At 65.1% G+C, this 55549-nt stretch carries 54 protein-coding genes (2 of these 54 only partly in view); 35 read left to right on the plus strand and 19 right to left on the minus strand.

Features of this window, described 5'->3' with window-relative positions; translation table 11 throughout:
• The 4 genes from ACEN2S_RS07315 to ACEN2S_RS07330 form a co-directional block, all read right to left on the minus strand.
• Positions 1 to 184, minus strand: the start of a protein-coding gene (locus ACEN2S_RS07315; RefSeq protein ID WP_441864330.1) for an ABC transporter permease. The gene continues 581 nt to the left of window position 1, outside the view; only the first 184 of its 765 coding nucleotides appear in the window; it begins with the start codon at positions 182 to 184; its stop codon lies off the left edge, out of view.
• Entirely contained in the window at positions 184 to 966 is a 783-nt protein-coding gene (locus ACEN2S_RS07320) for an ABC transporter ATP-binding protein (protein ID WP_441864333.1), read from the minus strand. The genes ACEN2S_RS07315 and ACEN2S_RS07320 overlap by 1 nt, the downstream gene beginning before the upstream one ends.
• Positions 967 to 1023: 57 nt before the next feature.
• A complete protein-coding gene (locus tag ACEN2S_RS07325; RefSeq protein WP_441864336.1) occupies positions 1024 to 2049 on the minus strand; it encodes an ABC transporter substrate-binding protein in 1026 nt (341 codons plus the stop codon).
• A 160-nt stretch (positions 2050 to 2209) separates the two neighbouring features.
• Positions 2210 to 4126: a bifunctional 2',3'-cyclic-nucleotide 2'-phosphodiesterase/3'-nucleotidase gene (locus tag ACEN2S_RS07330; protein ID WP_441864339.1), complete on the minus strand. Its 1917-nt coding sequence runs from the start codon at positions 4124 to 4126 to the stop codon at positions 2210 to 2212.
• A 305-nt stretch (positions 4127 to 4431) separates the two neighbouring features.
• On the opposite strand from ACEN2S_RS07330, the gene nudC reads away from it, so the two are divergent.
• Together nudC and ACEN2S_RS07340 are read left to right on the plus strand one after the other, a co-directional pair.
• On the plus strand, positions 4432 to 5451 hold the full coding sequence (gene nudC, locus ACEN2S_RS07335) for an NAD(+) diphosphatase (RefSeq protein WP_441864342.1): 1020 nt from the start codon (positions 4432 to 4434) through the stop codon (positions 5449 to 5451).
• 45 nt (positions 5452 to 5496) lie between these two features.
• The gene (locus tag ACEN2S_RS07340) at positions 5497 to 5970 is read left to right on the plus strand and encodes an SRPBCC family protein (protein ID WP_441864345.1); all 474 of its coding nucleotides are present in this window, start codon (positions 5497 to 5499) and stop codon (positions 5968 to 5970) included.
• A gap of 13 nt (positions 5971 to 5983) precedes the next feature.
• On the opposite strand, the gene ACEN2S_RS07345 is transcribed toward ACEN2S_RS07340, so the two are convergent.
• Positions 5984 to 6859: a prephenate dehydratase gene (locus tag ACEN2S_RS07345; protein WP_441864348.1), complete on the minus strand. Its 876-nt coding sequence runs from the start codon at positions 6857 to 6859 to the stop codon at positions 5984 to 5986.
• 120 nt (positions 6860 to 6979) lie between these two features.
• Between ACEN2S_RS07345 and ACEN2S_RS07350 the strand changes: the two genes are divergently transcribed.
• The 6 genes from ACEN2S_RS07350 to ACEN2S_RS07375 all read left to right on the plus strand — a co-directional run bounded on the left by ACEN2S_RS07350 (position 6980) and on the right by ACEN2S_RS07375 (position 14633).
• Complete coding sequence (locus tag ACEN2S_RS07350) at positions 6980 to 7504, plus strand: c-type cytochrome (protein WP_441864351.1); 525 nt, start codon at positions 6980 to 6982, stop codon at positions 7502 to 7504.
• Between the two features lie 151 nt (positions 7505 to 7655).
• Complete coding sequence (locus tag ACEN2S_RS07355) at positions 7656 to 9596, plus strand: extracellular solute-binding protein (protein ID WP_441864354.1); 1941 nt, start codon at positions 7656 to 7658, stop codon at positions 9594 to 9596.
• A gap of 37 nt (positions 9597 to 9633) precedes the next feature.
• Positions 9634 to 10725 (plus strand): microcin C ABC transporter permease YejB, encoded by a 1092-nt coding sequence (locus tag ACEN2S_RS07360; RefSeq protein ID WP_441864357.1) that lies wholly within the window; start codon positions 9634 to 9636, stop codon positions 10723 to 10725.
• Entirely contained in the window at positions 10725 to 11828 is a 1104-nt protein-coding gene (locus tag ACEN2S_RS07365) for an ABC transporter permease (protein WP_441864360.1), read from the plus strand. Before ACEN2S_RS07360 ends, ACEN2S_RS07365 begins: the two co-directional genes overlap by 1 nt.
• Entirely contained in the window at positions 11825 to 13411 is a 1587-nt protein-coding gene (locus tag ACEN2S_RS07370; RefSeq protein WP_441864363.1) for an ABC transporter ATP-binding protein, read from the plus strand. The genes ACEN2S_RS07365 and ACEN2S_RS07370 overlap by 4 nt, the downstream gene beginning before the upstream one ends.
• Before the next feature lie 4 nt (positions 13412 to 13415).
• Positions 13416 to 14633: a glycosyltransferase gene (locus ACEN2S_RS07375; protein WP_441864365.1), complete on the plus strand. Its 1218-nt coding sequence runs from the start codon at positions 13416 to 13418 to the stop codon at positions 14631 to 14633.
• Between the two features lie 120 nt (positions 14634 to 14753).
• Here ACEN2S_RS07375 and hemN read toward each other — a convergent pair whose 3' ends face one another.
• On the minus strand, positions 14754 to 16109 hold the full coding sequence (hemN, locus tag ACEN2S_RS07380; RefSeq protein ID WP_441864368.1) for an oxygen-independent coproporphyrinogen III oxidase: 1356 nt from the start codon (positions 16107 to 16109) through the stop codon (positions 14754 to 14756).
• A gap of 58 nt (positions 16110 to 16167) precedes the next feature.
• Between hemN and fnrL the strand changes: the two genes are divergently transcribed.
• Positions 16168 to 16914, plus strand: a complete 747-nt coding sequence (fnrL, locus tag ACEN2S_RS07385; RefSeq protein WP_441864371.1) for a transcriptional regulator FnrL — start codon at positions 16168 to 16170, stop codon at positions 16912 to 16914.
• A gap of 63 nt (positions 16915 to 16977) precedes the next feature.
• On the opposite strand, the gene ACEN2S_RS07390 is transcribed toward fnrL, so the two are convergent.
• Entirely contained in the window at positions 16978 to 17817 is an 840-nt protein-coding gene (locus ACEN2S_RS07390) for a universal stress protein (RefSeq protein WP_441864373.1), read from the minus strand.
• 263 nt (positions 17818 to 18080) lie between these two features.
• Between ACEN2S_RS07390 and ccoN the strand changes: the two genes are divergently transcribed.
• From ccoN to ccoS, 8 genes are all read left to right on the plus strand, one after another.
• On the plus strand, positions 18081 to 19688 hold the full coding sequence (ccoN, locus tag ACEN2S_RS07395; RefSeq protein WP_441864376.1) for a cytochrome-c oxidase, cbb3-type subunit I: 1608 nt from the start codon (positions 18081 to 18083) through the stop codon (positions 19686 to 19688).
• A gap of 13 nt (positions 19689 to 19701) precedes the next feature.
• Positions 19702 to 20427, plus strand: coding sequence for a cytochrome-c oxidase, cbb3-type subunit II (gene ccoO / locus ACEN2S_RS07400; RefSeq protein ID WP_441864379.1), 726 nt, complete (start codon positions 19702 to 19704; stop codon positions 20425 to 20427).
• A 9-nt stretch (positions 20428 to 20436) separates the two neighbouring features.
• Positions 20437 to 20673, plus strand: a complete 237-nt coding sequence (locus tag ACEN2S_RS07405; RefSeq protein ID WP_441864382.1) for a cbb3-type cytochrome oxidase subunit 3 — start codon at positions 20437 to 20439, stop codon at positions 20671 to 20673.
• A complete protein-coding gene (gene ccoP, locus ACEN2S_RS07410) occupies positions 20670 to 21539 on the plus strand; it encodes a cytochrome-c oxidase, cbb3-type subunit III (protein ID WP_441864384.1) in 870 nt (289 codons plus the stop codon). The genes ACEN2S_RS07405 and ccoP overlap by 4 nt, the downstream gene beginning before the upstream one ends.
• A gap of 447 nt (positions 21540 to 21986) precedes the next feature.
• Positions 21987 to 23429 (plus strand): cytochrome c oxidase accessory protein CcoG, encoded by a 1443-nt coding sequence (gene ccoG, locus ACEN2S_RS07415; RefSeq protein ID WP_441864386.1) that lies wholly within the window; start codon positions 21987 to 21989, stop codon positions 23427 to 23429.
• 1 nt (position 23430) lies between these two features.
• Positions 23431 to 23886, plus strand: a complete 456-nt coding sequence (locus ACEN2S_RS07420; protein WP_441864389.1) for a FixH family protein — start codon at positions 23431 to 23433, stop codon at positions 23884 to 23886.
• A gap of 237 nt (positions 23887 to 24123) precedes the next feature.
• Positions 24124 to 26250: a heavy metal translocating P-type ATPase gene (locus tag ACEN2S_RS07425; RefSeq protein ID WP_441864756.1), complete on the plus strand. Its 2127-nt coding sequence runs from the start codon at positions 24124 to 24126 to the stop codon at positions 26248 to 26250.
• Positions 26251 to 26298: 48 nt separating this feature from the next.
• The gene (ccoS, locus tag ACEN2S_RS07430) at positions 26299 to 26457 is read left to right on the plus strand and encodes a cbb3-type cytochrome oxidase assembly protein CcoS (RefSeq protein ID WP_441864392.1); all 159 of its coding nucleotides are present in this window, start codon (positions 26299 to 26301) and stop codon (positions 26455 to 26457) included.
• A 106-nt stretch (positions 26458 to 26563) separates the two neighbouring features.
• On the opposite strand, the gene ACEN2S_RS07435 is transcribed toward ccoS, so the two are convergent.
• Entirely contained in the window at positions 26564 to 28390 is a 1827-nt protein-coding gene (locus ACEN2S_RS07435; RefSeq protein ID WP_441864395.1) for a D-alanyl-D-alanine carboxypeptidase family protein, read from the minus strand.
• A gap of 181 nt (positions 28391 to 28571) precedes the next feature.
• A complete protein-coding gene (locus ACEN2S_RS07440) occupies positions 28572 to 29270 on the minus strand; it encodes an HAD family hydrolase (protein WP_441864398.1) in 699 nt (232 codons plus the stop codon).
• 183 nt (positions 29271 to 29453) lie between these two features.
• Here ACEN2S_RS07440 and clpS point away from each other — a divergent pair, with 183 nt between their 5' ends.
• The 3 genes from clpS (at position 29454) to ACEN2S_RS07455 (ending at position 31791) form a co-directional block, all read left to right on the plus strand.
• Positions 29454 to 29777: an ATP-dependent Clp protease adapter ClpS gene (gene clpS, locus ACEN2S_RS07445; protein ID WP_441864759.1), complete on the plus strand. Its 324-nt coding sequence runs from the start codon at positions 29454 to 29456 to the stop codon at positions 29775 to 29777.
• Between the two features lie 78 nt (positions 29778 to 29855).
• Entirely contained in the window at positions 29856 to 30929 is a 1074-nt protein-coding gene (locus ACEN2S_RS07450; RefSeq protein ID WP_441864401.1) for a methyltransferase, read from the plus strand.
• A gap of 52 nt (positions 30930 to 30981) precedes the next feature.
• Positions 30982 to 31791, plus strand: coding sequence for an SDR family NAD(P)-dependent oxidoreductase (locus ACEN2S_RS07455; protein ID WP_441864404.1), 810 nt, complete (start codon positions 30982 to 30984; stop codon positions 31789 to 31791).
• A gap of 103 nt (positions 31792 to 31894) precedes the next feature.
• Here ACEN2S_RS07455 and ACEN2S_RS07460 read toward each other — a convergent pair whose 3' ends face one another.
• Positions 31895 to 32332, minus strand: a complete 438-nt coding sequence (locus ACEN2S_RS07460) for a hypothetical protein (RefSeq protein WP_441864407.1) — start codon at positions 32330 to 32332, stop codon at positions 31895 to 31897.
• Positions 32333 to 32447: 115 nt separating this feature from the next.
• On the opposite strand from ACEN2S_RS07460, the gene hemF reads away from it, so the two are divergent.
• Positions 32448 to 33344, plus strand: a complete 897-nt coding sequence (gene hemF, locus ACEN2S_RS07465) for an oxygen-dependent coproporphyrinogen oxidase (protein WP_441864410.1) — start codon at positions 32448 to 32450, stop codon at positions 33342 to 33344.
• Positions 33345 to 33389: 45 nt separating this feature from the next.
• Here hemF and ACEN2S_RS07470 read toward each other — a convergent pair whose 3' ends face one another.
• Positions 33390 to 33842, minus strand: coding sequence for an Lrp/AsnC family transcriptional regulator (locus tag ACEN2S_RS07470; RefSeq protein WP_441864413.1), 453 nt, complete (start codon positions 33840 to 33842; stop codon positions 33390 to 33392).
• A 72-nt stretch (positions 33843 to 33914) separates the two neighbouring features.
• Here ACEN2S_RS07470 and ACEN2S_RS07475 point away from each other — a divergent pair, with 72 nt between their 5' ends.
• Together ACEN2S_RS07475 and ACEN2S_RS07480 are read left to right on the plus strand one after the other, a co-directional pair.
• Positions 33915 to 34526, plus strand: a complete 612-nt coding sequence (locus ACEN2S_RS07475; RefSeq protein ID WP_441864416.1) for a LysE family translocator — start codon at positions 33915 to 33917, stop codon at positions 34524 to 34526.
• A gap of 192 nt (positions 34527 to 34718) precedes the next feature.
• Positions 34719 to 36863, plus strand: a complete 2145-nt coding sequence (locus ACEN2S_RS07480) for a DEAD/DEAH box helicase (protein WP_441864419.1) — start codon at positions 34719 to 34721, stop codon at positions 36861 to 36863.
• A gap of 90 nt (positions 36864 to 36953) precedes the next feature.
• Here the strand turns inward: ACEN2S_RS07480 and hemE are convergent, their stop codons facing one another.
• Positions 36954 to 37988, minus strand: a complete 1035-nt coding sequence (gene hemE / locus ACEN2S_RS07485; protein WP_441864421.1) for a uroporphyrinogen decarboxylase — start codon at positions 37986 to 37988, stop codon at positions 36954 to 36956.
• 137 nt (positions 37989 to 38125) lie between these two features.
• Here hemE and hemC point away from each other — a divergent pair, with 137 nt between their 5' ends.
• Positions 38126 to 39070: a hydroxymethylbilane synthase gene (hemC, locus tag ACEN2S_RS07490; protein ID WP_441864761.1), complete on the plus strand. Its 945-nt coding sequence runs from the start codon at positions 38126 to 38128 to the stop codon at positions 39068 to 39070.
• Between the two features lie 42 nt (positions 39071 to 39112).
• Here the strand turns inward: hemC and ACEN2S_RS07495 are convergent, their stop codons facing one another.
• The 5 genes from ACEN2S_RS07495 to ACEN2S_RS07515 all read right to left on the minus strand — a co-directional run bounded on the left by ACEN2S_RS07495 (position 39113) and on the right by ACEN2S_RS07515 (position 43047).
• Positions 39113 to 40519 carry an FAD-binding oxidoreductase gene (locus tag ACEN2S_RS07495; protein ID WP_441864424.1) on the minus strand — a complete coding sequence of 469 codons (1407 nt, stop codon included), beginning with the start codon at positions 40517 to 40519 and terminating at the stop codon, positions 39113 to 39115.
• A 140-nt stretch (positions 40520 to 40659) separates the two neighbouring features.
• Positions 40660 to 41958, minus strand: a complete 1299-nt coding sequence (locus ACEN2S_RS07500; protein WP_441864427.1) for an MFS transporter — start codon at positions 41956 to 41958, stop codon at positions 40660 to 40662.
• A 224-nt stretch (positions 41959 to 42182) separates the two neighbouring features.
• Positions 42183 to 42389 (minus strand): hypothetical protein, encoded by a 207-nt coding sequence (locus ACEN2S_RS07505; protein WP_441864428.1) that lies wholly within the window; start codon positions 42387 to 42389, stop codon positions 42183 to 42185.
• Complete coding sequence (locus tag ACEN2S_RS07510) at positions 42389 to 42751, minus strand: hypothetical protein (RefSeq protein ID WP_441864431.1); 363 nt, start codon at positions 42749 to 42751, stop codon at positions 42389 to 42391. The genes ACEN2S_RS07505 and ACEN2S_RS07510 overlap by 1 nt, the downstream gene beginning before the upstream one ends.
• Positions 42752 to 42822: 71 nt before the next feature.
• On the minus strand, positions 42823 to 43047 hold the full coding sequence (locus ACEN2S_RS07515; protein WP_441864433.1) for a hypothetical protein: 225 nt from the start codon (positions 43045 to 43047) through the stop codon (positions 42823 to 42825).
• A gap of 623 nt (positions 43048 to 43670) precedes the next feature.
• Between ACEN2S_RS07515 and ACEN2S_RS07520 the strand changes: the two genes are divergently transcribed.
• From ACEN2S_RS07520 to ACEN2S_RS07550, 7 genes are all read left to right on the plus strand, one after another.
• The gene (locus tag ACEN2S_RS07520) at positions 43671 to 44660 is read left to right on the plus strand and encodes a TRAP transporter substrate-binding protein (protein ID WP_441864435.1); all 990 of its coding nucleotides are present in this window, start codon (positions 43671 to 43673) and stop codon (positions 44658 to 44660) included.
• Between the two features lie 439 nt (positions 44661 to 45099).
• Positions 45100 to 45618 (plus strand): TRAP transporter small permease, encoded by a 519-nt coding sequence (locus ACEN2S_RS07525; protein ID WP_441864438.1) that lies wholly within the window; start codon positions 45100 to 45102, stop codon positions 45616 to 45618.
• Positions 45615 to 46916, plus strand: coding sequence for a TRAP transporter large permease (locus ACEN2S_RS07530; protein WP_441864441.1), 1302 nt, complete (start codon positions 45615 to 45617; stop codon positions 46914 to 46916). The genes ACEN2S_RS07525 and ACEN2S_RS07530 overlap by 4 nt, the downstream gene beginning before the upstream one ends.
• A gap of 18 nt (positions 46917 to 46934) precedes the next feature.
• Positions 46935 to 47879 carry a D-2-hydroxyacid dehydrogenase gene (locus ACEN2S_RS07535; RefSeq protein ID WP_441864444.1) on the plus strand — a complete coding sequence of 315 codons (945 nt, stop codon included), beginning with the start codon at positions 46935 to 46937 and terminating at the stop codon, positions 47877 to 47879.
• 16 nt (positions 47880 to 47895) lie between these two features.
• Complete coding sequence (locus ACEN2S_RS07540; protein WP_441864447.1) at positions 47896 to 49077, plus strand: M24 family metallopeptidase; 1182 nt, start codon at positions 47896 to 47898, stop codon at positions 49075 to 49077.
• Between the two features lie 12 nt (positions 49078 to 49089).
• Complete coding sequence (locus tag ACEN2S_RS07545; RefSeq protein ID WP_441864450.1) at positions 49090 to 50049, plus strand: amidohydrolase family protein; 960 nt, start codon at positions 49090 to 49092, stop codon at positions 50047 to 50049.
• A gap of 26 nt (positions 50050 to 50075) precedes the next feature.
• Positions 50076 to 51053, plus strand: coding sequence for an alpha/beta hydrolase (locus ACEN2S_RS07550; RefSeq protein ID WP_441864452.1), 978 nt, complete (start codon positions 50076 to 50078; stop codon positions 51051 to 51053).
• A gap of 46 nt (positions 51054 to 51099) precedes the next feature.
• Here ACEN2S_RS07550 and ACEN2S_RS07555 read toward each other — a convergent pair whose 3' ends face one another.
• Entirely contained in the window at positions 51100 to 51849 is a 750-nt protein-coding gene (locus ACEN2S_RS07555; RefSeq protein WP_441864454.1) for an IclR family transcriptional regulator, read from the minus strand.
• Positions 51850 to 51882: 33 nt separating this feature from the next.
• Positions 51883 to 52671, minus strand: a complete 789-nt coding sequence (locus tag ACEN2S_RS07560) for an IclR family transcriptional regulator (protein WP_441864456.1) — start codon at positions 52669 to 52671, stop codon at positions 51883 to 51885.
• A gap of 191 nt (positions 52672 to 52862) precedes the next feature.
• Here ACEN2S_RS07560 and ACEN2S_RS07565 point away from each other — a divergent pair, with 191 nt between their 5' ends.
• The 4 genes from ACEN2S_RS07565 to ACEN2S_RS07580 form a co-directional block, all read left to right on the plus strand.
• Positions 52863 to 53699, plus strand: a complete 837-nt coding sequence (locus ACEN2S_RS07565) for a cyclase family protein (protein ID WP_441864458.1) — start codon at positions 52863 to 52865, stop codon at positions 53697 to 53699.
• Positions 53700 to 53854: 155 nt separating this feature from the next.
• A complete protein-coding gene (locus tag ACEN2S_RS07570) occupies positions 53855 to 54205 on the plus strand; it encodes a cupin domain-containing protein (RefSeq protein WP_441864461.1) in 351 nt (116 codons plus the stop codon).
• Complete coding sequence (locus tag ACEN2S_RS07575; RefSeq protein WP_441864463.1) at positions 54202 to 54996, plus strand: SDR family NAD(P)-dependent oxidoreductase; 795 nt, start codon at positions 54202 to 54204, stop codon at positions 54994 to 54996. The genes ACEN2S_RS07570 and ACEN2S_RS07575 overlap by 4 nt, the downstream gene beginning before the upstream one ends.
• Before the next feature lies 1 nt (position 54997).
• Positions 54998 to 55549, plus strand: the 5' portion of a protein-coding gene (locus ACEN2S_RS07580) for a 3-hydroxyacyl-CoA dehydrogenase family protein (RefSeq protein WP_441864466.1). Its footprint extends 366 nt past the window's final position; 552 of the gene's 918 nt are visible here — the first part of the coding sequence; the start codon lies at positions 54998 to 55000; its stop codon lies beyond the right edge, outside the window.

Below are 55549 nucleotides of genomic sequence, written 5' to 3' on the forward strand. Positions count from 1 at the left end.
GCCAGAGGGTCTGCCAGCCCATCACCAGAAACAGCTCGCGGTATTTCCAGAAGGCGGGCGGCAGGTCCGAGGGGGAGGCCATTTTGTAATTCGGCCAGCCGTTTGCCCATACGAGAAGTTCCCACAGGCAGAGGAAGGCGATGATCGCGCCGAGGGGGACGGCGATTTTGCGCAGGGTCTCCATCAGTGACCGTCCCTTCCTTGCGCGATGCGGATCTGGTCGCGCAGCACATGCAGCATCTCGGTCGCCTCAGGCGTGTAGAGGATGTCGATCTTACGGTCGGCGGGCAGGGTGACATCCAGCACATATTGCGTTTTCGCCGGGCGGCCGGAGAGCACGATGACCTGATCGCCCAGAAACACGCTTTCGCGCAGGTCATGGGTGATCAGCACGCAGGTGAAGGGCTCGGCGGCGCGCAGGTCGCGCATGGTTTGCCACAGATCCTCGCGGGTGAAATTGTCCAGCGCGCCAAAGGGTTCGTCCATGATCAGCACGTCGGGTTTGTGCACGATGGCACGGCAGAGGCTGGCGCGTTGCCGCATGCCGCCGGACAGCTCGGAGGGGCGTTTGCCCTCAAAGCCCTTCAGGCCGACCATTTCCAGCAGATGCGTGGCGCGGGCCTCGCGGTCAGATTTCGCCATGCCGGGGGCGACGATTTCCAGGGGCAGCATGACATTTTCAAGAATGCTCCGCCACTCGAGCAGCACCGGGTTCTGAAACGCCATGCCCACCGTCTTGCGCGGGCTGGTCACCTTTTGCCCGTGCAGCCAGACCTCGCCCTGATCGGGTTTCATCAACCCGGCCACCAGCCGCGTCAGCGTGGATTTGCCGCAACCCGAAGGGCCGACCACCGCGCAAAAGGCCCCTTCGGGCACCGAGACATCGAGGCCGTTCAGCACCGGCAGCGGGCCTGCCTTGGTCTGATAGGCATGGCTCACGCCCTTGATTTCAATCAAATTCTGCATGGAAATTCCTGCCGGCCCAAGGGGAGGGGCGCCCGCGCGCGGGCACCCCGAAGGGGGTTATTGCAGCATCAGGCTGCCGTCGGTGGGCAGGTAGCTCGGGTCGAAATAAAGCGCCGCATCGGCCGGGTTGGTGAAGGTGTAGACCGATTTCGTCTGCTCGATCGCCTTCTCCATCCGGGCCGGATCAACGCCGCCGATCCCGTGTTCCTTGACGTAATCGGTCAGCACATCATCGGCGGTCGCCATCGTCAGGCGCTCGGTTTCCAGCGCGGGATCTGCGGCGGGGTTGCGCGCGATCAGCGCGTCCACGGCCGCCGCGGGATCGGCAATGCTGTCTTTCCAGCCCTTGGCAACCGCCCGGATAAAGCCGGTGACCGCTGCCGGATTGGCCTTGGCGAAATCGGTGTTCACGATCACCGCATTGCCATAAAGCGCCACGCCATGATCGGCCATCAGGATCGTCGAGATGTCATCCATCGGCACGCCCAGACGCTTCAGATTCAGCGTCGAGGTGAAGGAGAAACCGGTGATCGAGGCCACTTTCCCCTCGGCCAGCATCGGTTCGCGCACCGGGAAACCCACCGGCTCGACCGTGATCGTGCTCATGTCGATGCCGTTTTCAGCGGCAAAGATCGGGAATTGCGCCCAGGCGCCATCGGGCGGCGGCGCGCCGAGCACCTTGCCCGGCAGGTCGGCGGGCGTGGTGACGCCGAGCGATTTGCGGCCGATGACCGCGAAGGGCGGCTTGTCATAGACCATCATCACCGCCGTCACCGGCGCGCCGGGGTTCTGGTCGAGAAAGCGCATCAGGCTGTTGATATCGGCAAAGCCGACCGGAAACGCCCCCGTCGCCACTTTCGGAATCGCATCGAGCGAGCCTGCGCCTTCGGAAATCTCAACTTTCAGATCCTCGGCGGCGAAATAGCCCTTGTCCAGCGCCACGAAATAGGGCGCGGCGGGGCCTTCGAATTTCCAGTCTAGGGCGAAGGGCATGGCGGTTTCGGCCTGCGCGGCCAGCGGCAGCACAAAGCTGGCGGCGGTCAGGCCAACAGTCAGAACGGCGGCAATCTTGCGGTGGAACACGGTCACTCTCCCATGATGATGCCTGCATTCTGGCGCGCCATCCGGAGGGCGGCGAGGGATGCGGCAGAGCGACCTTGGGGAACTGCGGAGTTTCGGTCAAAAAATGGGCATTTGCCGCGCGGCTGTGCAAAATTTCCGCGCATGCGGAAGCCATGGTTGCTCAGAGCTGGATTCGGTAGCGCTGAAAGCCGGTTGGGGCCAGATCCAGCGGTGTGATCTCAATGCCGCTGACCTGCGGCAAATAGCCAACTGCCTCGGGCGAGGTTTCATAGAGCACGCTGGTGCCCGGCTCGCGGGCAAAGCGCCAGGTGTCCGGGGTGACGGGGTCGAGGGTGCCGACGTCGCTCAGATATTGGGTGACCAGATCGCGGTTGGCATGGCGGCTGGTGTAGATGACATTCTCGGCGGCGGCCCCCGGAAACCGGCCCACGCCGGACACCCGGTAGCTGTTGGAGGCAAGGATAAAGCGATCCCCGGGGGTGACCAGGCGGCCGTTGCAGCGCAGATCGGTGATCCGGCGCGCGTCCGGGGCGACCAGCTGCCCGGCGGGGGTGAAGCGGGCCGGTTGCGTCAGGTCGATCGCATAGGTCAGCCCGTCGATCACATCGAAATTGTAGCAGGGAAAATCGGGGTCGATCAGCAGCGCATCCTGGGCACCAGGGGTGATGCGGTGAAAGACACCGGCGGCGCGCTCCAGCCAGCCCGCGATTTCGGCCCCGGTCAGGCAGAGAGCACGGATCGTGTTGGGGAAAAGATAGAGGTCGGCGATGTTGCGCAGGGCGACATTCCCGGCGGGAATATGGGTGTAATGCTCGGGCCCGCCGCGCCCGCCGCATTTGAACGGGGCGACGGCGGCCAAGATCGGCAGCGCGGCATGGTCGGTATCGGCCAGCGCCACCTGCAGATGGCGGCGCTGTGCTTCGGCGATCAGATGCAGGGCGGGATCATTGGCGGCCAGCGCAAAATAGCTTGAGAGCGGCCGGGTGATCCGCCCCACCGGACGGCGGATATAGGTGAGCGTGCGGCCATGCGCCTCGGCGACGCTGGCCATCACGGCGGCGACGGGTTCGGTCAGCGGCTGCGCGGTGCCGTTCTCATCGCGGCGCGACACGGCGCGCGCTTCGACCCGGCTGTGGCCCACCTGCCACCGACCCTCCGCGTCCCGCGCGAGCGCCAGATCGATCACCCCCAGATGCGAGCCCCAAAAGCCCGGCATCACCGAGGGCGTGCCAAAGATCAGCCCGGTGGCATGCGCCACACCGGGGCCACCGGCGCCGGGGGTGGCGTCATCGGGGGTCGGGAAGGCGTGGTGGCAATGGCCCAGCACCAGCGCGTCGATGCCGGGCACCCGGGCCAGCGGCAGGGCGGCGTTTTCCTGCCCCGGGATATGCTCGGCCTGCCCGATCCCGGTATGGGCGAGCACCACCACCACATCCGCGCCGCGCCGCCGCAGTTCGGGCACCCAGATTTGTGCGGTCTCGGTGATGTCGCGGATCTCGACCCGGCCCGCCAGCTGATCATGGTCCCATTGCACGGTTTGCGGCGGCAAGAGGCCCAGCACGCCGATGGTCAGCGTCTCGGGCTGGCCCGCAGCGGTGGTGACATGGCGTTTCAAAAGCGCATAGGGCGGCAGAAAGGCCGTGTCTTCCAGCGGCGTTTCGCCCTGCTTCAGCACCAGATTGGCCGAGACGGCGGGGAAGGCCGCGCGTGCCAGCGTCTGCGACAGAAAGGTCAGGCCATAGTTGAAATCATGGTTGCCGGGGGTGACCGCGTCATAGCCGAGCAGGTTCATCGCGGTGATCATCGGATGCGCGGCACCTTCCGGCGCTTCGCCCGCCAGCGCGTAGAAATCGCCCATCGGATTGCCTTGCAGGAAATCCCCGTTGTCAAACAGCACTGTATTGGCGGCCTCGGCCCGGGCCGCCTCGATCAGCGCGGCGGTGCGGGCCAGCCCGGCGGTCGCCAGAGGGCGTTCCAGATAATAATCATGCGGCAGCACATGGGCATGCAGATCTGTCGTCGCCAGAATGCGAAGGTGAATCTGACCCTCGCCAAGGCGGGATGCGAATGGCTCCATCGGTTCTGTCTGCCTGTCCGTCTGTTCCGGTCGTGGCGCCGGATTTTCTGCTGCTCGGGCCAGCCTAGCCCTGCGCCGCCCCTATCGCCATACGCAAATCGTTCCGGGGCGCGAAAATGCAGCCCGCAGTTGCATTTCTGTTAGCGCCTGAAATCGGCGGGCCCATCGGGCAGCGGGCTTGGCGGGGCGGGAGAGGGCGCGCGACGGATGGCGGGGGGCTGGCGGCGGGCGGCGCGGGCTGGCAAGATCGCCGAAACGCCGGGATGCCGCGGCCCTGTCACCGGCAGAAACATGAGGGAATGCAGATGGATGACTTTCACCCCAATGTCGCGGCACCGGCCTTTACCGGGGGTCTGCTCGCGCGGCAGGCCGAGCGGCGGGGGCAGGCGGGTGCGATCCTTGGCGATCCGCGCGCAAGGGTGCTGCCGCTCTGGCGCGGACGCGTGTTGATGGCGCAGGAGAACGCGGCGGGCGCGCCGCTCTCCGGGGGCGGGGATGCGCCTGCGGCCGGGGGCCGGATCATGCTGGCCGGGGTGGCGCCGGGCCATGCGGTGTTGGCCGAAGCGCGGGAGGCGCCGGTGTTTCTGGGCGCCGATGCCATGGGCGCGCCCTGGTTCGCGCAGGATATTTCGGACTGGACACCCGAGGGCGCCTTGCCCGACATGACCGCCTTTTTTGATCCGACGGCGGTGCAGCATCCGGCGCTGCCGCCGCACTGGGCCTTTGGCGAATTGCGCGGCGCCATGCTGGCGCTCAGCCCGCTGGAGGCCGAGATCGCCGCCACCGCCCGCGCGATTTTGCATTGGCACGAAAGCCACCGTTTTTGTGCCCGCTGCGGCCAGCCCTCGGCGCCGGTCGAGGGCGGCTGGCAACGCCGCTGCCCGGCCTGCAACGCCGGGCATTTCCCGCGCACGGACCCGGTGGTCATCATGCTGGTGACACAGGGAAATGCCGCCCTTTTGGGTCGCTCGCCCGCCTGGCCGGAGGGGATGTATTCCTGTCTGGCGGGGTTCATGGAGCCGGGCGAAACGATGGAGGCCGCCGTGGCGCGCGAAGTGATGGAGGAAACCGGCGTCCAAGTCGGGGCGGTGCGCTATGTCACCAGCCAGCCCTGGCCGTTTCCCGCCTCGCTGATGCTGGGCTGCCGCGCCGAGGCGCTGGACCGCGCGCTCACGCTGGATCCGGTCGAGATCGAGGATGCGCTCTGGGTGAGCCGCGAAGAACTGACAGAGGTCTTTGCCGGCACCCATCCGCGCATCCGTCCGCCCCGAAAAGGCGCAATTGCAGAATATCTGATGCGCCAATGGCTTGCCGACCGCCTGTAATCGGGTAGAAGCCGAAGACGCGTGGGTTTGTGCAAGGGGTGAGCGATGAAATTTTCCAGCCGGGAAGATCTGGAGGCAGAGGCCCCCTTCATCTTTGATCAGCTGTCCGATTTCAGCGGCTTTGAGCATATGGCCCGGCGGCGTGGCGTGCAGAGCAAACGTCTGGATGCATTGCAAAGCACCGGGCCGGGGATGTCCTGGGATATCGGCTTTCGCTTTCGCGGCAAGGCGCGGACGCTCATTCTGGATCTGACCCGTTTTGAACGGCCCGAATGCATCGGGTTCAACGGGGAATCGGGCAGTTTCAATCTGGTCGCTTTGGTGACGGTGGTGGCGCTGTCGCCCAAACGCTGCCGAATCATCGTGGAGCTGGAGTTGCGCCCGCGCAGCCTGGGCGCGCGGCTGATGCTGCAATCGGCACGGCTGGGCAAGGCCGCGCTGACGCGCAAATTTGCCGAACGCGTGCAGCTTTTGGCGCAAGAGCTGGAGGCCCGCGCGCAAAAGGCGCGCTCGGCCTGAAGGTCTTGCGGCCTCAGATTTCCGAGCGCAGCGGATCGGCGGGATAGACCCCGATGATCTCGAGCTTGGAGGTGAAATAGCGCAATTCCTCCAGCGCGCGCTGTACATGTGCGTCATCGGGATGGCCCTCGATATCGGCATAGAACTGCGTAGCGGTGAAGGAGCCGCCCACCATATAGCTCTCCAGCTTGGTCATGTTGACGCCATTGGTGGCAAAGCCGCCCATCGCTTTATACAGCGCGGCGGGAATGTTGCGGACCTGAAAGACAAAGGTGGTGATCATCCCGTGATCGCCCCGGCGCGTGAGGTCGGCCTCATGGCCCATCACCAGAAAACGTGTGGTGTTATGGGCATGGTCCTCGATGTGGCGGGCCAGAATGTTCAGCCCGTTGATCTCGGCGGCCAGATCCGAGGCCAGCACGCCGGTGCTGCGCTCGCCGCTGACCGCCAGTTCGGCGGCCGCGCCCGCGCTGTCGGCCGCCGCCTCGCCGCGAATGTTGTATTTTGACAGAAAGCTCGCGGCCTGCGGCAACAGCACCAGATGCGCGCGCACCTTCTCCAGCTCCTGGATCTCGACGCCGGGCAGGGCCATCAGGCTGATGTGCACCCGCACGAAAGCCTCGCCGATGATCTTCAGCCCCGATTCCGGAAGCAGACGGTGAATGTCGGCCACGCGGCCATAGGTGGTGTTCTCGACCGGCAGCATCGCCAGATCCGCCGCCCCCGTGCGCATCGCCGCGATGACATCTTCAAAGGTGCGGCAGGGCAGGGGCTCCATCCCCGGGCAGGCATCGACACAGGCCTGATGCGAATAGGCCCCCAGATCCCCCTGAAACGCAATCTTGCCGGTGCGCGGAAAGGTCGACGGAGCGGTCAGGGGAGCGGTCATATGTCTCAGTCCTTGGTAAATCGTGGTTTTCTCGTCGGGCATGGGCTAACTATACCTTGAAAAGAGATCAGGGAAGCGGATAGATACCGCCCAGCGAAAAGCCAGACTTAGGGGCCGGATATGTTCGACACGATGACTCTCACCAAGGCGGGCGGTGCCGTGATCGGCGCGCTCCTGATCTTCCTGCTGGGCAATTGGGCGGCTGACGGCCTCTATAACATTGCCCCTGCCGCGCATGGCGAGGGTGAGGAAGTGGCGCAGGCCTATTCCATTGATACCGGTGCGGATGCTGCTGATGCGGCCCCGGCTGAAGAAGGCCCGTCCTTTGATGAAGTCTTTGCCGCCGCCGATCCGGCTGCCGGCGAGAAAGTCTTTGCCAAGTGCAAGGCTTGCCACAAAGTGGATGGCAACAATGCCACCGGCCCGCATCTGGACGGTGTGGTTGGCCGCGCTGAAGCATCGGTCGCCGATTTCGCCTATTCCGACGCGCTCAAGGGCCTCGGCGATACTTGGACCCCGGAACATCTGGACGCCTTCCTGACCAGCCCGAAAGCCTATGCACCGGGCACCAAAATGTCCTTTGCCGGTCTGCCGAAAGTGCAGGACCGCGCCAATCTGATCGCCTATCTGGCGACGCTGAACTGAGCATCTGACGCGTCGGTCAGAGCAAACCACAGATTTGAGGGCTGCTTCCCCCGGGAAGCGGCCCTTTTTCATGTTCTCACGCAATCGCAACTTGAAGCCCGTGGCCACAGGCACTTAGCTAGGGCGGACGGAATGCATGAGGGAGAGCGCGATGACGGCAACACGGGCAGCGGACAATGGCCGCGGGATGAACCGCAGGGCGCGCGCGGTGGCGCAGGCCGCAACGCATCCCGACCGCAGTCCATTCGGGCAGCCGCTGCTCTGGGTCTCGGGCCTCGCGCTTGTCGCACTCTTTGCCGGATTGCAGGCGGCGCGGGCCGAAGAGACCATCGTGGCGCATGGCATCTCCACCTATGGCGATCTGAAATACCCCGCCGATTTCAAACATCTGGACTATGTGAACCCCGATGCGCCGAAGGGCGGTGAGATTGCCGAGGCGACCTATGGCACCTTTGACAGCTTCAACCCCTATTCGATCAAGGGGCGCGCCGCCGCGCTCTCCAGCATCGCCTATGAAGATATGATGACCAGCACCGCGGATGAGATCGGGGCGCTCTATTGCCTGCTCTGCGCGACGGTCGAATATGACACGGACAAGACCTGGGCGATCTTCACCATGCGCCCTGAGGCGAAATTCTCTGACGGCACGCCGGTCACCGCCGAGGACGCGCTGTTTTCCTATGAACTCCTGCGCGATCAGGGGCTTTTGTCCTTCCGCAAGGCGGTGGCGGGCTATGTGGCCAGCGCCGAGGTGCTGCCGGGCAACAAGATCAAATACACGTTCAAGCCGGACAGCGCCGCCAATGAGCGGGTGCAGATCGTCGGTGGCCTGCCGGTGATGTCGAAGGCCTGGTATGAAAAGACCGGTGCCAAGCTGGATGAGACGCGGCTGGAGCCGGGCATCGGTTCGGGGCCCTATCTGCTCGATCATTTCGACATCAACCGCCGCGTGGTCTACAAGCGCAACCCCGATTACTGGGGCAAGGATCTGCCGATCAATGTGGGCCGCAACAATTTCGACACGATCCGGATCGAGTATTTCGGCGACCCCACCGCGGCCTTTGAGGGGTTCAAGGTCGGCGAATTCACCTTCCGCAGCGAGAATTCGGCCAAGAACTGGGCCACCGCCTATGATTTCGACTCGCTGAAACAGGGCTGGGTGGTGAAGGCGGAACTGCCCAGAGGCACCATCGCCTCGGGACAGGGCTTTGTCTTCAACCTGCGGCGCGACAAGTTTCAGGACATCCGGGTGCGGCAGGCCGTCTCGATGATGTTCAACTTTGACTGGTCGAATGAAACGCTGTTCTACGGTCTCTATGCCCGGATCAACTCTTTCTGGGAAAACACCGAGCTGGCGGCGACCGGGCTGCCCAGTCCGGAGGAGCTGGCGTTGCTGGAGCCGCTGAAGGACCAACTCGCCCCCGGCGTGCTGGATCAGGAGCCGGTCAACGGGGCCACTTCGGGGGCGACGCAGCTCGACCGCAGGAACGCGCGGGCGGCGGGGAAACTCCTGGATGAGGCCGGTTGGGCCGTGGGCGATGACGGCATCCGCCGCAACGCCAAGGGCGAGACGCTGAAGGTCGAATTCCTGGAGGATGACCCGAGCTTTGACCGCGTGGTGAATCCGTTCATCGAAAACCTGCGCGCCATCGGCATTGACGCGACGCTCAGCCGGGTCGACAGCTCGCAATACACTGACCGGTCGCGCAAATTCGACTTTGACATCATCACCGATCAGCTGACCACCGGTTATGAAGCGGGCGGCGGCCTGCGGCAGACCTTTGGCTCCGAGGGCTACGGCGATGCGTTCAACTCGATGGGTCTCAAGGATCCGGCGGTGGACAGCCTGATCGAGACCGCGATCCGCGCCAAGACCCGGCCCGAGATGATCGTGGCGACCCATGCGCTCGACCGCGAGTTGCGGGCCCTGCGCTTCTGGATCCCGCAATGGTATTCCAACAAATATCTCGTCGCCTATTACGACGTTTTCGGCCATCCCGAGACCTTGCCGCCCTATGCGCTGGGCGAGATGGACTTCTGGTGGTATGACGCCGAAAAAGCAGAAAAACTGAAGGCCGCCGGCGCCCTGTGAGGGGCGCCAGAGCGGTCCGGCAAAAGGGCAGAGACGGATGGGCGCCTATATCCTGCGGCGATTGCTTCTGATCATTCCGACGCTGATCGGGATCATGGTGATCAATTTCACGCTGACGCAATTCGTGCCGGGGGGGCCGATCGAACAGGTCATTGCCCAGATGCAGGGCGATGGCGATGTGTTCCGGGGCATCTCCGGCGCGGCCGGGGATGCGGGCAGCCAGTCTGACATCGGTACGGGCAATGAGGCCTATCTCGGCGCGCGCGGTCTGCCGCCGGAGTTCATTGCGCAACTGGAAAAGGAATTCGGCTTCGACAAGCCGCCCTTGACCCGTTTTCTGGACATGATGGGCAATTACCTGCGCTTTGACTTTGGCCGCAGCTATTTCCGCTCGATCTCGGTCGTCGATCTGGTCAAGGAAAAGCTGCCGGTCTCGATCACCCTCGGCCTCTGGTCGACCCTGCTGGCCTATGTGATTTCGATCCCGCTCGGCATCCGCAAGGCGGTCAAGGATGGCACGCCGTTTGACACCTGGACCTCGGGCGCGATCATCATCGCCTATGCGATCCCCGGGTTCCTGTTCGCGGTGCTGTTGATGGTGCTTTTCGCGGGCGGTTCCTATTGGAAGATCTTCCCGTTGCGCGGCCTCACCTCGGACAATTGGAGCGACCTCAGCCTCTGGGGCAAGGTGGTCGATTATCTCTGGCACATCACGCTGCCGGTGGTGGCCTCGACCATCGCCAGTTTCGCCACGCTGACCCTGCTGACCAAGAACAGCTTTCTCGATGAGATCAACAAGCAATATGTGATCACCGCCCGCGCCAAGGGGCTGACCGAACGCGCGGTGCTTTATGGCCATGTGTTCCGCAACGCCATGCTGATCGTGATCGCCGGGTTCCCCAGCCTGTTTCTGGGGGTGTTTTTCGGCGCCTCGATCATCATCGAGACGATCTTCTCGCTCGATGGCCTTGGCCGTCTGGGCTTTGAAGCGGCGGTGGCGCGCGATTATCCGGTGATTTTCGGCACGCTTTACGTGTTCGGCGTGCTGGGGCTGGTGATCGGCATCCTGTCGGATCTGATGTATGTGCTGGTGGACCCCCGAATTGATTTTGAGCGGAGGGCCGGCTGATGCGTCTCTCCCCGCTCAACCAGCGCCGCTGGCGGAATTTCCGCGCCAACCGTCGGGCCTTCTGGTCGCTGATCTGCTTTCTGGTGGTCTTTGTGCTCTCGCTTTTTGCCGAGGTGCTGGCGAATGACAAACCGATCCTGCTCAGCTACCGCGGCCATCTGTATGTGCCGGTCTACCGCTTTTACCCGGAGACGGAGTTTGGCGGCGATTTTCGTACCGAGGCCATCTACCGCGACCCATCGGTGCAATGCCTGATCAAGACCGGCGGTCGCGAGGAATGCTGGGATGACCCGGAGGCGGTGAGCGCCGAGGCGGAAACCGGCATGGTTTCGGGCGAGAAAATCGAGGCGGGCTGGATGATCTGGCCGCCGATCCGTTACCATTACCGCACGATCAACAATGTCGGCACTGCACCCTCGGCGCCGGATGCCGACCATTGGCTGGGCACCGATGACACCGCCCGCGATGTGGCGGCGCGGGTGATCTACGGCGTGCGCACCTCGCTTTTGTTCACCCTCATCGTCACCACGGTCTCTTCGGTGATCGGCATCGCGGCGGGGGCGGTGCAGGGCTATTTCGGCGGCAAGACCGATCTGATCTTTCAGCGCGCGCTGGAAATCTGGGGCTCAACCCCCTCGCTCTATGTCATCATCATCCTGTTTGCGATTCTGGGCCGCAGCTTCTGGCTCTTGGTCTTTGTCTCCATCCTCTTTGGCTGGCCCGCCCTCACCGGCGTGGTGCGGGCCGAATTCCTGCGGGCGCGCAACTTTGAATATGTTCGCGCCGCCCGTGCTTTGGGGGTCAGTGACCGGGTGATCATGTTCCGCCACATCCTGCCTAATGCGATGGTCGCCACGCTGACCATGCTGCCCTTTGTGGTCACCGGCACCATCGGCGGCCTCGCCACGCTGGATTACCTCGGCTATGGCCTACCCTCCTCCGCCCCCTCGCTGGGCGAGCTGGCCTTGCAGGCGAAACAGAACCTGCAGGCGCCCTGGCTCGGCTTTGCCGCCTTCTTCACCTTTGCCATCATGCTCTCGCTCCTCGTCTTCATCTTTGAGGGCGTGCGCGATGCCTTCGACCCGCGAAAGACCTTCAAATGACCGCTGTTCTCGAGGTGAAAGATCTGCGGATCGGCTTTCGGCAGGAGGGGGGCGAAAGCCTCGCGGTGAAGGGCGTCAGTTTCGCGGTGCACAAGGGCGAGACGGTGGCGCTGGTGGGCGAGAGCGGTTCGGGGAAATCCGTCACCGCCCTCTCGACCGTGGCGCTGTTGGGCGAGAGCGCGCGGCTCTCGGGCTCGATCACCTATCTCGGGCAAGAGATGGTGGGGGCGAGCCCGGCGCTGCTGCGCAAGGTGCGCGGCAATGACATCAGCTTTATCTTTCAGGAGCCGATGACCTCACTCAACCCGCTGCACACGCTGGAAAAGCAGATCGGCGAGAGTCTGGCGCTGCATCAGGGCCTGCAAGGGGCGGCGGCGCGGGCGCGGATCATTGAACTCCTTGAAAAGGTGGGGATCGACCACGCCGAGCGGCGCTTACAGGACTATCCGCATCAGCTCTCGGGCGGGCAGCGGCAGCGGGTGATGATCGCCATGGCGCTGGCCAATGGGCCGGAACTCTTGATTGCCGATGAGCCGACCACCGCGCTCGATGTGACGATTCAGGCGCAGATCCTGGAACTGCTGGCCGAACTGAAGCGCAGCGAGGGGATGAGCCTTCTCTTCATCAGCCACGATCTGGGCGTGGTGCGCCGCATCGCGGACCGGGTCTGCGTGATGCAGGGCGGCGAGATTGTCGAGACCGGGCCGGTCGAGGAGATCTTTGCCAACCCGCAGCATCCCTATACCCGCAAGCTCCTGGCGGCCGAGCCGAAGGGGCTGGCCGGGCCGGTGGATGACAACGCGCCGGAAATCCTCTCTGCGCAGGAATTGAAAATTTGGTTCCCGATTCAGCGGGGTCTTTTGCGCAAAACGGTTGGATATGTGAAAGCGGTGAATGCCGCCACCCTCTCGGTCCGGGCGGGCGAGACCCTCGGGATCGTCGGCGAAAGCGGCTCGGGCAAGACCACTTTGGCGCTCGCGCTGATGCGGCTGATCGGCTCGGACGGGCCGGTGGTTTTCATGGGGCGCGACATCTCGAAAATTCCGGCGCGGGATCTGCGCGGCGTCCGGCGCGACATGCAGATCGTGTTTCAGGACCCGTTCGGCAGCCTCTCGCCGCGGATGACGATCGAGCAGATCATCGCGGAGGGGCTCGGCGTGCACGGGGTCGAGCCGGGCCGCAACCGCCGTGATATGGTGGCCGAGATCATGCAGGAGGTCGGCCTCGATCCCGCCAGCATGAGCCGCTATCCGCATGAGTTTTCCGGCGGCCAGCGGCAGCGGATTGCGATTGCCCGGGCGATGATCCTGCGCCCGAAAGTGGTGGTGCTGGACGAGCCCACTTCGGCGCTCGACATGACGGTGCAGGTGCAGATCGTTGAGCTGTTGCGCGATTTGCAGGCGAAATACGGGCTGGCCTATCTGTTCATCAGCCACGATCTGCGGGTGGTCAAGGCGCTGGCGCATAAGGTGATGGTGATGAAAGACGGCGATGTGGTCGAGGCCGGTCCCGCTGCCGAATTGTTTGCCGCCCCGAAATCGGCCTATACACGGGCATTGCTGGCGGCGGCTCTGGGGCATTAAGCGTATGAAGATCTTGTTTGTTCACCAAAATTTTCCCGGGCAGTTCCCGCATCTGGCGCCCGCATTGGCGGCGCGCGGCCATGATGTCATGGCGCTGACCACGGAATCCAACAACCGTCCCAGCCCGGTGCGGGTGGTGAAATACCGCCAGCCCGATCCGATCACCCTCTCGTCGCCGCTGACTAAGATGTATGCGGATAATGCCGAGCGGGGCCGCCGTGCGGCGCTGGGCGCCCAGGCGATGCGGCGCGATCAGGGCTATGTCCCCGATGTGATCTTTGGCCATTCCGGCTGGGGCGAGACCCTGTTTCTGAAAGAGGTCTGGCCGGAAGCGAAACTGCTGATCTATGCCGAGCTGATGTATCAGACGACCGGCCTCGACACCGATTTTGATCCCGAATTCCGGCGCGACGGGCTTTTGCCCCGGATCAGCACCACGGCGCGCGCGGCGCATCTGGTGCAGTCGATGGTGCAGGCGGATGCCGCGCTCTCGCCCACGCAGTTTCAGGCCTCGACCTTTCCGCCGGAGCTGCGCGCGAAGATCCGGGTGATCTTTGATGGGGTGAAGTCCGATGTGCTCTGCCCTGATCCCGCTGCGCGGCTGCCGATCCCGGGCACGGATCTGGTGCTGAAACCCGGCGATGAGGTGCTGACCTTCGTCAACCGCAGCCTTGAGCCCTATCGGGGCTACCACAGTTTCATGCGGGCGCTGCCGGCAGTGATGGCGGCGCGGCCGAATGCGCAGGTGGTCATCGTCGGCGATGAGGGGCAGAGCTATGGCGCGGCGCCCGCTTCGGGCAGCTGGAAGCAGATCTATCTTGATGAGGTGCGCGACCGGATCGACATCTCGCGCGTGCATTTTCTGGGGCGCGTGCCCTATCCGACCTTTGTCAATCTGCTGAAGGTCAGCCGGGTGCATGCCTATCTGACCTATCCTTTCGTGCTGTCCTGGTCGCTGATGGAGGCAATGAGCGCCGGGGCGATGATTGTCGCCTCGGACACGGCGCCGGTGCGTGAGATGATCACCGATGGTGTCCATGGCAGACTGGTGGATTTCTTCGACATGCCGCGCTGGAGCGCCACGCTGATCGACGCACTCGCCCATCCGGAGGCGCAGATGCCGATGCGCGCGGCGGCGCGGCAAAAGATCCTCGAGGGCTATGATCTCGAGCGGATCTGCCTGCCGCAGCTGATTGATTTTGTCGAAGGGGCTGTGCGGTAGCCGCAGGGGATCGCTTCTGGCCGGCCTGCGCCTCCGGCGGGGATATTTGGAACGAAGCAAAACCTGAGGCTTGCTTCGTCTTAAATATCCCCCGCGGAGCGTTCCGCAGCGACCAGTGGCTCAGATGGCCGAGCTGTGTCCGGCCTTGGCCAGATCATAGGCATCGAAATGCCGCGCGATCATCCGGGTGAGGGGGCGGGCCTCTTCCGGGATGAACAGACCCTCGGGCGTCACTTTGACGAGGCCCTCAAAACTGCTCGCGGCTTCGGTATAAAGGCGGGCAAGCTCGCTGGGGGCGATGGCGTAATCGCGCAGGATCTCGGCGCTGCTGATGCGAAAGTCGCACATCAGCGCCTCAATCAGCCGGGCGCGCAATCTGTCCTCGTCCGAGAAGACATGGCCGCGGCTGGTGGAGAACTGCCCGTCGCGGATGGCGGCGGTATGGGCCGAGGTGGCGGGGGCGTTTTGCGCATAGCCCTGCGGAAACCGCGAGATGGACGAGGCGCCGATGCCGACCAGCACCGGAGAGGGGTCGTCGGTATAGCCCTGAAAGTTGCGGCGCAGGCGACCGGTTTTCTGTGCAATCGCCAGACCATCGCCGGGGCGGGCGAAATGGTCGATGCCGATTTCCTCATAGCCGTCCCAGACGAAAAGCTGCCGGGCTGTCTCGAACAGCCGCAGCCGTTCCTGCGGCGTGGGCAATTGATCCGAGGGGATCATGTTCTGCCGCCGAGCCATCCAGGGCACATGCGCATAGCCATAGAGGGCCACCCGGTCGGGGTTGAGCGACAAGAGCTTTTGCACGGAATCCGAGATCCGCGCATTTGTTTGCCCGGGCAGGCCATAGAGGATGTCGGCGTTCACGCTGGCCACGCTGCGCGCCCTGATCATCTCGATCGCCGTGCGGGTGATGTCATAGCTTTGTTCGCGACCGATGGTCCTTTGGATCTCCGGGTCGAAATCCTGCACCCCGACCGAGGCGCGGTTCATCCCCGCCGTCACCAGCGCATCCAGCCGCGCGGCGTCAATCTCATTCGGGTCGATTTCCACCGAGAACTCACCATTCGGGGCCATCGGCGCTGCGTCAAAGATGGCCTCGGCCAGGCGCGTCATCAACTCGGGGGGCAGAAGGGTGGGGGTGCCGCCCCCCCAATGCAGCCGCGACAGGGTGATTCCCGGTGCGAGCCGCGCTTTGAGCAGTTTCAACTCGGCCAGCAGCACCTCGGCATAGGCGCGGACCGGATCATCGCTTTGCGTGCCCTGCGTGCGGCAGGCGCAAAACCAGCACAGGCGCCGGCAGAACGGCACATGCAGATAGAGGGAGATCTTCTCGCCCGCCGGGATCGCGGTGATCCAGTCGCCGAACATCTCCGCGTCAACCCCGCCACCGAAATGCGGTGCGGTGGGATAGCTGGTGTAGCGCGGCACGCGTGCGTCGAAAAGCCCGAGGCGGGTGAGTTGCGATTCCTGTTTCATAGGCGTAGGTTTAAGCCTGAGATCGCGCGCGAACCTTGACCCAAATCAAAGTAGTCCCATGACAGCCCATGACGTGCCTGAACTGTCGCATGAATGCGGCGACTGTCCGATCCGGCACCGTGCGGTTTGCGCGCGCTGCGAAAGCGATGAGTTGGAGACGCTGGAGCAGATCAAATATTACCGCAGCTATGAGGCGGGTCAGACGGTGGTCTGGTCGGGCGACAAGATGGATTTTGTCGCCTCGGTGGTGTCGGGCATCGCGACGCTGACACAGACGCTGGAGGATGGGCGCACGCAGATGGTGGGGCTGTTGCTGCCCTCGGATTTTGTCGGGCGGCCGGGGCGCGACAATGCGGCCTATAACGTGATTGCCACCACCGATCTGACCATGTGCTGTTTTCGCAAGAAACCGTTTGAGGCGATGATGGGGGCCACCCCGCATATCGCGCAACGCTTGCTGGAAATGACGCTGGACGAGCTGGATGCGGCGCGCGAATGGATGCTGCTGCTCGGCCGCAAGACCGCGCGCGAAAAGATCGCGAGCCTGCTCGCGATCATCGCGCGGCGCGATGCCAGTCTGAAGGTCAGCGCGGTGCGCGGGCGGATGAGCTTTGATCTGCCGCTGACGCGCGAGGCGATGGCCGATTATCTGGGGCTGACGCTGGAAACCGTCAGCCGTCAGGTCTCGGCGCTGAAGCGCGATGGGGTGATCGAACTGGACGGCAAACGTCACGTGACGATTCCCGACATTGACCGCCTGCTGCAGGAAGCGGGCGATGACAGTGACGGTGGTTTCGTCTCCTGACATCGGCGACCGCGCAGTGCGGTGAAACGGGGCCCGCGGGCCCCGCTTTCTTGGCCATTTTCGTTAGTGGGCCATCAGTACCGGCAGCGGGGCTGCCTCCAGCATGGAGCGGGTGGCGCCGCCCAGAATCGCTTCGCGGAAGCGCGAATGGCCATAGGCCCCCATCACCAGAAGGTCGGCATTGGTGTCGCGCATGTGCCGGATCAGCACGTCACTGACTTTCGGCAAGGTTTTGGCCAGGACCGAGATTTCACAGCTGATCCCGTGACGCGCGAGCATCTGGCTGAGCTGGCCGCCCGGGTCCGAGCGCTCTGGCCCGTGGGCGGGCGGGTCAATGACGGTGATGTCCACCAGATCTGCGGCCATCAGCAAGGGCATGGCGCTGCGGATGGCGGCCATGGCTTCGGCGCTTTGGTTCCAGGCAATGGTGACGCGCCGGGCTTTGGGCGCGGCATCGGCGCCCTTGGGCACCAGCAAGACCGGGACGCGCCCGTCAAAGAGGGCGGATTCCACCACCGCCTCGGCCTCGGAGGCGTGGCCGGTGCCATAGGGCTGGGCCAGCACCACCAGATCGGCAAAGCGGGCACGCAGCCCGACGAGCGAGCCGATCGCCCCCAACTGCACAACGGCAGTGTCCAAAGACCAGCGAATTTCCTCGCCTGCCAGCCGCTGGCGCAGCGCGGCCTCGGTGGCGCGCGCCTCGGTTTCGGCCTGATTGAGGGTTTCTTGCAGCAGATAGGCGCTGGCACCGGCGTAGTAATAGCCCGCCTGCGTGCGGTCGACGCCGAGGCACAGCACATCGAGATGCGCGTTTTCGGTGCGGGCGGTGGCAATCGCGACGTTCAGCTGGTCATGGGCGGCTGCGGCATCGCTGACAACGGTCAGAATGGTTTTATAGGCCATGGAGGGTCCTCCGGTTGCGAATTTCCTGTCAGCAGCTTCCCACGTTTTCCCCGCGCGTCCCTTGATCCCGATCAAGTGGTGAATTCTTTGTGAACTCGCCTTAGGCGTGTACTGTGCCGATATGTCACGCCCGCAGAAGGCGGATGACCGGAAATTGATGCAGATCAAGGCAGGGGCACGCCCTGCGAGAGAAAAGCAGGGACGTCGGGAAGTCTCCACCAGCTTGCGAGTCGGGGACCAGACGGGACGAAGGGACGCTATTCATGTGGGATTATTTGAAGCTGGTCGTGCTGGGGGGAATTGCGCTGCTGGCGGCGATCGCCGCCAATTACGCGCATGATCTGGCCTATATGGTGAATGCGCTGACGGTCATGCTGGCCGCGGCGATCACCTTCATCTGGGTGCTGCGGCACATGGACGAGGGCAGAATGCCTGCCCCGGCCAATGAATATAATGACGGGGTGATCCGCGCAGGCGTGATCGCCACCTCGCTTTGGGGGGTCGTGGGCTTTCTGGTCGGTGTGTTCATCGCCTTTGAGCTGGCCTTCCCCGAACTCAATATGTCGAATTTCGCACATGGCTATCTGAACTTCGGCAAGCTGCGGCCGCTGCACACTTCGGCGGTGATCTTTGCCTTTGGCGGCAACGCGCTGATCGCCTCGTCGTTCTATGTTGTGCAGCGCACCTCGGCGACGCGGCTCTGGGGCGGCAATGCCGGCTGGTTCGTGTTCTGGGGCTATAACCTGTTCATCGTGCTGGCGGCCACGGGCTATATCCTCGGCGCCACGCAATCCAAGGAATATGCCGAGCCGGAATGGTATGTCGACCATTGGCTGACCATCGTCTGGGTGGTGTATCTGCTGGTCTTCCTCGGCACGATTTTGAAGCGCCGCGAGCCGCATATCTATGTGGCAAACTGGTTCTATCTCTCGTTCATCGTCACCATTGCCATGCTGCATCTGGTCAACAACCTCTCGGTGCCGGTGTCGATCTTTGGCTCGAAATCCGTGCAGCTCTTCTCGGGCGTGCAGGATGCGATGACGCAATGGTGGTACGGCCATAACGCCGTGGGCTTCTTCCTCACCGCCGGTTTCCTCGGGATGATGTATTACTTCGTGCCGAAACAGGCCGAACGCCCGGTCTACAGCTACAAACTGTCGATCGTGCACTTCTGGGCACTGATCTTCCTCTACATCTGGGCCGGTCCGCACCATTTGCACTATACCGCGCTGCCCGACTGGGCCTCGACCCTGGGGATGGTTTTCTCGATCATGCTGTGGATGCCCTCCTGGGGCGGGATGATCAACGGTCTGATGACGCTCTCGGGCGCCTGGGACAAGCTGCGCACCGATCCGATCATCCGGATGATGGTGGTCTCCATCGGCTTCTACGGCATGTCGACCTTTGAAGGTCCGATGATGTCGATCAAGGCGGTGAACTCGCTCAGCCACTACACTGACTGGACGATTGGCCACGTGCATTCCGGCGCGCTCGGCTGGAACGGGATGATCACCTTCGGGATGCTCTATTTCCTCGTGCCGAAACTCTGGAACCGTCCGGCGCTCTATTCGCTGAAACTGGTCTCCTGGCACTTCTGGCTCGCCACCATCGGCATCGTGCTCTACGCGGCCTCGATGTGGGTGACCGGGATCATGGAAGGGCTGATGTGGCGCGAAGTGGATGCCAACGGTTTCCTCGTCAACACCTTTGCCGATACCGTTGCCGCGAAACATCCGATGTATGTGGTGCGCGGTCTGGGCGGGGTCATGTACCTCACCGGCGGGATCATCATGCTCTACAACCTCTGGGCGACGGTCGCCAAACAGCCCCGCGAGGCGGGTGCTGGTGTCGCCGCTGTGCCGGCAGAATAAGGGGGCCGGAAACATGGGACTTCTTGATAAACACGGCGTTCTGGAAAAGAACGCAACCCTGTTGCTCGCCGGCTCTTTGCTGGTGGTGACCATCGGCGGGATTGTTGAGATCGCACCGCTCTTCTACCTTGAGAACACCATCGAAAAGGTCGAAGGCGTGCGCCCCTACAGCCCGCTGGAACTGACCGGACGCGACATCTACGTCCGCGAGGGCTGCTATGTCTGCCACAGTCAGATGATCCGGCCGATGCGCGATGAAGTGCAGCGCTATGGCCATTACAGCCTCGCGGCGGAATCGATGTATGACCATCCGTTCCAATGGGGCTCCAAGCGCACCGGGCCGGATCTGGCCCGGGTGGGCGGGCGCTATTCCAACGCCTGGCATGTGGACCACCTGACCGATCCGCAATCGGTGGTGCCGGAATCGGTGATGCCGAAATACGGCTTCCTGGCCGACCGGCTGATCTCGCCCAAATACATCGAGGATCGGCTGAAGGCCGATGCGATGGTGGGCGTGCCCTATACCTCGGAGATGATCGAGGTGGCCAAGGCCGATTTCGCCGCGCAGGCCGATCCGGATGCCGATACCGACGGGCTCTTGTCGCGCTATCACGACGCGAATATCGGCAATTTCGATGGCCGTCCGGGGATCTCCGAGATGGACGCGCTGATTTCCTATCTTCAGGTGCTGGGCACGATGGTCGATTTCTCGACCTTCGAACCGGCCCCCAGCCGATAGGAGGGGCGGATGGATTATCATCTGTTGCGTGAGATTGCCGACAGCTGGGTGCTGTTGGCGCTGACGCTGTTCTTCGTGGCCGCCGTGGCCTGGGCCTGGCGCCCGGGCAGCCGCAGCGCCCATGACGACAGCGCAGCAATTCCGTTCCGGCATGATGACAGGCCCGCGCCTGCCCCCGCCCCCCGGGGCGATGCGGTGGCGCAGGGCAGCAACCGGGAAGCCCCGGCCAAGGAGGCGATGAAATGAGCAGGAAACCGATCACGACGAAAGCTGATCCTGATACCACCGGCCACAGCTGGGATGGCATTCAGGAGTTCAACAACCCGCTTCCGCGCTGGTGGCTCTATACCTTCTACATCTGCATCATCTGGGCGCTGGGCTATACGGTCCTCTATCCGGCCTGGCCGCTGTTGACCGGCGCCACGCCGGGGATCCTCGGCGCCTCGACCCGCGCCGATGTGGCGGCCGAGATTCAGCGCTTTGCCGATGCGAACGGGCCGATCGAGGCCAAGCTGGTGGCCACCGATCTGACCGCGATTGCGGCGGATCCGGAGCTGGAGACCTTTGCGCAAAACGCAGGTGCCGCGGTCTTTGGCACCTGGTGCGCGCAGTGCCACGGCTCGGGCGCCGAGGGGAACAAGGGCTATCCCAGCCTGTTGGACAATGACTGGCTCTGGGGCGGCACGATCGAGGATATCCACACCACGATCACCCATGGCATCCGCAACACCACCGATGCCGATGCGCGCTATTCGCAGATGCCCGCCTTTGGCAAGGATGAGCTGCTCGACAAGGATCAGATCGCGGCGGTGGTACAGCATGTGCGGCAGATCTCGGGTCAGGAGTTTGACGCCGGGCTGGCCGCAACGGGCGCGCAGGTCTTTGCCGACAATTGCGTCGCCTGCCATGGTGAAGACGGCAAGGGGATGCGCGAGCAGGGCGCGCCGAACCTGACCGACAAGATCTGGCTCTATGGCGGCGATGTGGCCACGCTGACCGAGACGGTGACCAATGCCCGCTTCGGGGTGATGCCGGCCTGGACGGGCCGTTTGTCCGAGGCCGAGATTCGCGCCGTGGCGAGCTATGTCCACAGCCGGGGCGGTGGCGAGTAAACCCGCGCCGCATGCGAAACGGAGGGCCCCTTTCGGGGCCCTTTTGTCTTTTCCGGCGCCTTCCTTGCGTGACGCAGATCTATTGGGCGCCAATCCGGCACCGGTGCATGTCCGGTGGACCTGCATATCGGACGGGCCAGCAGACCGGATGGGCCGGTTGATTCAGGTCAATGTGGCGCCGCGCTGTCTGACCTACCGTCGCTTTTGACAGGGGCCCCGGTCCCCGTCATGGCCCGGCTCCCCGACCTGTTCGCGCGTTTCCTGGGGGGCCGGTGCCCATCCTCATCACCGTCACAATGCCTTGTCCCCGCGTCCTGCGACGCCCTGCCGCAGGCGCCGGGGGCCGCAGGACGCCCCTAAATTCTACATTTTTGACACATGTCAAAGTGCAGGGGCGGGGCGCATACTAAGCCACGCTGAGCACATCCCAGCCAACGGAGAAGAACCGTGAGCACCCCCGAAGCGACCCCGCTCTATGCCGCCCGTGAACCGATCTTTCCACGCCGCGTCTCGGGCAAATTCCGCAACCTCAAATGGGTGCTGATGGCGCTGATGCTCGGGGTCTATTACCTCTTGCCGCTGATCCGCTGGGACCGGGGTCCGGCGATGCCGGATCAGGCGGTGCTGGTGGATCTGGCGAACCGGCGATTCTTCTTTTTCATGATCGAGATCTGGCCGCATGAATTCTATTTCGTGGCGGGCCTGTTGATCATGGCGGGGCTGGGGCTGTTTTTGTTCACCTCGGCGCTGGGCCGGGTCTGGTGCGGCTATGCCTGTCCGCAGACCGTCTGGACCGACCTTTTCATTCTGGTCGAGCGCTGGGTGGAGGGCGACCGCAACGCCCGGCTGCGGCTCTTCCACCAAAAGATGAACTTTCGCAAATTCCGGCTGCGGGCCACGAAATGGACGCTCTGGCTTCTGATCGGCCTCGCCACCGGCGGCGCTTGGGTGTTCTATTTCACCGATGCACCGACGCTGGCACGGGATCTGGTCACCGGCCAGGCCAGCATGATCGCCTATGGCACCATGGCCTTCCTGACGCTGACCACCTTTTTCTTTGGCGGTTTCGCGCGCGAGCAGATCTGCATCTACGCCTGCCCCTGGCCGCGGATTCAGGCGGCGATGATGGATGAAGACACGCTGACCGTCGCCTATCGCGACTGGCGCGGAGAGCCGCGCGGCAAGCACCGCAAGGTTGAGGATGCCAGTGCCGAGCGGCAGGGCGATTGCATCGACTGCATGGCCTGCGTCAATGTCTGCCCGATGGGGATCGACATCCGCAACGGCCAGCAGATGGAGTGCATCACCTGCGCGCTTTGCATTGATGCCTGCGACGATGTGATGGACAAGATCGGCAAGCCGCGCGGGCTGATCGATTATATCGCGCTGAAGGATGAATCGCTGGAGCGCGCGGGCGGGCACCCCAAACAGGTGTGGAAACACATTTTCCGGCCGCGCACGCTGCTCTATTTCACCCTCTGGGGCGGGATTGGCATCGGCCTTGTGGTGGCGCTGTTCATGCGCTCTCCCATCGAGTTCAACGTGACCCCGGTGCGCAAACCGCTCTATGTCATGCAATCCGACGGCACGATCCGCAACACCTATGAGATCCGCCTGCGCAACATGCAGCCCTTTGAGCATCCGTTCCGCATCTCGGTGACGGCAGCGCCGGGGGTGGAGGAGCATCTGCACCTGACGATCGAGGATGTTCTGGGTAATGTGGTGACTGTGCCTGCGGATGCGACGCAGCCCAACCGGATTTACATTGATGCCGAACCGGGCAGCGATCCGGCGACGGAAAAGCGCAGCGAAATCCGGCTCTGGGTCGAGGATCTGACCGGGCATGACCGGGTCAGCGTCGATACCATCTTTAACGGGAAGGAAGAGTAAGATGACTTCGCAACTGACCGGCCCCAAGGTTCTGGCCATTGTGGTGACCGCCTTTGGCATCATCATCGCCGTCAATCTGGTGATGGCATGGAAGGCGGTCTCGACCTTTCCGGGGCTGGAGGTGGCCAATTCCTATGTTTCGTCGCAAACCTTCGACGCCGAGCGCAAGGCGCAGATCGCCTTGGGCTGGACGGCGACCCCCGCCTATGAAGACGGCGTGCTGACGCTGACGGTGCGCGATGCGGAGGGCTATCCGGCGCAGATCGCCAGCATGAGCGCGCTGGTGGGCCGCACCACCAATGTCAGCCAGGATGTGACCCCCGATTTCACCTATGCCAACGGCACTTACACCGCGCCGCTGCATCTGGATAAGGGCGCCTGGCTGATGCATTTTGAGGCGCATGCGGTGGATGGCACGCTGTTCCGGCAGCGTCTGGACTTTCATGTGAGGGGCTGAACCATGTCCGCGTCTGTGGCCGCCACCCGCATCGCCGATTTTGCTGCGGTCTCCGACCGGCTCCCGGCGGATGACCGTCAGGGGGTGGACCATGCCCCGGATGACGGAAAGCTTGGGGACGGAACGCTTGGGGGCGGGGGCCTTGGCGACGGGGGTCTTGAGGCTGGGGAGTTTGGGGAGGGGGGGCTGTCGTTTGCCGCCTGTCCGGCCTGTGCGGCCGCGCCTTCGGCGCAGGATATGGCGCGCGCCGCGGCACCGCGCGACAGCAGCCTGATGCTCTCGCTGCCCACCGCGCATTGCGCGGTCTGCATCACCGATGTCGAGCGCGCCTTGCAGGCGCATCCCGGCGTGCGCTCGGCGCGGGTCAATCTGACGCTGAAACGGGTCAGCGTGGCCGCCGATCCGGGGGTGGAGGCGGCGGCGCTGGTCGCCCGCCTCGCCGATATCGGCTATGAGGCGCATGAGCTGGACACCGGGCTCCTGTCCTCGACCGAGGCGGACCGGCGGGGGCGCGATATCCTGATGCGGATCGGCGTGTCGGGCTTTGCCATGATGAACATCATGCTGCTTTCGGTCGCGGTCTGGTCGGGGGCAGGGGATGCCACGCGCGACCTGTTCCACTGGATTTCCGGGGCCATTGCCCTGCCGACGGTGGTGTTCGCCGGGCAGCCTTTCTTCAGTTCGGCTTGGGCCTCGCTGAAGGCGCGGCGGCTGGGGATGGATGTGCCGATCTCGCTGGCGATCATCCTGGCCTCCTCGATCTCGGTTTTCGAGACGGCGCATTCCGGCGCGCATGTCTATTTCGACGCGGCGGTGATGCTGACCTTCTTCCTGCTGGTCGGGCGCTATCTCGACTACCGCACCCGCGCGGTGGCCCGTTCCGCCGCCGAGGAGCTGGCGGCGCTGGAGGTGCCCCGCGCGACGCGGCTGACCGGGGCCGGTGAAGAGGTGGTTTCGGTGGGTGATCTGCGGGCGGGCGATGTCATCCGCGTGCGGCCGGGCGGCCGGATCCCCGCTGACGGGGTGGTGCTCTCGGGCACGAGTGAGATTGACCGCTCGCTGTTGACGGGCGAGAGCCTGCCGGTCTGGGCGGGCGTCGATGTGGCGCTCTCGGCGGGGGAAGTGAATCTGACCGGGCCGCTGACCCTGCGGGTGACGGCGGCGGGGCGCGACAGTTCGCTGCACCGGATGGCCGATCTGGTTGCGGCGGCGGAATCCGCCCGCAACCGCTATACCTCGCTCGCCGAACGGGCGGCGCGGATCTATTCGCCCGGGGTGCATCTGTTGTCCTTCGCGAGTTTTGCGGGTTGGCTCTGGGTCAGCGGCGGCGATGTGCGGCTGGCGGTGAATATTGCGGCGGCGGTGCTGATCATCACCTGCCCCTGCGCGCTGGGCCTTGCGGTGCCTGCCGTCGTCACGGCGGCCAGTGGCAAGCTGTTTCGCGCCGGGCTTTTGATCAAGGATGGCACCGCGCTTGAGCGGCTGGCCGAGGTGGATTGCGTGGTCTTTGACAAGACGGGCACGCTGACGCTCGGCCTGCCGGACCCGGTGGATCTGGCCGAACTGCCGCAGGGCGACCTGGCGGTGGCGGTGGCGCTGGCGGCGGGGTCTTCGCATCCCTTGTCGCAGGCGCTGGTGCTGGCGGCGCAGCGGCTGCGCGTGTTGCCCGCCCCGGTGACCGAGTTGCGCGAAGTGCCCGGCTCGGGTGTCGAGGGGATCTGGCAGGGGTTGCCGGTGCGGCTGGGCCGCGCGGGCTGGCTTGGCGCAGAGACGCCAGAGGGGGCGGGCACGGCGAGCTGGCTGCAGATCGGCGCTTCGGCGCCGCAAGCGATCCGCTTTACCGATCAGCTGCGCCCGGGTGCCGCGCAGGCGGTGCGGGAATTGCAGGCGATGGGCAAGACGGTGCATCTGCTCTCAGGCGACACGCCGGGGGCGGTGGCGCCCCTGGCTGCGGAACTCGGCATCCCCAATTGGCGGGCGGGCGTGTTGCCGGGCGACAAGGCCGCCGCCATCGCCGCGCTGACCGCCGCCGGGCATCGGGTGCTGATGGTGGGCGACGGGCTGAACGACACGGCGGCCCTTGCGGGGGCGCATGTCTCGATCTCGCCCGCCTCCGCGCTGGATGCGGCGCGGGCGGCGTCCGATATCGTGTTGCTCGGGCAGGATATGGCCCCGGTGGCGATGGCGGTGCGGATGGCGGTGGTCGCCCGCCGCCGGATCAAACAGAACTTCGGAATTTCGATCGCCTATAATATCGTGGCGGTGCCCTTTGCGATTGCCGGTTTTGCCACGCCGCTGGCGGCGGCATTGGCCATGTCTCTCTCGTCGATCACCGTGTCGCTGAACGCCTTGCGGCTGAAATAATACCCCTGACCTTTCGCCCCTCGGGGCCAAGCCTGAAATGAGAAACCGATGGACGCACTCGTCTATTCCATACCAATCTCGCTGCTTCTCGGGGGTGTTGGCCTCGGGGCGTTCTTCTGGGCATTGCGCAGCCGCCAATACGAAGACCCCAAGGGCGACAGCGAGCGGATTCTGTCGGATGAATGGGACGATCATCCGCGCCCCTGAGCGCACCCCGCTGCCACCATGGAAAAAGCCGCATCCCATCGGATGCGGCTTTTGTCATTTGCAGGGCGGGGGAGGGGGCCCGGGGAGGGGGCCAAGGGAGGGGGGCTCAGGGGCCCACCACCTCGCATTTGCCGGTGCGGGCAACCAGGCGGCGGCAGGCCAGGGTGGCCATATCCTCGGTCAGGCCGACGAAATTCGCCTCAAACCCGGTGGGACGGTGCGCCACTTTGCGCAGCGCATCGCCGAGCGTGTCGCTTTCGACAAGGGCGGTCTGCAGCAGCACGCGTTCCGCCTGGAACTGCGACGGGTATTTCCCGAGGTTGATGCTCCAGTTGCGCCCGCCCGAGGTCGAAATCCGCGCCACCACTTCCTGTTCGCGTTGCGGCGCGGCGGCCGGGGCCAGCCCGGTGAGAATCATGGTGCCGGGGGTCTTCGGGGCGGCCAAGGCCGCGGTCTCGGGCTGTGCGGCGGTCGATTGGACGAATTTCGCGCCGGTGTCACCCGTCACCGCTTGCCCTTGCATCTCGGCATGGGCGATGGCGGCCAGTTTCAGCGTCTCAGGCTGCACCGCGCTCGTCTGGGCAAAGCCCTGCACGGCGGGCAGCGCACTGTCGGCGGGCGCGGCTGCGGTGGGGGCGACGGGGGCAGGTTCGGCGGTGGCCATCTGCACCGGCGCCGCTTCGGGCACGGCGGCCAGACGGCGGGGGGCGAGAACCGGACGCGGGCTGGCGGCAAGGGCAAAATCCTCGGCCTCAACGGCCAGCGGGCTGTCCACAGCCTCTTCAGCCTCGGCGAGGGCGGCCTCGAGCACCGGAGCCTCTTCGGCAACCGCAACCGCCACGGCGGCAGGCGCGGTGGTTGCCGGGGCCTCTGCCATCGCCAGAGCGATGCTGTCCACGACCGATGCCTGCGCGGCGGCCACGGCGGCGGCCACGGCATCGGCATCATGGCTGATGGTGCCCGGACGGGCCGGGGGCCGCGGGCTGCGGTCGACGGCGGCGACCATGCGGATGATCTTGCCCGCGCCGCCCGCTTCGTCGTCTTGCGTGGTTTCGGGACCCGCCGGGGCATCCAGCGCGCCTGAGGCCATCAATGCGGCGGAAGCCGGGGGCTTTTCTTTCACGTTCTTCGGCGCACGTGCAAAGCCCAGATCCAGGAGCTCTTTCATCTTGTTGTCGCGCGCCGGGGTCGAGGTGCCGCCGAGCACGGTCGCAACGATGCGCACGCCGTCGCGTTCCGCCGAGGCGGTCAGGTTGAAGCCCGCGGCATTGGTGAAGCCGGTCTTGATGCCGTCGGCACCCTTGTACGAGGAGAGAATGCGGTTGTGGCTGTAGACGGTGGCAATGCCCGCGTCCGCCGACTTGCGCGAGAAGATGTTGTAATATTGCGGGAAATCATAGAACAGCCGCCGCCCCAAAACCGTCATGTCATGGGCGGTGCTCAGGTGGCCCGAAGCGGTCAGCCCGTTGGCGTTCTTGAAGGTGGTGTCGTTCATCCCCAGCGATTTGGCGGTCTGGGTCATCCGGGCGGCGAACTTCGGCTCGGAGCCGGAAATCGCTTCGCCGATGGCAGTCGCGGCATCATTGGCAGATTTGATGGCGGCGGCGCGAATCAGATAGCGCAGGGCGATGCTTTGCCCCGGTTTCAACCCAATGCGCGAGGGGGCCTGATTGGCGGCGTTCGAGGTGATCTTGACCTTGGTGTCGAGGGTGATTTCACCGCGCTCGATCGCCTGAAAGGCGATGTACAGCGTCATCATCTTGGTCAGCGAGGCCGGATGCAGCCGCGCGCCGGAATTGGTTTCATAAAGCACCTCTCCGGTGCGCGCATCCATCACATAGGCCGCAAACGGTGCCGCCAGCACCATCGCCGGCATCACCACGAGACACAATGCTAACAGCCCTTGACGGACCCAGCTCGACAGCCTGGTCACGGTATCTGCCCCTCATTTTCGTGGCCCCTATTTTTCTGGGGCTTTACTGCTCTGACCAAAGTCTAGCATGAACACACCACCGTGAAAACAACGATATTTCAAGGGGTTTGCCCCGTTTGTTCACACAATCTCTGCGGGTGTGCGCTAGATTTAGTGTCAGATTGACAGGGCGCCCACTAAATCAATGCGTCAACCTATCCAAAAGCCGGGGAAGCTGCGCAATATCGGATAGGTCGGCATAGCGCGGATGCCCGCCGGGTGCTTCGGCGTGTTCAATCGCCCAAGGGGTGCCATGTGGCACGAAAACGCCAAAACCCCCCGCTTCAATCATCGGAAGCACGTCAGATTTCATCGAATTTCCCACCATCAGCCCCTCGGCGGCCCCGGTGCCATGCTGCGCGAAGATCCGCGCATAGACCGGCGGGGTTTTCTCGGAAACGATCTCGACCGCGTCAAACAACTCGCCCAGACCCGATTGCGCCAGCTTGCGCTCCTGATCCAGCAGATCGCCTTTGGTGATCATCACCAGCCGGTAGGAATCACTCAGCTGCGCGACCGTCTCGCGCACATGCGGCAACAGCTCGATCGGGTGGCGCAGCATTTCCTGTCCGGCGGCGATGATTTCCGCGATGACGCTGGCGGGCACGCGGGCCTCGGTGACCTCAATCGCGGTTTCGATCATCGAGAGCATGAAACCTTTGATGCCGAATCCGTAATGGCCGATGTTGCGCCGCTCGGCTTCCAGCAGCCGCTCGGCCAGCGGGTCGGCATCGGTGTACTCGCGCAGCAGATCGGCGAAATGCGCCTGTGTCAGCTGGAAAAAACGCTCGTTGTGCCAGAGCGTGTCATCGGCATCAAAGCCCAGTGTGGTGATCGGCATCCTGCCCCCCTTTCGGCCTTTCATGGCGGCTGCGGCCGGGCCGGGCAAGGGGGCGAAAGCGCCTTGGCGCAGCTTGGCCCTTTTCTCACCACAAAATGAGACTATATTGCGCGGCACCCCCGATGAAAATCGCGCAATACGTGACAGCCCGTTCAGGAGAGAGCCTTGACCTATTTTCCCGTCATGATGGCCGACCGTCAGGACGATCCTGAAGGCGATATGGGTCTGGCCACCAAGACCAAGCCCAAAACCCAGCGTCCGCCGATGTATAAGGTGATGCTGCTGAATGATGATTACACGCCGATGGAATTCGTCGTGCATATTCTGGAGCGGTTCTTTGGCCTCAGCCATGCGCAGGCCTTCGAGATCATGCTGACCGTGCACAAGCGCGGTCTGGCGGTGGTGGGGGTTTTCTCGTTTGAGGTGGCCGAAACCAAGGTGGCGCAGGTGATGGATTTTGCCCGCCGGCATCAGCACCCGTTGCAATGCACCATGGAAAAGGAATAGGGGCAGCGTTTCGCGCCCCTTTCCCTGACGCAGGCCTTTCGCACTTCGGCCCGTCCCTCACACCACAAGGCATCTGACATGAGCGATCCCCGCATTTCCCTGGCCCTCACCGCGCCGGGCGCCTTGCCCGAGGCCGGACGCATTCTGGTGTTGGGCCCGCGCGCCGAGACCGATCTGAGCGATTTGCCGCGCGATCGGTTGGTGCTGGTGCAGGGCTTTGCCCCCGATCACGCCCGCCTGACCGCGCAGGGCTATACGGTGGTGCCCGCGCTGGGGGATGAGGCTGATTTTGCCGCCGCACTGGTGTTCTTGCCGCGCGCCAAGGCCGAGGGTCGCGCTTTGGTGGCCACGGCCGCTGCGCGCTGCCACCCCGGTGCGCCGATCTGGATTGATGGCGCCAAGACCGATGGCGTCGATTCCATTCTCAAGGATCTGCGCGCCCGGGCCGAGGCGATTGGGCCGGTGGGCGAGCCGTTTTCCAAGGCGCATGGCAAGATCTTCCGGATCACCCCGCCCTCCGGCGACAGCCTCGCCGATTGGCAGGCCAAGTCCTTTGAACCCGCGCCCGGCTTCATGACACTGCCGGGGGTTTTCTCGGCCGAAGGCGTTGACCGCGGCTCGGCGCTGCTGGCGGCGGCTTTGCCCGCAAAACTGCCGGGCCGTGTGGCGGATCTGGGCGCGGGCTGGGGCTGGCTCTCGGCGCAGATCCTGACACGGGCGGGGGTCGATCATCTGGATCTGGTTGAGGCGGACCACACGGCGCTCGATTGCGCGCGCCGCAACATCACCGATCCGCGCGCGGCCTTTCACTGGGCCGATGCGACCGGCTGGCTGCCCGAGGCGCGCTATGGCGCGGTGGTGATGAACCCGCCCTTCCATGTCGCGCGCGTGGCCGAGCCGCAGCTTGGGGCCGCCTTCATCCGCGCGGCGGGGGCGATGCTCTCGCTCTCGGGCACGCTGTACATGGTGGCGAACCGGCATCTGCCCTATGAGCCGGTGTTGCGCCAGCATTTCCATGAGGTTGAAGAGCTGGGCCGCGATCCGGGTTTCAAGCTGTTCCGGGCGGCCAAGCCCATCGTCGGGGCGGGCAAGGTGGCGCCGGTGGCAGCCGCCAAACCGCAGCGGCGGCGTGCGCCTCGCGTCGGGCGCTAACATCGGCTATTCTGCACCGCAGAATCGACGGCAGACCTGACAAAGGGGCACCATGTCACTCTCAATTTCCGGCAAGACGGCCATCGTAACCGGCGCCGCCCATGGGATCGGGCTGGCCATCGCCCGGCATTTCCTCGACCGGGGCGCCAATGTGATGTTCGCCGACATCGATGAGGCGAAGCTGAGCGCCGAAGTGGGCGATGCCGCCGCCGCCGAAGGCCCCGCGCGCTATTTCGCCGGGGATCTGTGCCAAAAGCTGACGGTGAACAACCTGCTTTCGGCCACCATCGACGCCTTTGACCGCATCGACATTCTGGTCAATGCCGCCCGCGTCGTGGCGCCCTGCGATCCGGTCTGCACCGAAGAGGATGTGCTCGATCAGATGCTGCGGCAGAATCTGTTCGCGGGGCTGCGCCTGTCGCAGATGACCGCGCGGCGGATGATGGCGCTGGCGGAAAAGGAAGAACGCACCGGCGGCGGCATCGGCGCGATTATCAACATCAACACGCTGGCCGGGCGTCTCGTGCAGCCCGATCTGCTGGCCTATTCGGTGGCGAGTGCGGCGCAGGATCAGGCCACGCGCAGCCTCGCGGTGGCGCTGGCGCCGCATGGGATCCGGGTCAACGGTCTGGCCTTTGGCAGTGTGATGAGCGCCAGCCTGCAAAATGCCCTGCGCGAAAACGCCGACCTGCGCGCGACCATTGTTGCGGGCACGCCGCTGGGCCGGATCGGCGCGGCGAATGAGCTGGTCGAGGCGGTGCAGTTTCTGGCCTCGCCGGGAGCGAGCTTCATGACCGGGCAGATCCTGACGGTGGATGGCGGGCGCAGCCTGCTCGACCCGGTGCAGGTTCCGTATTTCTGATATTATCCGGCTTGGGCCCGGCCGGGCCCGGCTTGGGTCTGAGTTGCGCCCGGCTTGGGTCCGGCTTCGGGCGCGCGGCGGTCACCGCGGCGCGCCCTTTTCGTTACTTCGGCTCTTCGGGATAGGCGATGCGGCAGGCGTTGACCTGCGCTTCCGCCGCGCGGCTCAGTTCCGCCACCTTGACGCGCAGCCCGTCGCGTTTGCGGGTTTCGGCGGCGGGATCTATCGCGACCTGACGGCGCTTTGTGACGGTGTAATCGTCAAGGCAGGGATGCGAGGGCAGCTCGACGACCTTGCCGTCCTTGTCCACCACGCTGCCGCCGCCACAGGTCGTCCAACGCGTGACGGTTTCCTCATATTCCTCCCAGGCATAGCCGCGTGCCAGGTTGCCCTCCACCTCGCCCAGCAGCTTTTGCACGCTGCGCAATTCGCGGGTGGAGCGGTTGATGCATTGCTCCTGTGGCGTGCCGCAGGCCGTGAGCAGCAGGGCCAGCGCCAGCGGGGCGGCGATAAGGGTACGGGTGCGGGTGAGCGGTGACATGGGATCCTCCGGCGATCTCCCTCCACCATGGCGCGGGCAGGGGGGAAACGCAATTCCCCCGGCGGCGGCTGCCTGCTAGAGAGGGACATATCATTTCGAGACAAAGGCCCGACGCATGGATTCCGCCCCGGATTTTACCGCCGAAAAGACCGACAGCGCCCAATGGTTCCGCACTCTGCGCGACCGGATCTGCGCGGCGTTCGAGGCGCTGGAGGACAGCCAGACCGAGGGGCCGACCGCCAGCCTGCCCGCCGGGCGGTTCGAGCTGACCCCGACCAGCCGCAGCGCGCCCGACGGGTCGGATGCGGGCGGCGGGCTGATGAGCGTGATGCGCGGCGGCCGGGTGTTTGAAAAGGTGGGCGTGAACATCTCGACCGTGCATGGCGTCTTGGGCGAGCGGGCGCAAAAGGCGATGGCGGCGCGCGGCGTGCCGGGGATGGACCGCGATCCGCGGTTCTGGGCCAGCGGCATCTCGCTGGTGGCGCATATGCAAAACCCGCAGGTGCCCGCCGTTCACATGAACACGCGGATGTTCTGGACGCCGCATGCCTGGTGGTTTGGCGGCGGGGCCGACCTCAACCCCTGCCTCGAATATGCCGAGGATACCGCGCATTTCCATGCCGGGATGCAGGCGGCGTGCGACGCGCATGACGCGGGCTATTATGCGCGCTTCAAAGCCTGGGCGGATGAGTATTTCTATGTGCCGCACCGGGGCCGGGCGCGCGGCGTCGGCGGCATTTTCTATGATGATCTGAACACCGGCAATTGGGCGGCGGATTTCGCCTTCACGCAATCGGTGGGGGCGGCCTTTCTGCCCGCCTATTTGCCGTTGGTGGAAAAACGCCGCACCGCGCCTTGGTCCGAGGCGGACAAGGAGGCGCAACTGGTGCATCGCGGTCTCTATGCCGAATACAATCTCGTCTATGACCGGGGCACCAAATTCGGCCTCGAATCGGGCCATGATGCCAATGCGGTGCTGATGAGCCTGCCGCCGATGGCCAAGTGGATCTGAGCCCCGGGGGCCGGCAGCGGCCGTCCCTTCTGCCGCGGGCGGGCGTCAGGCCCGCTCATCCTTGGGGCTGCCCATCACCACATAAGAGGTCAGCGCGCTGACCTGTGGCAGGGTGCCCAGCACTTCGGTGTGGAAATGCTTGTAGGCCGCCAGATCCGCCGCCTCGACCCGCAAGATATACTCAAACGTGCCGGTGATGTTGTGGCATTCGCGCACCTCGGGCGCGCGGCTGATCGCGCGCTCAAACGCCTCTTGCGCGGCCTTGGTGTGCAGCGAGAGGCCCACGGTGATATAGGCGACAAAGGTGATGCCGCGCGCGGCCGGGTTCACCACCGCGCGGTAGCCGGTGATCACGCCGCGCCGCTCCAGCTCCTGCACCCGCCGCAGACAGGCCGAGGCAGAGAGGCCGACCCGTTCTGCCAGCTCCAGATTGGAAATCCGCCCCTCGCGCGAGAGGATTTGCAATATCTTGTCGGTGGTGGCGTCTGATTTGGTCATAAGTTGTGAAAATAGAGCATTCGCGCCATGAATGACAATTCAATTGCGAAGTAGCGGGCGTATTGTTGCGCCATGAGCCATGAAATCCTCTTTGCCCTTGCGGCCTTCGCCTTCGTCTCCTCGATCACGCCGGGGCCGAACAATCTGATGCTGATGACCTCGGGGGCGAATTTCGGCCTGCGGCGGACGGTGCCGCATTCGCTGGGGGTGGCCTTAGGCTTTTGTCTGATGATCTTTCTGCTTGGGCTGGGCGCGGCGCGGCTGTTTCAGACGGTGCCGCAGGCCTGGACCGTGCTGAAAGTGCTCAGCATCCTCTATATGGTCTGGCTGGCCTGGAAGATGCTGCATGCGGCGGCGCCCGGATCGGTGGCCTCGGCGCGGGCCAAGCCGTTTACCTTCGTGCAGGCGGCGGCCTTTCAATGGGTGAACCCCAAGGCCTGGGCGATGGCGCTGACCGCGATTTCCGCCTATCTGCCGCTGCCCGGTGTGCTGGGGGTCCTGGTGATGGTGGTGATTTTCGGGGTGATCAACCTGCTGTCGGTGAATGTCTGGGTGGTGATGGGCATGGGGATGGCGCGGTTTCTGGCCGACCCGCGCCGGTTGCGCATTTTCAACGGGGTGATGGCGGTTCTGCTTCTCGCCTCACTGGCCCCGGTGCTTCTTGGCGGCGCCCCCGCGCCATAACCCCGCTTAATCCCGCCGCCGTGACAAAGAGGCCGCGCAGGGGCATAGCCAGCGGGGGGGACGATGTGATAAGGCTCGACAAGTCGCGTTTTTGCCTGTAGAGGGCGCGATCTTATCCCGTGGGGCCGCCGGTTCCGCGCCGCTACCCCGTTGCCGCGCCCCCCGCGCCGCCGATTTTCCGAAAGTGACCCGATGACTCAAGTTGATGGCCTGCATGCCGCTTTGCCCAAGCCCCTGTCCGAGGCTTTGGCCGCCAAAGGCTATGCGAGCCTGACCCCTGTTCAAGCCGCCGTTCTGGAACCCGAGTATGAAGGCGCTGACCTTCTGGTCTCGGCGCAGACCGGCTCGGGCAAAACGGTGGCCTTTGGCATGGCGATGGCCCGTGGCATTCTGGGCGACGCCGAGCGTTTCCGCGCCGCCGACCTGCCGCGCGCGCTGATCATTGCGCCGACCCGCGAGCTGGCGATGCAGGTGAAGCGCGAGCTGGAATGGCTTTACGCCCCCACCGGCGCCGTGATCGCCGCCTGTGTCGGCGGCATGGATGCCCGCGCGGAACGCCGCGCGCTGGAACGCGGCGCGCATATCGTTGTGGGCACCCCGGGCCGGATCTGTGACCACATGCGCCGCAACGCGCTCGATCTGTCGGAGCTGCAGGTTGCAGTGCTGGACGAGGCCGATGAGATGCTGGATCTCGGCTTCCGCGAAGATCTGGAGTTCATCCTTTCCGCAGCGCCGGAAGAGCGCCGCACGCTGATGTTCTCGGCCACCGTGTCGAAAGACATCGCGCGTCTCGCGGGCAGCTTCCAGCGCGATGCGAAACGCATCTCGACCGTGTCGGACCGTCAGCAACACGTCGATATCGAATACCGCGCGATTCTGGTGGACAATTCCGACCGCGAGAATGCTATCGTCAACATCCTGCGTTTCTACGAAGCCAAGACCGCGCTGGTCTTCTGCTCGACCCGCGCGATGGTGACGCATCTGAGCACGCGTTTCCTGAATCGCGGTTTCCAGGTCGTCTCGCTCTCGGGCGAGCTGAGCCAGGCCGAGCGCAGCCATGCCTTGCAGGCGATGCGCGATGGCCGGGCCCGCGTTTGTATCGCCACCGATGTCGCCGCCCGTGGCATCGACTTGCCGGGGCTGGAACTGGTGGTGCATGCCGATCTGCCGGTGAACAAAGAGGCGCTCTTGCACCGTTCGGGCCGGACCGGCCGTGCGGGCTCCAAGGGCGTTTCGGCGATCGTTGTGCCGTTCAATGCGCGCAAAAAGGCCGAGCGTCTGCTCGGCTTTGCCGGGATCACCGCGACCTGGGCCGCAGCGCCCACCGCCGAGGAAGTCAACGCCCGTGACGTCGACCGCCTCCTGGCCGATCCGGTGCTGACCACCCCGGTCTCCGAGGATGAGGCGGCTTTGGTCGCCACCCTGATGAACACCTATGACGCCGAGGCTCTGGCCGCTGCCGTGATGCGCCAGTATATGGCGCAGCGGTCCGCGCCCGAGGATATTTCGGCGACGAATGTCGATGGTCCGAAACCGCGCGAGCGGGCGGAATTTGGCAACAGCCTCTGGGTCAGCCTGTCGGTCGGCCACACGGGCCGCGCCGATCCGCGCTGGCTCCTGCCGATGCTCTGCCGGGCGGGCGATCTCTCGCGCCGCGACATCGGGGCGATCCGCGTGCAGGAAAACGCCACCACGGTGCAGATCCATGCCGATGCCAGCAGCCGTTTCCTGGCCGCGATTGGCGCCGACAAGATGCTGGAAGATGACATCAAGGTCTCGGTGATGGATGCGGCCCCGGCGAATATCGACGGCCCGCAGGCCCGTGCGCCGCGCTTTGACAAAGATGCAGGCGAGCGTCCGGCGCGCAGCTATGGCGACAAACCGTCCTATGGTGACAAACCCGCCCGCGCTTACGGTGACAAGCCCGCTTACGGCGACAAGCCGGCCCGCGCCTATGGCGATAAGCCCGCATATGGTGACAAACCGGCCCGCGCTTATGGCGACAAGCCCGCCTATGGCGACAAACCGGCGCGCAGCTATGGCGACAAGCCGGCCTATGGCGACAAACCGGCCTATGCGGACAAGAAACCGCATCGCAAAGGCCCTTCGGCGGAGGGAGCCGAGGGCAAGACCTGGGCGAAACCCGCCAGCCGTCCGGCCAAATCGGCCTGGACCCCGGAAGGTGAAGCCATGGCCGATCCGCGCCCGGCAAAACCCGCAGGCAAGGGCGCGATGCCGGCCTGGAAATCCGGCCCCAAAGCCGGGAAACCGGCGGCCAAATTCGGCAAACCGGCTGGTGCTGGCGGCAAGAGCTTCAAGCCGAAAAACCGCGACTGATCTGCGGGGCTGACATGAAAAAACGCGGGTCCCTCGGGGCCCGCGTTTTGCATATCAGCGCCTGTAGGTGCCAGAGGGCGCCCGCCGGGATTATTTCCCGGCGCGCACGGTCTCGATCATCAGCGCCACATTCTCGGGGTCCGCATCGGGGGTGATCCCATGCCCGAGGTTGAAGATATGCGGCCCCTTCGAGAAGGCCTCGACGATGCGCCGGGTTTCGCGCACCAGATCCTCGCCGCCGGTCACCATATGGCGGGGATCGAGATTGCCCTGCACGCAGCCCGAGCTTTGCACATTCGCCGCTGCCCAATCGGCGGAAACGGAATTGTCGAGCGCCACGCAATCGGCCCCGGTTGCCTTGGCAAAGCCCGCATAGCGCGGCCCCGCCTCACGCGGGAAGGCAATCACCGGCAGGCCGGGATGCCGGGCCTTCAGTTCGGTGATGATCTTTTTCGCGGGCGCCAGGGCGAAATCGTCGAAATCTGTCCCTTTCAGGCTGCCCGCCCAGCTGTCAAACAGCTTGATCACTTCGGCCCCCGCCAGCACCTGCTGCGAGAGATATTCGATGGTGCTCTCGGTCAAGAGATCAATCAGCGCCGAGAAGGTCGCCCGGTCTGCCTGCATCAAGGTATGCGCCGGGCCCTGATCCTTGGTGCCGCGCCCGGCGATCATATAGGTGGCCACGGTCCAGGGGGCACCGGCAAAGCCGATCAGCGTGGTTTCCTTCGGCAATTCCGCCTTCAGGATGCGCAGGGTCTGATAGATCGGCGCCAGATGATCGTGGATGTCATCGCGGCCCTTCAGTTTGGCGAGGCCCGCGGCATCGGTGATCGTCGAGAGGCGCGGCCCCTCGCCGGTTTCAAACCAGAGATCGGCACCCAGCGCCTGCGGCACGAGCAGGATATCTGCGAACATGATCGCGGCGTCGAACCCATAGCGGCGGATCGGCTGCAGGGTGACCTCGGCCGCCAGCTCGGAATTATAGCACAGCGACAGGAAATCGCCCGCCTGCGCGCGGGTGGCGCGGTATTCCGGCAGATAGCGCCCCGCCTGCCGCATCATCCAGATCGGCGGCACGGGCAAGGTCTCGCCCTTCAGGGCCCGCAGCAGGGTCTTGTCAGTCATCATCCGGGTCCTTTGTTGGTCGCCTCCTTTCATCCCTGCCTGCGACCCGATGTCAACCCGCATGACCCGTCAGAGCCATTGCGCGGGCCAATTGTCGCGGGTATTCGGGGGGAATGGATCAGATGCTCACCCCCCCGATGCCCTCTCCCGCCGCGCCGCTGAAAATCGGCACCCGTGGCAGCCCGCTGGCGCTCGCGCAGGCGCATGAGACGCGCGCGCGGCTGATGGCGGCGCATGACCTGCCCGAGGCGGCGTTTGAGATCGTGGTGATCAAGACCACCGGCGACAACCGCGCAATGATTGATGCCGACCGCCCGCTGAAAGAGATCGGCGGCAAGGGCCTCTTCACCAAAGAGATCGAAGAGGCGATGCTCTCGGGTGCCATCGATATTGCCGTGCATTCGATGAAAGACATGCCGACCCTGCAGCCCGAGGGGTTGCTGCTCGACTGTTACCTCCCGCGTGAGGATGTGCGCGATGCCTTTGTTTCGCCCGGCGTGGCGCGGCTGATGGATCTGCCGCAGGGCGCGGTGGTCGGCACCTCCAGCCTGCGGCGCAAGGCGCAGCTGCAAAACCGCCGCCCGGATCTGCGGGTTGTCGAGTTTCGCGGCAATGTGCAGACCCGGCTGCAAAAGCTGGAGGATGGCGTGGCGGCGGCAACTTTCCTTGCCATGGCCGGGTTGAACCGTCTGGGGCGCGGCGATGTCGTGCGCTCGGCGATTGAGGTGACCGAGATGCTGCCCGCCGTGGCGCAGGGCGCAATCGGCATTGAGCGGCGCGCGGAGGATGCGCGGGCGCAGGCGCTGCTGGCCCCGATCCACCACCATGAGACCGGGCTACGGCTGGCCGCCGAGCGGGCGTTTCTGATGACCTTGGACGGCTCCTGCGAGACGCCGATTGCGGGGCTTGCGGTGATCGAGGGGGATACGCTCTGGCTGCGCGGCGAGATCCTGCGCCCCGATGGCTCGCAATCCATTCAGGGCGAGGCGCGCGGGCCGCTGGCCGAGGGGGCCGCTTTGGGCGACCGTCTGGCGCGTGAGCTGCTGGCTCAGGCCCCGGCGGGGTTCTTTGACTGGCGCTGAACCCCGCGGCTGAGGCGGGCGGTTGCGCGCCCGCCCGTCTGGTCAATCCGGAATGGTCTTGCCGGGATTGAGGATGTTTTGCGGATCAAGCGCCTGCTTGATCGCCCGCATCACCGACAACGCCACCGGGTCCTTATGCGCGGCCATCGTCGGGCGTTTGGACAGGCCCACCCCATGTTCCGCCGAGAAACTGCCCTGCAGCGCCACGGCTTCCTCGGCAATGGCGGCCCGGATCGTGGCGGTCAGCGCTTTATCGTCGCGGCTGGGGTAGACGGTGTAATGCACATTGCCGTCGCCCAGATGCGCGACGATCATGATCCCGGCCTCGGGGTCCAGCGCCGCCATCCGGGTCTGCATCTGTGTGAGATAAAGGCCCACGGCATCCAGCGGCACCGAGATATCAGTATCGACGATGGGGGTTTCGTTCAGCGTGATTTCGGCGGCGCATTCGCGCATTTCCCACAGCTTTCGCCGCTGGGTCGAGTTCTGCGCCACCAGCGCCTCGGTCAGCGCTTCGGCCTCCAGCGCCTCTGCCAGCACGCTCTCCAGCCGGTTGGTCAGCGGCAGACTGCCATCCGCAGCGGGTGTGGCCTGATCGGGCGCGGTGGCGGCGATCTCCACCAGAATGTTCACCGGCTGCGGCGGGAAGGGGCAGGCGAGATCCGGGCGGAACCGCGCCAGCCGTGCCATATAGAGATCGGGCATGAACTCGAACGCCTCCACCGCGCCGCCGGTTTCCAGCTGCAGGCGGTTGAGAAGGCTCAGCGCCTGCTCCAGCGTCTCCATCCCCAGAAGCGCGGTGGCATAAGCGCGGGGTGCCGGCACCAGCGTCAGCACGGCGGCGGTGATCACCCCCAAGGTGCCCTCGGCGCCGATCATCAGATCGCGCAGGTCATAGCCGGTGTTGTCCTTGTGCAGCGCGTTCATTAGGTTCATCACCCGTCCATCCGCCAGCACCACCTCCAGCCCGAGGCAAAGCGCGCGGGCATTGCCATAGCGCACGACGTTGGAGCCGCCCGCATTGGTCGAGAGAAAGCCGCCGACCATCGCCGAGCCCTTGGCGCCAAAGGTCAGCGGAAAGGCCAGCTCCTTGGCCGCGGCGGCTGCATGCAGGGTTTCCAGCACCACCCCCGCCTCGGCGGTCAGGGTGCGGGCGGCGGGGTTGATCGCGCGGATCTTGTTCATCCGGGCGAGCGAGAGCATCAGCGCGCCTTCGGCTTCCGTCCCGCCGTTCAGCCCGGTATTGCCGCTGACCGGCACCACTTTGGTGCCGGTTTCCGAGGCGAGCCGCAGGATCTTGGACACCTCCTCGGTCGAGCCGGGGCGGACGACGGCCAGCGGCTGCCAGTGGTATTTGCCGGTCCATTCGCGGCCATAGGCGGCGGCATCGGCCCCGGTCAGAACGTTGTTCGGGCCGATCAGGCTGGCGAGGCGGGCGGTGAGGGTCATCGGGGTCTCCAATCCGGTCGGGCATTTGTGACAAGGCTTGGCGGGAGATACCAGAGCCAAGCTGCAGGGCGCGCGGGATTGAAAAAGCCGGAGCCCTTGCGGGCCCCGGCGGATCAAGGGGGCGGGTGAACCGCCTGCGCTCAGACCTTGTCTTTCGCGGTGGCCAGAATGCAGAGCAGCGTGATCACCGCCGCCAGACCGAGGTAATAGCCGACATAGGCCATGCCATAGGTGCTTTGCAGCCAGGTGGCGATATAGGGCGCGAGCGAGGCGCCGAAGATCCCGGCAAAGTTGAAGGTGATCGAGGCCCCGGTGTAGCGCACGGCGGTCGGGAAGGGCGCGGCCAGCGCGGTGCCGATCAGCCCATAGGTCAGCCCCATCAGCGCCATCGAGACTGTGGCGAAGATCACGATCCGCATCTCATCCGCCACCATCAGCACCGGCACGAGGAAGGAGAAGAGCGCGATCAGCACCGTGGTCAGGATCAGGAGTTCGCGGCGGCCGAAACGGTCGGCCAGCTTGCCCGCCACCGGGATGAACAGGCCAAAGACCACCGCGCCCCAGATCTGGATCTCCAGCGCATCGAGGAAGGGCAGGGAGATGACCTTGACGTTATAGGACAAGAGATAGGCGGTGCCGATGTAGAAGAGCACGAAGGTGGCCAGCGCCACGAAAGTGCCCAGCACGAGGCTGAGCTTGTGGTGGCGGAACAGCTCAAACGCCGGCACCGCGACCCGCTCGGCCTTGTCGATGGCCTTTTGGAAGGCGGGGGTTTCGGTGATCGACAGACGCACCCACATGCCGATGACAATCAGCACGATCGAGAACAGGAAGGGCACGCGCCAGCCCCAGTCGAGCAGGGTTTCCTTCGGCATGAACTGCAACAGCACCCAAAAGAGCCCTGAGGAGAGGAACAGACCGAACGGCGCGCCGAGCTGCGGGAACATGCCGTACCAGCTTTCCTTGCCCTTGGGCGCGTTTTCGGTGGCCATCAGCACCGCGCCGCCCCATTCGCCGCCGAGGCCAAACCCCTGACCAAAACGGCAGAGCGCCAGCAGCAGGGGCGCGAAAACGCCGATGCTGGCATAGGTCGGCAGCAGGCCGATCACCACGGTCGAAATGCCCATGGTGAGAAGGGCCGCCACCAGCGTCGCCTTGCGGCCGATCCGGTCGCCGAAATGGCCAAAGACCAGCGCGCCGAGCGGGCGGGCGAAAAAGGCGATGGAGAAGGTCGCAAACGAGGCCAAAAGCGCGGTGGTGGCATCGGTATTGGGGAAGAACAGCGCCGGAAACACCAGCACGGCGGCGGTGGCATAGACGTAAAAATCGAAGAATTCGATGGTGGTGCCGATCAGGCTGGCCAGAAGCACGCGGGCCGGTGAGTTGAGAGGGGCGCTGGCGGCGGCCGCCGCTCCGGCGCTGGAGGTTGCGTCAGTCATGGGATGTCCAGTTGTTGCGGATCTCTGTTGCGTCCGGGCTGCGGGTTAGCGCAATCATCCTGCGTGAGAAACCATTCGGGCGTTAAATTCTTGCGATGCATAGCGGCCTTGCGCTGCGCGAAGGGGCTGGGCCCGGTTGCATCGCTTTTCGCCCGCCGAAAGCCGCCCGAAAAGGGGGCGCCCGCGCGCGCCCCCCCCCGCGATGGTGGTGCCGCGGCAGGTGGCTATTGCCGGGGGCGCTGCCACAGGCTGCAGGCCATGACGCCGATGCAGCCCGCCAGCAACAGCCCGCCGCCCCACAGCGGGGCGAGGCCCCAGAGGCGCACCGCCGCCGTCACCAGCGCCATCAGCCCCACCAGATGCAGCGCCAGCCTGCCGTCATCGACAAACAGCCCGACCATTTCCGCCAGAAGCCCGCGCAGGAACCCCATCACCGCACCGCCGGACGGGCGCTTTGGCCCCGCAACAGGCGGACCGCCGTCCCTGACGCCGCCGCCAGCACCGCCAAAAGCCCGAGAACCGCAAGGTCATCGCCGGGCCAGTCCGCGCCCAGACCTTCGCCCATCCAGAATATGCCGAAGGCGGTCAGCATCAGCCCCACCACAAATTTCAACGTGTTCTCCGGGACTTTGCTCAGGGGTGTGTGCAGGATGGCCCCCGTTGCCAGCACCAGCACGACCGCCGCTGCCGCCCCCAAACTGGCCACCAGCGTCATCTGATGCGCCGAGCCCAGGGCGATGACGATGAACTCCACCTCAACCCCCTCGAGCAGCACCGCCTTGAACGCCGCCATTCCCGCCAGCCAATCGGCACGGCGGTCTGCCGCAAGGCGGGTCAGCGCCGCCGCCTCGTCGCGCAGCGCGATCAGGCCCGATGGCGCAGGATCGCTTTGCGCAGCCAGCGCATGCCGAACAGAATCAACAGGCTGCCCGCGACATATTGCAACAGATGCAGCGGGATCAGCGCAAAGAGCGGGCCGAAGATCACGACCAGCAGCACCAGTATCCCCAAGGCGGCGGTGCCCCAAAGCGCCGGCTGCCAGCTGCGCGTCAGCGCGACGGCGAGGACGATGGTGAAAGCCTCGACCACCTCGACGAAGGAGGCGAGGAAAGAGGCGGAGAGGGTGGAGATCAGGGGGGGTGAAGGTCACCTCGGGCCTTTCGGGGGCATCTGGCGGGGCGGGGCACCACCGGTTGCCGACGGCGCATGAGGGGCAGGGCGGGGGCGCGGGCGTCTTCGGGTTCTGGCCGGGGGCACTGTGGTGCGGCAGGCCCGCATGCGGGGCGTGGGGCCGATTTCTGTGACGATAGAATGCTCGGACGGTGCTGAGAAGTCCGTGCGGCGGTTGCGCCGATCTGTCTGCGCAGGCGGCATCATTGTCAGTCTGTCGCTGGCGACGGGCCAGTGGTGGGCGGATGGTGGCGGGCGGACGGTGGTGGGTGCGCCGCCGGTTCGGCACGGCGTGCCCGGAGGAGGGCACGCTGTGCCGCGGTTTGTGCCGCGCCGGGGGGTGGGGGGTGTGCCCGGGGCCATGACCTGGGGGCATGGGCTGAGGCTCTGCGCAGGGAGCCCCCTTGCGCCCCCGTCCGCCGCTGACACATCGGGCCGGGCCTCGTTCATCAGCGGGCTGCGCACAGAGATGTTGACTGAAATGCGGTACAGATGCATTGTATGGTGATATTGGGTTTGCGCCCAGTTCAGGGGAGGAAACAATGAAACGTCAAAGCTGCGCCTTTCTGGCGCTGATGATCGCGGCTGGTCCGGTCTCTGCGGATGTGCTGAAAGTCTCCAGCTATCTGCCGCCAAAACACACGTTCAACATGGCAGTACAAGCCTGGGGAGACGAGCTGTCGAAACGGACCGATGGCGCGCTGAGCGTCGAGATTTATCCCGCAGGCCAGCTGGGTCCTGTCAACCGTCAGTTTGATCTGGTCACCTCGGGTGCTGCCGATGCGGCGATCATTCTGCATTCCGCCACGCCGGGCCGCTTTCCGATGACCGAGCTGGCGGGGTTGCCGCTCAGCCACCCCTCTGCCGGGGATGCGAGCGCCATCAGTTCGGCGCGGCTGACCGAACTTGCGCCGGACTATCTGGCGGCGGAACATGCCGGGACCAAAATCCTGTGGATGGCGGTGACGCCGCCGTTGAAGATCCACCTCGCCAAGACCGACCCGACCAGCCTCGATGCGCTGAAGGGGCTGCGCATCCGCTATGCGGGCGAAGTCTTCCAGCAGGTGCTGGACAAGCTGGGCGCCTCGCCGCTGCCGGTGCCGCCCGCCGAAGTGGCCGAAGGTCTGGCCAAGGGGATCATCGACGGGGCGATGTTCCCGTTCGAGGCCACGGCCGCCTTCGATCTGGGGCCGGAGCTGAAATATTCGCTCGAACCCGGGATCGCTTCGGCGACCTTCGCTTTCGTGATGAGTCAGGCCACCTATGACGCCCTGTCGCCCGAGATGCAAAAGGCGATCGATGAGACCACCGGGCCGGACCGTGCAGCAGCGTTCGGCGCCGATTGGGACGCCAGCGAGGCCAAGGGCCGCAGCTATCTGACCGATACGCATAAGGTGCAAGTGGTCACCCTGTCGGCAGAAGAACAGACCAAGTTCCAGGAGCTGGTCAAGCCGATCATCGAGCAGCAGATCAGCGCAGCCGCCGCGGGCGGCGCACCGGCGCAGGCTTTCTACGACGCTTACACTAAGTAACCACACACCAATCGCGTCACATGCGCCGCCCCCGATGGCTTTCGGGGGCGGTGTTTTGGCGTTTTGGATGTTTCGATGGAAATCTCCAGAAATCCATATAATTCAGGGGGTAACGAAGAGTTTCCCTTCAGGGGCGATGCGGGTTGATAAAGCTGTTGACCGCATTGCGGTGCAGATGCATTGTAATTCGGTAGGGCGGCGGCGAGTCTGTTGCGCTGTGCCGATCCCTGCCGGGGGTCCTGCACCGCAGAACGGGGGCGCTGATGCCGCACTGTGACAATTGCCTGAGGAGAGGCCATTGGCGTCAGGGCTATAACGAGGGGCGCGCGGCCATCAGGCACTGAAATCGGGGCAGGACCCTTGGTTTTGTCGCGCGGAATGCGGGGATCAGACGGCCCGCGGCCATGGCCGCAGGGGCGCACTTCTGGGGAGGGAAGGGATGATCTTGAAACTACTGACGGCGGTCCGGCGGCTGGCGGCACTTCAGCTGGCCATTGCGCAGCTGGCGCTGGTGGCGATGATGCTGGCGATCGTCGCTGACGTGACCATGCGGGGGCTGTTCAACCATCCGCTGCGCGGCACCTATGATGCGGTGGGCATCCTGCTCTGTGTCTCGGCGCTGTTCGCGGTGGCGCATGTCATTCTCAACCGCCAGGAAATCGTCATTGATCTGATCGACAATTTCGTCGCGCCGCAGGTCACGGGCGGGTTGCAGAAAGCGTGGAACCTGATTGCGGTGCTGGTCATCGGCTTTATCCTGTTCTCGATGGTGAAACCGATGCTGGAGGCGCGGCAATACGGCGACCGCAGCCTCGAGCTGGGCCTGCCGATGTGGTGGGTCTGGGTGCTGGCGCTGATCGGCATGGCGGGGGCGATGCTCGCCGCGCTGGCTGCCGCCTTTACCGCGCCGCTCAGCCATGAGGCGGGCCGTGCACAGCTAGAAGAGGGCATCGAATGACCGCCTCCACCCTGGGACTTTGGGTCATGGGCGGCATGTTCGTGCTCCTGATGATCCGCATGCCGGTCTGGCTGGCGCTGACCATCTGCGGCATTGGCGGCAACTGGCTGATGAGCAATGGAATGGTGGCGCGGATGCTTGCGGGCTCGACGCCCTTTGACCAGACCACCAATTACAACCTCTCCGTCGTGCCTCTGTTCATTCTGATGGGCGAGGTGGCCTCTGGCTCGCGTCTGTCCAGTGAGCTGTTTCAGGCGGCGCGGGTGTTCTTTTCCGGGCTGCGGGGCGGGCTGGCGATTGCCACCATCGGCGCCTCGGGGGCCTTTGGCACCGTCTGCGGTTCGTCCGTGGCCACTGCCGCCACGATGACCCGGATTGCCTTGCCCGAGATGCGCAAGGCGGGCTATGCTGATGGCTACAGCGCAGCCTCAGTCGCCACAGGCGGCACCTTGGGCATCCTGATCCCGCCCTCGATCATTCTGGTGATCTATTCGGCGATTGCCGAGGAAAGCCTGCGCAAATTGTTTGCCGCGGCCTTTATCCCCGGCATCCTGCTGGCACTCCTGTACATCGCCGTGGCGCTGATCGTGGCGGCGATGAGCGGCGGCGCGATCCCCGCCGATCCCTCGGCCCGTCTGGGCGCACGGTTCAAGGCGCTGCTCGGGCCCTGGCAGTTCATTCTGCTCTTCGGGGTGACCATCGGCGGCATTTATACCGGGATTTTCAGCCCGAATGAGGCGGCGGCGATCGGGGCTTTTGGCGCCATCGTGCTGGGCTTTGCCGCACGGCGGCTGGACTTCGCGGCGCTGCGCTATGCGCTGACCACCACCGCCGTCACCTCGGCGATGCTGTTCCTGATCATCATCGGCGCCACCATGCTGTCGAATTTCGTGGTGCAGACCCGGCTGCCGGATCTGCTGATCTCTGCGGCGCAGGGGCTGGGCCTCGGGCCGCTGGCGGTGATGGTGCTGATCATCCTGCTCTACCTCGTGCTCGGCTGTTTCCTGGAGGGGATCGGCATGGTGCTGATCACGGTGCCGGTGTTCTTGCCAGTGGTGACGGGCTTTGGCTTTGACCCGGTCTGGTTCGGCATCATCGTGGTGATCGTGGTCGAGATCGGCCTGATCAGCCCGCCGGTGGGGATGAACATCTTTGTCATCCAGGCCCAGTTCCGCGACCTGAAGCTGAGCGACATCTACAGCGGCATCCTGCCCTTCCTGCTCGCCCCGCTTGTCCTTGTGCTGGCACTGTTCCTCTTCCCGCAAATCGCGCTCTGGCTGCCCGGCGTGCTCTACTGACCCGATCGGAGACGAGAAATGACCGAGATCCTGATCGTCGACCGCGATGCGGCGACCTATGGTGCGGCGCTGGCCGCGCGCTTTCCTCAGATCCGCCTGCATCTGGCCCCCACGGCCGATGACGTGCCCGAGGCGGCCCGTGGCGCCGAGGTGCTGATTGGCCTTGCCCCCTATCTGAGCGAGGGGCTGCTGGCGCGGCTGCCCGCCTTGCGCTGGGTGCATGCGCTGACCACCGGGCTGGACAACCTTCTGGCCAGCAAGATGCTCGCGCCCGAGGTCGTGCTGACCCGCTCGCGCGGGATCCACGGGCCGCAGATGTCGGAGCTGGCGATCCTGATGATGCTGGCGCTGGCACGCGATTTCCGCCGGATGCTGGCCGAGGGCGATGCGGGCGGCTGGAACCGCTGGCCGCAGCCGGTGCTGGCGGGACGGCGCGCCTGTCTGGTGGGCCTTGGCGCGATTGCCGAGGCGCTGGCGGCGCGGCTGAATGCCTTTGGCATGGAGGTGAGCGGCGTCTCGGATGGCCGCAGCACAGCGCCGGGGTTCAGCCGGATCTGGCCCCGCGCGGACCTTGCCACAGCGGCGGCGGCGGCGGATTACCTGATCGTCATCCTGCCTTATACGCCCGAAACCCATCATGTGGTGAATGCCGACGTGCTGGCCGCGATGCCCGCGGGCAGCATTCTGATCAACATATCGCGCGGCGGCTGTGTGGATGAGGCGGCGCTGCTCGCGGCGCTGCAATCGGGGCATCTGGGCGGCGCGGGCCTTGATGTGTTCGCGGTGGAGCCCTTGCCCGCCGACAGCCCGTTCCGCGGCCTGCCGAATGTGATTGTCACCCCGCATATCGGCGGCATGAGCGACACCTATGTGCAGCAGGCGCTGCCGATCGTGGCCGGGCATATCGCGGCCTATCTGGCGGGCGGGGCGGCGGCACTGCCCGACCCCGTGGCGCGCCGCTGAATTCCCGGAGGATATCATGAGCGATACAAGACGATTGAACGCGGTCTCTGACGCCGAACTCGCGCGCCGCTGGGCGGCCATGCGGGCGGCAATGGCGGCGGCGGGGCTGGAGGCGGTGGTGGTCACCGGTTTCAACGACTGGCTGGGCGGGCATCTGCGCTGGCTGACCGATTTTCCCGCCACCAACGGCTATCCGCGCACGGTAATCTTCTGGGCGGACCGCCCGATGACCGTGGTCGAGATGGGCCCGTTTGGCCCGGCGCGGGACCTCGCGGGCACCGATCCGGTGCTGCGCGGGGTGGGGCGGCAGATCACCCGGCCGACCTTTACTGCCGTGATGCAGACCAACAGCCTGGATGCCGATCTGATCGCGGCAGAGCTGGCGGGGCTGCGCCATGTCGGGCTGATCACGCCGCAGGCAATGCCGCAGGCGCTGGTCGCGGCGATTGCGGGCGTGGCGGGGCTGGAGACCCATGACGCGACCGAGATGATGGACCTGTTGAAGGCGGTGAAAAGCCCGGAAGAGCTGACGCATTACCGCGCCACCTGCGCGCTGCAGGATGCGGCCTTTGCGCATGTTTGCGAGGTGATCCGCCCCGGCATGCGCGATGTCGATGTGGCGAATGCGGCGATGGCACGGGCGCAGGAACTTGGCTCGGATCAGGGGATCGTGCTCTGCGGCTCGGCCCCGATGGGGCAGGCGGCGCGGTTCAACCCCCGGCAGCTGCAGGGGCGGGTGATCGGGAAGGGCGACCATTTCTCGATCCTGATCGAGGTGAACGGCCCCGGCGGCGCCTATGCCGAGATTGCCCGCACCATCGTGCTGGGCCGCGCGCGCCCGGAACTGAGCGAGAGTTTCGCGCAGATGTGCGCGGCGCAGCAGCACACGTTGTCGCTCCTGAAACCCGGTGCCGATCCGGCCGAGATTGCCGCAAGGCATGACGACTGGATGCGCGCCCACGGCCTGCCGCCCGAGATCCGCCTCTACGCCCACGGGCAGGGCGGCGACATGGTGGAACGCCCGCTGATCCGCCATGACGAGACCCTGAAAATCGCGGAACATCAAACGCTTGCGGTGCATCCGGGCTATGATGACGGCAGCGTCTTTGCCGTGATCTGCGACAATTACACCATCGGCGCCGACGGGCCGGGTGCCTGCGAGCATCAGACCGAAAAACGCCTGTTCGAGATTGACTGAAGGAAAACCGAGATGACCCCGAAAATTGCCCTCGAAGAGCATTTCATGGCCCCCGGCTTTGAAGATTACTTTGCCAAGACCGCGATCAACATCAGCCCCAACCTGTTTGGCAAAGCGCTGGAGGCGCTGGCGGATTTTGGCGAGCGTCGATTGGCGGCGATGGATGCGGCAGGGGTGAAAACCGCCGTTCTGTCGCTCTCGGGTCCCGGTGTGCAGGCCGAGCCGCGCAGCGAGGTGGCGACCCGCAAGGCCCGGGAGGTGAACGACTTTCTGGCCGAGAAGATCGCCGCCTCTGCCGGGCGCTATGGCGGTTTCGCGCATCTGGCGGTGCAGGACCCCGCGGCGGCGGCGGATGAGCTGGAGCGCTGCATCCGCGATCTGGGCATGCAGGGCGCGATGATCAACGGGTCGACCAATGGCTCGTATCTCGATGATGACCGCTATTCGGTGCTGTGGGAGCGCGCGGCCGATCTTGGCGCGCCGATCTACATCCACCCGAACAATCCCGCCGATGTGCCCTATATGTATGCGGGCCACCCCGAGCTTTATGGCCCGGTCTGGAGTTGGACGGTGGAAACCGGCAACCACGCGCTGCGGCTGTTGTTTGGCGGCGTGTTTGACCGCTATCCCAACGCCCGGCTGATCCTCGGCCATATGGGCGAGACCCTGCCCTATCAGCTGTGGCGCTTCGACAGCCGCTGGGAGATTTCCAACCGCGGCGACATGCGGCTGGAGATGAAACCCTCAGAGTATTTCAAGCGCAACATCTGGGTCACCTCGGCGGGCGTCTGCTCGGACGAGCCCCTGCGCTGCGCGATTGATGCGATGGGGGCGGATCGGGTGATGTTTTCGATGGACTGGCCGTTTGAGCGCCCGGAAGAAGCGGCGGGCTGGATCGACAAGGCGCCGCTGAGCGCGGCAGAGCGTCAGGCGGTGTGTCACGACAACGCGGCGGCATTGCTGGGGCTGTAACCGCAGGCCCATAGGGGAGGGATCAGATGAAGACCGACAGAGGGATCCGGCGTCTTGCGGGCGCCGGGATGGTGGCCTTGTGCCTGAGTGCCGGCATTGCCACGGGCGCGCAGGCGCAGGTTGCGGGGATGCCCGAGATCCGCAAGGCGCTGGACGCCATCGGGACGACGTTCACCCGCGAGACGGTGGGGCAGACGATGGGCCTGTACAAGGCGCTGCATCCGGCGGGGCTGCCTGCGGGCGTGACCCTGCTGGCCGATCAGCCCTATGGCGCGGGGGCGCTGCAAAAGTTGGATGTCTATCTGCCCGAGGGGGCGGATGGCACGCAGCCGGTGGTCACCTTCGCGCATGGCGGCGGTTTCGTGCGCGGCGACAAGGCCGAGGTGGCAAATGTCGGCGCCTGGCTGGCATCGCAGGGGTTTGTGGCGGTGGTCTGGAATTACCGGCTGGCGCCCGAGGCGGTCTGGCCTGCGGGGATCGAGGATCAGGGCGCGGTGATCGACTGGATCGCGGCACATCCCGAGCTGCACCACGGCGACGCGACCAAGATCGTGCTGGCGGGGAACTCGGCGGGGGCGATGCAGGTGGCGGATTATCTGTGGAACGGGCTCGGCACGCCGGAGTCGCCTGCGGTGATCGGCGCGATCCTGATCTCGCCGCCGGTGCTGAACCTGACCGACCACCCGCTGGATCCGGCGCGCGATGCGCTCTGGTACGGCACGGATGCCACGCAATACGAGACCCGCAGCGCCCTGAATTGGCTGGGAAACACCAGGGTGCCCGTGCTGCTGGGCTGGGCCGAGTTCGACCTGCCGGTGGTGATGGCGCAGTCAGAGCAGCTGTTGACCGCCCTGATGGCGCGGGACGGGCATCTGCCTCTGGTCGCCACCGCGGCGGGGCACAACCATATCTCGATCGTAGAGCATTTCGGCACCGGCGACGCGACGCTGGAGGCGCCTTTGGCCGAGTTCATCCAGCTTGAGGCCGCCCGCGCGGCCAAGTGAGCGGCCCTGAAATCGGCGTCACGCCCTCGGTCCCGTGCCGGGGGCGTCAGCGTTCCATCATCCGCGTGACATGGGTGCGGGTCTTCAGAATGGCCTGTTCGACGACGGGCGCCTGTTCGGCATAGCGCGTCGAGGGGATCGGCACCGAGATCGCATGCAGATCGCCCGCCCAGTCGCGAAAGGCGATGCCAATGGCGCAGATGCCATCGGTGTGCTGGTCGATGTCATAGGCCAGCCCCGTCTCGCGGATCTGCCCCAGTTCGGCGGCAAAGGCATCGGCATCGATCTGCAGTCCGCGGCGGTCCCATTCGGCGCGGGCGAGCTTCATCGCCGCCGGTTCCGGCATCAGCGCCAGACAGGCCTTGCCATTGGCGGTGTTGGTCAGCGGAAACACCTCGCCGACCGAGGAGATCGTGCGCAGACGGTGGGTGCCCGGCACCTGATCAAGGAAAATCATCCCCGCCCCGCGCTGCACCGAGAGATCGGCGGTCTCGCCGGTGGCCTGGCTGAGTTCGGTCAGCAAGAGACGGCAGCTTTCCACGATGGAATAGCGCGCGGCATCGGCAAAGCTCTGCATCTCCGGCCCGATCCGCAGCCCGCCGCCCTGCAGCGAGGCGATGATCATCCGCTCATCCTGCAAGGCCCCGACAATCCGCTGCACGGTTGAGCGCGGCAGGTCCACGGCTTCGGCGATCTGGCCAAGGCTCATGCCACCCTGCGCGCCGCGCAGCGCCCGCAGGATTGCCGCCGCCCGGGCGATCACCTGAATGCCGTTCCGGCTGCCGTCATCGGCCATGCTCTGTCCCTCCCCGGGGCGATCCGGTCCGGATTACCCTGCCTCCGCCCCATCAGAGGCTTTCATATCCGAAAACACAAGCTGATCAACCGTCGCCCGTGCCCGCGTCAGGCTCAGCTCGACCGCGGCCCGCTGCGCGGCAAAGCGCGAGCGGGGGATCGGCACCGAAATCGCGTAGCATTCCCCAAAGCCGTCGCGAAAGCCGATGCCGATGGCACAGATGCCCGGGGTATGCTCGTCGAGGTCATAGGCGAGGCCGGTCTGGCGCACCTGCGACAGGCAGGCGGTCAGGGCCGCGGCATCGGGCGCGGGCCCGGCCAGCCGCTGGGCTTCGGCGCGCACCATCGCCAGCGCCACCTCGGGCGGTTGCAGCGCCAGCGCGGCGCGGCCATTGGCGCTTTGCGCCAGCGGAAACACTTCGCCCACCGGGGTGACGGTGCGCAGCCGGTGGTTGCCCGGCATCTGGTCGAGCAGGATCATCCCGCCCGCGCGCATCACCGACAGATCGGTGGTCTCGCCATGCGCCTCGGTGATCTCCTGCAAGATGATCCGGCAGGCCCCGACAATGTCAAAGCGTGCCGCCTCGGCCAGGGCGCGCATCTCATGCCCGAGCACCACGCCCCCCGAGGCGCGCGACCACGAGACCAGCCGCTCTTCCTGCAGCGCCTGAATGATTCGCTGCACGGTCGAGCGGGGCAGGTCGATGCGGTTGGCAATCTGGCCAAGGCTGAGCCCGCCCGGCGCATCCCGCAGCACCCGCAGGATGATGGCGGCGCGTTTTATGACCTGAATTCCCGAGTTTCGGGCAGCGTGATCGGACACGATAGCACTTCCTTCCGGCGGTTTTGCCTGGGGCGGTATCTTCTTTTAGCGCACGATGCGGTACATTAAAACCGCATTGCGGACATTTCTGTTGACTGATTTTCGATACAGTCATACCGTGATGTGGACGCGAGCCGGGAGGTCGCGCAGGACAGGCCCCGCCAGCGTTGCGGGGCGGGAGGAGACATCAGATGGTCAAAATTCGTGGGATCGAATTCGAGGCGAACCTCGAGAATTCGATGGGGATCGAGTTCTACAACCTGAGCCACAGGTTCGGTTTTCAGAACCCGAACTGGCCCTATTTTCAGGATACGCAGATCGAGCGCATCCATTACATGGCGAAATCCGGGGTGCTGAGCCAGCGCATCACCACCACGATGCACGCCACCACCCATATCGACGCGCCCGCGCATGTGGTGCAGGGCACGCCCTTCATCGACGAAGTGCCGCTGCCGCATTTCTTTGGCACCGGCATCGTGGTGTCGCTGCCCAAAAAGAAATGGGAGCCGATCACCGGCGAGGATCTGGAAAAGGCCTGTGGTCACGCGATCCGTCCGGGCGATGTGCTGATCATCAACACCGGCTGGCACAAGGACTATGAGGACGGCGATTATTTCGCCTATTGCCCGGGTTTCGTGCCCTCGGCGGGCGAATGGATGGTGAAAATGGGCGTGAAGGTGGTCGGCCACGACACCCAGGCCAATGACCACCCGCTGGCCACCGCCATCGGCCCGCAGCGCAACGGCCCGCTGTTGCCGCATCTGGCCGAGGAATACAAAGAATGGTCCGGCGGCCGCGACTGGAAAGACGATTTCCCGGATTGGGAGCCGGTGCACCAGATCCTGTTCAAAGCCGGTATTCTGGGCATCGAAAACGTCGGCGGCGATCTGGATGCCGTGACCGGCAAGCGCTGCACCTTTGCCTTCTTCCCGTGGAACTGGGACCGCGGTGATGGCTGCATCATCCGCCTCGTGGCGATGATCGACAAATCGCAAAACTACCGCATCGAAGCGGGCGAAAGCTTCTGATCTTCGGCCCCCGAGGGGCCGAGGTTCTGACCGGGCGGGGTTCCGTCCGGTCCGCCGGGCGGGCGCCAAGCCATAGCGCGCCCGCCCGCACGGCCCTCCCTTCATGCGGGGTGGGCACCGGGGCCGGGTGCCCCACCCTTTGGGAGGAGGGGTTCATGCATATCAAGACATTCGACGCCGCGGTTCCCTACGAGGCCCCCAACCATTTTGGCTGCTACGGGCTGCGCCTGCAGGGGTTTGAGCCGGGCGGTCCGACCAACCAATGGGTGGCGATTTCGCAATTCCTGCCCGGTGGCGGCGCCGGGCCCGACAGCACGCCGTTTGAAAAGGTCTATGTCGTTCTTGAGGGCGAAATGACGGTGATCGCCGACGGGCGCGAGGTGGTGCTGAAAAAATACGACAGCTGCACCATCGCCCCGGGCGAGATCCGCACCATCGAGAACCGCGCCAACCTCACCTGCACGATGCTGGTGGTCATTCCCTATCCGAAGGAGGCGGGCAAATGAGCCTGACGGATCCGCTGAAGATGTTTGACGTCCGGGGCAAGGTGGCGCTGATCACCGGCGCCTCCGGGGCCTTTGGCATGGTGGCCGCGCGTGTCCTTGCGGGCGCGGGCTGCCGTCTGGTGCTGGCGGCGGGCAAGGCTGATGCTCTGGCCGAGATTGCGGGCGAATGCCGCGCGGGCGGTGCCGAGGTGATCGAGGTGAACACCCGCCCCGACAGCGAGGCCGCCTGTGCCGCGCTGGTGGCCGAGGCGGTCAAGGCCTTTGGGGGCCTTGATATTCTCGTGGTGGCCTCGGGGATGAACAAGGTCGCCAAGATCGACGAGATGGCGCCGGAAACCTTCGCCATGGTGATGGATGCCAATGTCACGCAAAGCTGGCTTTTGGCGCGCGCGGCCACCGTGCAGATGAAGACGCAGGGCCGGGGCGGCAAGATCGTGCTGGTCTCCTCGGCGCGTGGGCTTTTGGGGCATCCGGCGGGCTACACTGCATATTGCGCCTCAAAATCCGCGACCGACGGCATCGTCAAGGCGCTGGGATGTGAGCTGGGGCCGACGGGGATCACCGTCAATGCGATTGCGCCCACGGTGTTCCGCAGCCCGCTGACCGCCTGGATGTATGAGGATAACGAGGCCGCGACAGCGGTGCGCAACGGCTTTCTGGCCCGCGTGCCGAAGGGGCGGCTGGGCGAGCCCGAGGATCTGGCGGGGCCGCTGTTGTTCCTCGCCTCGGCCGCATCTGACTTTTACACCGGGCATGTGCTTTATGCTGACGGTGGGTATACGGCAGGCTGACATGGGCACGATCGCAGTTATCGGCGCAGGGCTGATGGGGCATGGCATTGCCCTCACCCTCGCGCGGGCCGGGCATCCGGTCACCATCACCGATCCGGTCGAGGGGGGGGGGGGGGGAATGGCCGAACGTGTCCGCGCCAGTATGACCGCGATGGGCTGCGCCGCCCGCGAGATTGAGGGCGCGCTGGGCATGATCGAGATCCACGCCTCGGTCGGCGGGGCGGTGCGCCGCGCCGATGTGGTGTTTGAGGCGGCGCCGGAAAAGCTGGACCTCAAGCGCCAGATTTTCGCCGAGATCGAGGGCCATGCGCCGGAGACGGCCATCCTCGCCTCGAACACTTCAGTGATGCCGATCACCCAGATCATGCAGGGGCTGAAGCTGCGGGGCCGGGCTTTGGGCACCCATTGGTGGAACCCCGCGCATATGATCCCGCTGGTCGAGGTGATCGCCACCGAATGGACCGAGCCTGCGGCGATGGACACCGTCATGGCGCTCTTGACCCAGGCGGGCAAAAGCCCGGTGCGGGTGGCGCGCGATGTGCCGGGCTTTATC

This window comes from Phaeovulum sp. W22_SRMD_FR3 (genome assembly GCF_052113705.1).
In the GTDB taxonomy this organism is placed as follows: domain Bacteria; phylum Pseudomonadota; class Alphaproteobacteria; order Rhodobacterales; family Rhodobacteraceae; genus JBGQOG01.

Excerpts from the sequence above, each read along its gene's own strand:
- ACEN2S_RS07320 (WP_441864333.1), bottom strand. The coding sequence starts at position 966 with ATGCAGAATTTGATTGAAATCAAGGGCGTGAGCCATGCCTATCAGACC.
- ACEN2S_RS07330 (WP_441864339.1), bottom strand. The coding sequence starts at position 4,126 with ATGGAGCCATTCGCATCCCGCCTTGGCGAGGGTCAGATTCACCTTCGC.
- nudC (WP_441864342.1), top strand. The coding sequence starts at position 4,432 with ATGGATGACTTTCACCCCAATGTCGCGGCACCGGCCTTTACCGGGGGT.
- ACEN2S_RS07340 (WP_441864345.1), top strand. The coding sequence starts at position 5,497 with ATGAAATTTTCCAGCCGGGAAGATCTGGAGGCAGAGGCCCCCTTCATC.
- ACEN2S_RS07345 (WP_441864348.1), bottom strand. The coding sequence starts at position 6,859 with ATGACCGCTCCCCTGACCGCTCCGTCGACCTTTCCGCGCACCGGCAAG.
- ACEN2S_RS07350 (WP_441864351.1), top strand. The coding sequence starts at position 6,980 with ATGTTCGACACGATGACTCTCACCAAGGCGGGCGGTGCCGTGATCGGC.
- ACEN2S_RS07355 (WP_441864354.1), top strand. The coding sequence starts at position 7,656 with ATGACGGCAACACGGGCAGCGGACAATGGCCGCGGGATGAACCGCAGG.
- ACEN2S_RS07360 (WP_441864357.1), top strand. The coding sequence starts at position 9,634 with ATGGGCGCCTATATCCTGCGGCGATTGCTTCTGATCATTCCGACGCTG.
- ACEN2S_RS07365 (WP_441864360.1), top strand. The coding sequence starts at position 10,725 with ATGCGTCTCTCCCCGCTCAACCAGCGCCGCTGGCGGAATTTCCGCGCC.
- ACEN2S_RS07370 (WP_441864363.1), top strand. The coding sequence starts at position 11,825 with ATGACCGCTGTTCTCGAGGTGAAAGATCTGCGGATCGGCTTTCGGCAG.
- ACEN2S_RS07375 (WP_441864365.1), top strand. The coding sequence starts at position 13,416 with ATGAAGATCTTGTTTGTTCACCAAAATTTTCCCGGGCAGTTCCCGCAT.
- hemN (WP_441864368.1), bottom strand. The coding sequence starts at position 16,109 with ATGAAACAGGAATCGCAACTCACCCGCCTCGGGCTTTTCGACGCACGC.
- fnrL (WP_441864371.1), top strand. The coding sequence starts at position 16,168 with ATGACAGCCCATGACGTGCCTGAACTGTCGCATGAATGCGGCGACTGT.
- ACEN2S_RS07390 (WP_441864373.1), bottom strand. The coding sequence starts at position 17,817 with ATGGCCTATAAAACCATTCTGACCGTTGTCAGCGATGCCGCAGCCGCC.
- ccoN (WP_441864376.1), top strand. The coding sequence starts at position 18,081 with ATGTGGGATTATTTGAAGCTGGTCGTGCTGGGGGGAATTGCGCTGCTG.
- ccoO (WP_441864379.1), top strand. The coding sequence starts at position 19,702 with ATGGGACTTCTTGATAAACACGGCGTTCTGGAAAAGAACGCAACCCTG.
- ACEN2S_RS07405 (WP_441864382.1), top strand. The coding sequence starts at position 20,437 with ATGGATTATCATCTGTTGCGTGAGATTGCCGACAGCTGGGTGCTGTTG.
- ccoP (WP_441864384.1), top strand. The coding sequence starts at position 20,670 with ATGAGCAGGAAACCGATCACGACGAAAGCTGATCCTGATACCACCGGC.
- ACEN2S_RS07420 (WP_441864389.1), top strand. The coding sequence starts at position 23,431 with ATGACTTCGCAACTGACCGGCCCCAAGGTTCTGGCCATTGTGGTGACC.
- ACEN2S_RS07425 (WP_441864756.1), top strand. The coding sequence starts at position 24,124 with ATGGCGCGCGCCGCGGCACCGCGCGACAGCAGCCTGATGCTCTCGCTG.
- ccoS (WP_441864392.1), top strand. The coding sequence starts at position 26,299 with ATGGACGCACTCGTCTATTCCATACCAATCTCGCTGCTTCTCGGGGGT.
- ACEN2S_RS07440 (WP_441864398.1), bottom strand. The coding sequence starts at position 29,270 with ATGCCGATCACCACACTGGGCTTTGATGCCGATGACACGCTCTGGCAC.
- clpS (WP_441864759.1), top strand. The coding sequence starts at position 29,454 with ATGATGGCCGACCGTCAGGACGATCCTGAAGGCGATATGGGTCTGGCC.
- ACEN2S_RS07450 (WP_441864401.1), top strand. The coding sequence starts at position 29,856 with ATGAGCGATCCCCGCATTTCCCTGGCCCTCACCGCGCCGGGCGCCTTG.
- ACEN2S_RS07455 (WP_441864404.1), top strand. The coding sequence starts at position 30,982 with ATGTCACTCTCAATTTCCGGCAAGACGGCCATCGTAACCGGCGCCGCC.
- ACEN2S_RS07460 (WP_441864407.1), bottom strand. The coding sequence starts at position 32,332 with ATGTCACCGCTCACCCGCACCCGTACCCTTATCGCCGCCCCGCTGGCG.
- hemF (WP_441864410.1), top strand. The coding sequence starts at position 32,448 with ATGGATTCCGCCCCGGATTTTACCGCCGAAAAGACCGACAGCGCCCAA.
- ACEN2S_RS07470 (WP_441864413.1), bottom strand. The coding sequence starts at position 33,842 with ATGACCAAATCAGACGCCACCACCGACAAGATATTGCAAATCCTCTCG.
- ACEN2S_RS07475 (WP_441864416.1), top strand. The coding sequence starts at position 33,915 with ATGAGCCATGAAATCCTCTTTGCCCTTGCGGCCTTCGCCTTCGTCTCC.
- ACEN2S_RS07480 (WP_441864419.1), top strand. The coding sequence starts at position 34,719 with ATGACTCAAGTTGATGGCCTGCATGCCGCTTTGCCCAAGCCCCTGTCC.
- hemE (WP_441864421.1), bottom strand. The coding sequence starts at position 37,988 with ATGACTGACAAGACCCTGCTGCGGGCCCTGAAGGGCGAGACCTTGCCC.
- hemC (WP_441864761.1), top strand. The coding sequence starts at position 38,126 with ATGCCCTCTCCCGCCGCGCCGCTGAAAATCGGCACCCGTGGCAGCCCG.
- ACEN2S_RS07495 (WP_441864424.1), bottom strand. The coding sequence starts at position 40,519 with ATGACCCTCACCGCCCGCCTCGCCAGCCTGATCGGCCCGAACAACGTT.
- ACEN2S_RS07500 (WP_441864427.1), bottom strand. The coding sequence starts at position 41,958 with ATGACTGACGCAACCTCCAGCGCCGGAGCGGCGGCCGCCGCCAGCGCC.
- ACEN2S_RS07505 (WP_441864428.1), bottom strand. The coding sequence starts at position 42,389 with ATGGGGTTCCTGCGCGGGCTTCTGGCGGAAATGGTCGGGCTGTTTGTC.
- ACEN2S_RS07510 (WP_441864431.1), bottom strand. The coding sequence starts at position 42,751 with ATGGCGGCGTTCAAGGCGGTGCTGCTCGAGGGGGTTGAGGTGGAGTTC.
- ACEN2S_RS07520 (WP_441864435.1), top strand. The coding sequence starts at position 43,671 with ATGAAACGTCAAAGCTGCGCCTTTCTGGCGCTGATGATCGCGGCTGGT.
- ACEN2S_RS07525 (WP_441864438.1), top strand. The coding sequence starts at position 45,100 with ATGATCTTGAAACTACTGACGGCGGTCCGGCGGCTGGCGGCACTTCAG.
- ACEN2S_RS07530 (WP_441864441.1), top strand. The coding sequence starts at position 45,615 with ATGACCGCCTCCACCCTGGGACTTTGGGTCATGGGCGGCATGTTCGTG.
- ACEN2S_RS07535 (WP_441864444.1), top strand. The coding sequence starts at position 46,935 with ATGACCGAGATCCTGATCGTCGACCGCGATGCGGCGACCTATGGTGCG.
- ACEN2S_RS07540 (WP_441864447.1), top strand. The coding sequence starts at position 47,896 with ATGAGCGATACAAGACGATTGAACGCGGTCTCTGACGCCGAACTCGCG.
- ACEN2S_RS07545 (WP_441864450.1), top strand. The coding sequence starts at position 49,090 with ATGACCCCGAAAATTGCCCTCGAAGAGCATTTCATGGCCCCCGGCTTT.
- ACEN2S_RS07550 (WP_441864452.1), top strand. The coding sequence starts at position 50,076 with ATGAAGACCGACAGAGGGATCCGGCGTCTTGCGGGCGCCGGGATGGTG.
- ACEN2S_RS07555 (WP_441864454.1), bottom strand. The coding sequence starts at position 51,849 with ATGGCCGATGACGGCAGCCGGAACGGCATTCAGGTGATCGCCCGGGCG.
- ACEN2S_RS07565 (WP_441864458.1), top strand. The coding sequence starts at position 52,863 with ATGGTCAAAATTCGTGGGATCGAATTCGAGGCGAACCTCGAGAATTCG.
- ACEN2S_RS07570 (WP_441864461.1), top strand. The coding sequence starts at position 53,855 with ATGCATATCAAGACATTCGACGCCGCGGTTCCCTACGAGGCCCCCAAC.
- ACEN2S_RS07575 (WP_441864463.1), top strand. The coding sequence starts at position 54,202 with ATGAGCCTGACGGATCCGCTGAAGATGTTTGACGTCCGGGGCAAGGTG.